The 57671-nt window shown below is 36.0% G+C and carries 59 protein-coding genes (2 of these 59 cut by a window edge); 52 read left to right on the forward strand and 7 right to left on the reverse strand.

Going from position 1 to position 57671, the window contains the following annotated elements; genetic code table 11:
- The 3 genes from AC6I5C_RS02525 to AC6I5C_RS02535 all read left to right on the forward strand — a co-directional run.
- A protein-coding gene (locus AC6I5C_RS02525; RefSeq protein WP_497903796.1) for a phosphoglycerate kinase crosses the window boundary here: on the forward strand, positions 1-146 show its 3' portion. The gene continues 1042 nt to the left of window position 1, outside the view; the window shows 146 of its 1188 coding nt (coding positions 1043-1188); the start codon falls outside the window, past its left edge; its stop codon occupies positions 144-146.
- Positions 147-271: 125 nt separating this feature from the next.
- Positions 272-1858, forward strand: a complete 1587-nt coding sequence (locus AC6I5C_RS02530; protein WP_497903797.1) for a lytic transglycosylase domain-containing protein — start codon at positions 272-274, stop codon at positions 1856-1858.
- A gap of 16 nt (positions 1859-1874) precedes the next feature.
- The gene (locus AC6I5C_RS02535; RefSeq protein ID WP_497903798.1) at positions 1875-2849 is read left to right on the forward strand and encodes a DUF4837 family protein; all 975 of its coding nucleotides are present in this window, start codon (positions 1875-1877) and stop codon (positions 2847-2849) included.
- A gap of 90 nt (positions 2850-2939) precedes the next feature.
- Here AC6I5C_RS02535 and AC6I5C_RS02540 read toward each other — a convergent pair whose 3' ends face one another.
- Positions 2940-3113 carry a twin-arginine translocase TatA/TatE family subunit gene (locus AC6I5C_RS02540; protein ID WP_053976528.1) on the reverse strand — a complete coding sequence of 58 codons (174 nt, stop codon included), beginning with the start codon at positions 3111-3113 and terminating at the stop codon, positions 2940-2942.
- A 115-nt stretch (positions 3114-3228) separates the two neighbouring features.
- Between AC6I5C_RS02540 and AC6I5C_RS02545 the strand changes: the two genes are divergently transcribed.
- The 22 genes from AC6I5C_RS02545 to AC6I5C_RS02650 all read left to right on the forward strand — a co-directional run bounded on the left by AC6I5C_RS02545 (position 3229) and on the right by AC6I5C_RS02650 (position 26633).
- A complete protein-coding gene (locus AC6I5C_RS02545; protein ID WP_053976527.1) occupies positions 3229-4095 on the forward strand; it encodes a M23 family metallopeptidase in 867 nt (288 codons plus the stop codon).
- Entirely contained in the window at positions 4095-5597 is a 1503-nt protein-coding gene (locus AC6I5C_RS02550; protein ID WP_497903799.1) for a GH3 auxin-responsive promoter family protein, read from the forward strand. Before AC6I5C_RS02545 ends, AC6I5C_RS02550 begins: the two co-directional genes overlap by 1 nt.
- A gap of 24 nt (positions 5598-5621) precedes the next feature.
- On the forward strand, positions 5622-7313 hold the full coding sequence (locus AC6I5C_RS02555) for a DUF6909 family protein (protein WP_497903800.1): 1692 nt from the start codon (positions 5622-5624) through the stop codon (positions 7311-7313).
- Positions 7314-7325: 12 nt separating this feature from the next.
- Positions 7326-8396, forward strand: a complete 1071-nt coding sequence (locus AC6I5C_RS02560; protein WP_497903801.1) for a hypothetical protein — start codon at positions 7326-7328, stop codon at positions 8394-8396.
- A 7-nt stretch (positions 8397-8403) separates the two neighbouring features.
- On the forward strand, positions 8404-9447 hold the full coding sequence (gene rfbB, locus AC6I5C_RS02565; RefSeq protein WP_497903802.1) for a dTDP-glucose 4,6-dehydratase: 1044 nt from the start codon (positions 8404-8406) through the stop codon (positions 9445-9447).
- Position 9448: 1 nt separating this feature from the next.
- The gene (gene rfbA / locus AC6I5C_RS02570; protein ID WP_497903803.1) at positions 9449-10315 is read left to right on the forward strand and encodes a glucose-1-phosphate thymidylyltransferase RfbA; all 867 of its coding nucleotides are present in this window, start codon (positions 9449-9451) and stop codon (positions 10313-10315) included.
- Entirely contained in the window at positions 10315-10860 is a 546-nt protein-coding gene (gene rfbC / locus AC6I5C_RS02575; RefSeq protein ID WP_497903804.1) for a dTDP-4-dehydrorhamnose 3,5-epimerase, read from the forward strand. The genes rfbA and rfbC overlap by 1 nt, the downstream gene beginning before the upstream one ends.
- A complete protein-coding gene (rfbD, locus tag AC6I5C_RS02580) occupies positions 10857-11711 on the forward strand; it encodes a dTDP-4-dehydrorhamnose reductase (RefSeq protein WP_497903805.1) in 855 nt (284 codons plus the stop codon). Before rfbC ends, rfbD begins: the two co-directional genes overlap by 4 nt.
- Entirely contained in the window at positions 11711-12505 is a 795-nt protein-coding gene (cysQ, locus tag AC6I5C_RS02585) for a 3'(2'),5'-bisphosphate nucleotidase CysQ (protein ID WP_497903806.1), read from the forward strand. The genes rfbD and cysQ overlap by 1 nt, the downstream gene beginning before the upstream one ends.
- The gene (locus AC6I5C_RS02590) at positions 12506-12934 is read left to right on the forward strand and encodes a DUF2061 domain-containing protein (RefSeq protein ID WP_497903807.1); all 429 of its coding nucleotides are present in this window, start codon (positions 12506-12508) and stop codon (positions 12932-12934) included.
- Positions 12935-12937: 3 nt separating this feature from the next.
- Positions 12938-13540 (forward strand): adenylyl-sulfate kinase, encoded by a 603-nt coding sequence (cysC, locus tag AC6I5C_RS02595; RefSeq protein WP_497903808.1) that lies wholly within the window; start codon positions 12938-12940, stop codon positions 13538-13540.
- Positions 13533-14438: a sulfate adenylyltransferase subunit CysD gene (cysD, locus tag AC6I5C_RS02600; RefSeq protein ID WP_497903809.1), complete on the forward strand. Its 906-nt coding sequence runs from the start codon at positions 13533-13535 to the stop codon at positions 14436-14438. The genes cysC and cysD overlap by 8 nt, the downstream gene beginning before the upstream one ends.
- Positions 14439-14494: 56 nt before the next feature.
- Positions 14495-15751 (forward strand): sulfate adenylyltransferase subunit CysN, encoded by a 1257-nt coding sequence (gene cysN / locus AC6I5C_RS02605; protein ID WP_497903810.1) that lies wholly within the window; start codon positions 14495-14497, stop codon positions 15749-15751.
- A gap of 391 nt (positions 15752-16142) precedes the next feature.
- Entirely contained in the window at positions 16143-16799 is a 657-nt protein-coding gene (locus tag AC6I5C_RS02610; protein WP_497903811.1) for a phage head spike fiber domain-containing protein, read from the forward strand.
- Between the two features lie 15 nt (positions 16800-16814).
- Positions 16815-17867, forward strand: coding sequence for an acyltransferase family protein (locus AC6I5C_RS02615; RefSeq protein ID WP_497903812.1), 1053 nt, complete (start codon positions 16815-16817; stop codon positions 17865-17867).
- A complete protein-coding gene (locus tag AC6I5C_RS02620) occupies positions 17854-19134 on the forward strand; it encodes an oligosaccharide flippase family protein (protein ID WP_497903813.1) in 1281 nt (426 codons plus the stop codon). Before AC6I5C_RS02615 ends, AC6I5C_RS02620 begins: the two co-directional genes overlap by 14 nt.
- A gap of 3 nt (positions 19135-19137) precedes the next feature.
- Entirely contained in the window at positions 19138-20445 is a 1308-nt protein-coding gene (locus AC6I5C_RS02625) for an O-antigen polymerase (RefSeq protein WP_497903814.1), read from the forward strand.
- Positions 20442-21656 (forward strand): O-antigen ligase family protein, encoded by a 1215-nt coding sequence (locus AC6I5C_RS02630; protein WP_497903815.1) that lies wholly within the window; start codon positions 20442-20444, stop codon positions 21654-21656. Before AC6I5C_RS02625 ends, AC6I5C_RS02630 begins: the two co-directional genes overlap by 4 nt.
- On the forward strand, positions 21656-22732 hold the full coding sequence (locus AC6I5C_RS02635; RefSeq protein WP_497903816.1) for a glycosyltransferase family 4 protein: 1077 nt from the start codon (positions 21656-21658) through the stop codon (positions 22730-22732). Before AC6I5C_RS02630 ends, AC6I5C_RS02635 begins: the two co-directional genes overlap by 1 nt.
- Before the next feature lie 10 nt (positions 22733-22742).
- Positions 22743-23837: a glycosyltransferase family 4 protein gene (locus tag AC6I5C_RS02640; protein WP_497903817.1), complete on the forward strand. Its 1095-nt coding sequence runs from the start codon at positions 22743-22745 to the stop codon at positions 23835-23837.
- Between the two features lie 17 nt (positions 23838-23854).
- Entirely contained in the window at positions 23855-25069 is a 1215-nt protein-coding gene (locus AC6I5C_RS02645) for a WcaI family glycosyltransferase (protein WP_497903818.1), read from the forward strand.
- Between the two features lie 205 nt (positions 25070-25274).
- The gene (locus AC6I5C_RS02650) at positions 25275-26633 is read left to right on the forward strand and encodes an undecaprenyl-phosphate glucose phosphotransferase (RefSeq protein WP_497903819.1); all 1359 of its coding nucleotides are present in this window, start codon (positions 25275-25277) and stop codon (positions 26631-26633) included.
- Here AC6I5C_RS02650 and AC6I5C_RS02655 read toward each other — a convergent pair.
- Genes AC6I5C_RS02655 through AC6I5C_RS02665 form a run of 3 tightly spaced genes read right to left on the reverse strand, consistent with a single transcriptional unit; the run spans position 26630 to position 30203 of the window.
- Positions 26630-27796, reverse strand: a complete 1167-nt coding sequence (locus tag AC6I5C_RS02655) for a glycosyltransferase family 4 protein (protein ID WP_497903820.1) — start codon at positions 27794-27796, stop codon at positions 26630-26632. The two genes, AC6I5C_RS02650 and AC6I5C_RS02655, sit on opposite strands and share 4 nt — an antisense overlap.
- The gene (gene wecB / locus AC6I5C_RS02660) at positions 27793-28887 is read right to left on the reverse strand and encodes a non-hydrolyzing UDP-N-acetylglucosamine 2-epimerase (RefSeq protein ID WP_497903821.1); all 1095 of its coding nucleotides are present in this window, start codon (positions 28885-28887) and stop codon (positions 27793-27795) included. The genes AC6I5C_RS02655 and wecB overlap by 4 nt, the downstream gene beginning before the upstream one ends.
- Positions 28884-30203, reverse strand: a complete 1320-nt coding sequence (locus tag AC6I5C_RS02665; RefSeq protein ID WP_497903822.1) for a phenylacetate--CoA ligase family protein — start codon at positions 30201-30203, stop codon at positions 28884-28886. Before AC6I5C_RS02665 ends, wecB begins: the two co-directional genes overlap by 4 nt.
- Before the next feature lie 83 nt (positions 30204-30286).
- On the opposite strand from AC6I5C_RS02665, the gene purD reads away from it, so the two are divergent.
- On the forward strand, positions 30287-31558 hold the full coding sequence (gene purD, locus AC6I5C_RS02670; RefSeq protein WP_497903823.1) for a phosphoribosylamine--glycine ligase: 1272 nt from the start codon (positions 30287-30289) through the stop codon (positions 31556-31558).
- Here purD and AC6I5C_RS02675 read toward each other — a convergent pair.
- A complete protein-coding gene (locus tag AC6I5C_RS02675; protein WP_053976499.1) occupies positions 31553-31780 on the reverse strand; it encodes a DUF6341 family protein in 228 nt (75 codons plus the stop codon). The two genes, purD and AC6I5C_RS02675, sit on opposite strands and share 6 nt — an antisense overlap.
- Before the next feature lie 157 nt (positions 31781-31937).
- Here AC6I5C_RS02675 and AC6I5C_RS02680 point away from each other — a divergent pair, with 157 nt between their 5' ends.
- A complete protein-coding gene (locus AC6I5C_RS02680; protein WP_497903824.1) occupies positions 31938-32864 on the forward strand; it encodes a DUF6427 family protein in 927 nt (308 codons plus the stop codon).
- Here the strand turns inward: AC6I5C_RS02680 and upp are convergent.
- Entirely contained in the window at positions 32853-33512 is a 660-nt protein-coding gene (gene upp, locus AC6I5C_RS02685) for a uracil phosphoribosyltransferase (protein ID WP_497903825.1), read from the reverse strand. The two genes, AC6I5C_RS02680 and upp, sit on opposite strands and share 12 nt — an antisense overlap.
- 204 nt (positions 33513-33716) lie before the next feature.
- Here upp and AC6I5C_RS02690 point away from each other — a divergent pair, with 204 nt between their 5' ends.
- The 5 genes from AC6I5C_RS02690 to AC6I5C_RS02710 all read left to right on the forward strand — a co-directional run bounded on the left by AC6I5C_RS02690 (position 33717) and on the right by AC6I5C_RS02710 (position 40443).
- On the forward strand, positions 33717-36101 hold the full coding sequence (locus AC6I5C_RS02690; RefSeq protein ID WP_497903826.1) for a TonB-dependent receptor: 2385 nt from the start codon (positions 33717-33719) through the stop codon (positions 36099-36101).
- A gap of 30 nt (positions 36102-36131) precedes the next feature.
- Positions 36132-37358 (forward strand): DUF4374 domain-containing protein, encoded by a 1227-nt coding sequence (locus AC6I5C_RS02695; protein ID WP_497903827.1) that lies wholly within the window; start codon positions 36132-36134, stop codon positions 37356-37358.
- 61 nt (positions 37359-37419) lie between these two features.
- Positions 37420-38598: a PepSY-associated TM helix domain-containing protein gene (locus AC6I5C_RS02700; RefSeq protein ID WP_497903828.1), complete on the forward strand. Its 1179-nt coding sequence runs from the start codon at positions 37420-37422 to the stop codon at positions 38596-38598.
- A 177-nt stretch (positions 38599-38775) separates the two neighbouring features.
- Positions 38776-39384 (forward strand): DUF4254 domain-containing protein, encoded by a 609-nt coding sequence (locus tag AC6I5C_RS02705; protein ID WP_497903829.1) that lies wholly within the window; start codon positions 38776-38778, stop codon positions 39382-39384.
- Positions 39385-39414: 30 nt separating this feature from the next.
- The gene (locus AC6I5C_RS02710; RefSeq protein WP_497903830.1) at positions 39415-40443 is read left to right on the forward strand and encodes a glycosyltransferase family 9 protein; all 1029 of its coding nucleotides are present in this window, start codon (positions 39415-39417) and stop codon (positions 40441-40443) included.
- A 17-nt stretch (positions 40444-40460) separates the two neighbouring features.
- Here AC6I5C_RS02710 and AC6I5C_RS02715 read toward each other — a convergent pair whose 3' ends face one another.
- Positions 40461-41516: a 2Fe-2S iron-sulfur cluster-binding protein gene (locus AC6I5C_RS02715; protein WP_497903831.1), complete on the reverse strand. Its 1056-nt coding sequence runs from the start codon at positions 41514-41516 to the stop codon at positions 40461-40463.
- A gap of 115 nt (positions 41517-41631) precedes the next feature.
- Here AC6I5C_RS02715 and AC6I5C_RS02720 point away from each other — a divergent pair, with 115 nt between their 5' ends.
- The 20 genes from AC6I5C_RS02720 to dut all read left to right on the forward strand — a co-directional run.
- Positions 41632-41970, forward strand: coding sequence for a PadR family transcriptional regulator (locus tag AC6I5C_RS02720; protein ID WP_497903832.1), 339 nt, complete (start codon positions 41632-41634; stop codon positions 41968-41970).
- Positions 41970-42593, forward strand: coding sequence for a hypothetical protein (locus tag AC6I5C_RS02725; RefSeq protein ID WP_497903833.1), 624 nt, complete (start codon positions 41970-41972; stop codon positions 42591-42593). Before AC6I5C_RS02720 ends, AC6I5C_RS02725 begins: the two co-directional genes overlap by 1 nt.
- Entirely contained in the window at positions 42590-43222 is a 633-nt protein-coding gene (locus tag AC6I5C_RS02730) for a hypothetical protein (RefSeq protein ID WP_497903834.1), read from the forward strand. Before AC6I5C_RS02725 ends, AC6I5C_RS02730 begins: the two co-directional genes overlap by 4 nt.
- The gene (locus tag AC6I5C_RS02735; protein WP_497903835.1) at positions 43219-43926 is read left to right on the forward strand and encodes a hypothetical protein; all 708 of its coding nucleotides are present in this window, start codon (positions 43219-43221) and stop codon (positions 43924-43926) included. The genes AC6I5C_RS02730 and AC6I5C_RS02735 overlap by 4 nt, the downstream gene beginning before the upstream one ends.
- Positions 43927-43973: 47 nt before the next feature.
- On the forward strand, positions 43974-45452 hold the full coding sequence (locus AC6I5C_RS02740; protein WP_497903836.1) for a DUF5687 family protein: 1479 nt from the start codon (positions 43974-43976) through the stop codon (positions 45450-45452).
- 11 nt (positions 45453-45463) lie between these two features.
- Complete coding sequence (locus tag AC6I5C_RS02745) at positions 45464-46171, forward strand: ABC transporter ATP-binding protein (RefSeq protein WP_497903837.1); 708 nt, start codon at positions 45464-45466, stop codon at positions 46169-46171.
- Positions 46172-46311: 140 nt separating this feature from the next.
- Positions 46312-48876 (forward strand): type IX secretion system periplasmic lipoprotein PorW/SprE, encoded by a 2565-nt coding sequence (gene porW, locus AC6I5C_RS02750; RefSeq protein WP_497903959.1) that lies wholly within the window; start codon positions 46312-46314, stop codon positions 48874-48876.
- 39 nt (positions 48877-48915) lie between these two features.
- Positions 48916-49296 carry a bactofilin family protein gene (locus AC6I5C_RS02755; RefSeq protein WP_497903838.1) on the forward strand — a complete coding sequence of 127 codons (381 nt, stop codon included), beginning with the start codon at positions 48916-48918 and terminating at the stop codon, positions 49294-49296.
- Positions 49253-49486, forward strand: a complete 234-nt coding sequence (locus tag AC6I5C_RS02760; protein WP_076662596.1) for an AtpZ/AtpI family protein — start codon at positions 49253-49255, stop codon at positions 49484-49486. The genes AC6I5C_RS02755 and AC6I5C_RS02760 overlap by 44 nt, the downstream gene beginning before the upstream one ends.
- Positions 49479-49868, forward strand: coding sequence for a DUF6168 family protein (locus AC6I5C_RS02765; protein WP_497903839.1), 390 nt, complete (start codon positions 49479-49481; stop codon positions 49866-49868). The genes AC6I5C_RS02760 and AC6I5C_RS02765 overlap by 8 nt, the downstream gene beginning before the upstream one ends.
- A gap of 114 nt (positions 49869-49982) precedes the next feature.
- Positions 49983-51059 (forward strand): F0F1 ATP synthase subunit A, encoded by a 1077-nt coding sequence (gene atpB / locus AC6I5C_RS02770; protein ID WP_497903840.1) that lies wholly within the window; start codon positions 49983-49985, stop codon positions 51057-51059.
- Positions 51060-51092: 33 nt separating this feature from the next.
- On the forward strand, positions 51093-51284 hold the full coding sequence (gene atpE / locus AC6I5C_RS02775) for an ATP synthase F0 subunit C (protein WP_053976481.1): 192 nt from the start codon (positions 51093-51095) through the stop codon (positions 51282-51284).
- 79 nt (positions 51285-51363) lie between these two features.
- The gene (locus AC6I5C_RS02780) at positions 51364-51864 is read left to right on the forward strand and encodes a F0F1 ATP synthase subunit B (RefSeq protein ID WP_053976480.1); all 501 of its coding nucleotides are present in this window, start codon (positions 51364-51366) and stop codon (positions 51862-51864) included.
- Between the two features lie 7 nt (positions 51865-51871).
- Complete coding sequence (gene atpH / locus AC6I5C_RS02785; protein WP_497903841.1) at positions 51872-52411, forward strand: ATP synthase F1 subunit delta; 540 nt, start codon at positions 51872-51874, stop codon at positions 52409-52411.
- 32 nt (positions 52412-52443) lie between these two features.
- Entirely contained in the window at positions 52444-54024 is a 1581-nt protein-coding gene (gene atpA, locus AC6I5C_RS02790; RefSeq protein WP_497903842.1) for a F0F1 ATP synthase subunit alpha, read from the forward strand.
- A 68-nt stretch (positions 54025-54092) separates the two neighbouring features.
- Positions 54093-54956 carry an ATP synthase F1 subunit gamma gene (gene atpG, locus AC6I5C_RS02795; protein ID WP_053976477.1) on the forward strand — a complete coding sequence of 288 codons (864 nt, stop codon included), beginning with the start codon at positions 54093-54095 and terminating at the stop codon, positions 54954-54956.
- Between the two features lie 76 nt (positions 54957-55032).
- Positions 55033-55491 (forward strand): hypothetical protein, encoded by a 459-nt coding sequence (locus AC6I5C_RS02800; protein ID WP_497903843.1) that lies wholly within the window; start codon positions 55033-55035, stop codon positions 55489-55491.
- Positions 55492-55507: 16 nt separating this feature from the next.
- Complete coding sequence (locus AC6I5C_RS02805) at positions 55508-56026, forward strand: hypothetical protein (protein ID WP_497903844.1); 519 nt, start codon at positions 55508-55510, stop codon at positions 56024-56026.
- 87 nt (positions 56027-56113) lie between these two features.
- Positions 56114-57574 carry an oligosaccharide flippase family protein gene (locus AC6I5C_RS02810; protein WP_497903845.1) on the forward strand — a complete coding sequence of 487 codons (1461 nt, stop codon included), beginning with the start codon at positions 56114-56116 and terminating at the stop codon, positions 57572-57574.
- A 47-nt stretch (positions 57575-57621) separates the two neighbouring features.
- Positions 57622-57671: the beginning of a dUTP diphosphatase gene (gene dut, locus AC6I5C_RS02815; RefSeq protein ID WP_497903846.1), read on the forward strand. It continues 385 nt past the right edge of the window; 50 of the gene's 435 nt are visible here — the first part of the coding sequence; the start codon lies at positions 57622-57624; its stop codon lies off the right edge, out of view.

Raw genomic sequence — 57671 nt, forward strand, 5'->3', positions numbered from 1 at the left:
CTCTTGTTGGGGGAGGTGATTCTGTAGCAGCTGTGAAACAATTTGGGTTTGAAGACAAAGTGAGCTACGTTAGCACAGGTGGTGGTGCTATGTTGGAAAGCTTGGAAGGAAAAACGCTACCTGGAATTGCTGCAATTTTAGAGTAATCCATACAAAACCAGTCGTTTAAAAGCCTATATTTCTGTTAAAAGAAGTGCTTGGTCTTTTATATGTTTCAAAAAAATACGATTTTAGCGCCATCTATCGTTGATAGTACAGATAATTTTTACAAATGAACAAACCTATTACCTTAGTTGTAGGCGCTTTGTTATGTTGTGGAGTTTCTTTCGCTCAAGAAAATAAAAAGCAGGAAACGCATATTAAAGAAGATTCTGTCAAGGTTGAGACCGTTGTCCCAAAACAGGTCGATTCCTTGATTGATGGAAAAAGCGCTGAAATTAAAGCAATCACCCCTGTGGCTGATTCTACCGCTCTTATGGTTTATGAAGACCATAAACAAGCTGCAGATATAGACCAGAAATGGCTGGACGAGTTGTACAGTAATTCATTATTCGATACTATTTATAAGTCGGTTACAGAGCTGACTTATGAGGATGTTGAATATCCTGAGTTGCCTACAGATACCTTAAAGGCGCGTTTAAAGGAGCTCAATGCTAGAACACCTTTCAATATTGAGTACAATCCTTCTCTGGAGAATGTCATCAAGTCGTATTTAAAAAACAGACGAGAGTCTCTAGATAGACTTATGTCTTTGAGTGAGTATTATTTCCCTCTTTTTGAGACGACTTTAGATAGTTACAATTTGCCATTGGAGATGAAGTACTTGGCCATTGTGGAATCTGCTTTAAAGCCGAAGGCTAAATCTAGAGTAGGCGCAACGGGATTATGGCAGTTTATGTTTGGTACCGGAAAAATGTACGGGCTTAATGTAAGCAGTTATGTAGACGAACGTAGCGATCCTATTAAATCTACTGAAGCTGCCAGTAAATATCTTGCTAAATTGTACGAGATTTTTGGTGACTGGGATTTAGCTTTAGCTGCCTATAATTCGGGTCCTGGAAACGTGAGCAAGGCGATTCGACGTTCGGGTGGCTATCAGAACTATTGGAATATCAGACCGTTTCTTCCACGTGAAACAGCGGGTTATGTCCCTGCCTTTTTTGCTACCATGTATATTTTTGAATATGCGGAAGAACATGGTTTCAATAGAATCAAACCAGAATTTCACTATATTGAAACCGATACGATTCACGTGAAACAAATGATTACCTTGGATCAGGTGTCTGAAGTTTTGGATTTGCCTATAGAGGAGTTGCAGTTTTTAAACCCTTCTTATAAATTGGATATCATTCCATATATCAAGGATGAAAATTATACCTTAAGATTGCCAATGCACGCAGTGGGCAGGTTTGTGGCCAATGAAAAAGACATTTATGCTTATGCTCAAACTGAGTTTGACAAGCGAGAAAAACCATTGCCTCAATTTTTTGAGTCGGATGTAAAGATTACCTATAGGGTTAGGAGTGGTGATTATCTTGGGAAAATTGCGAGAAAGTATGGCGTTAGAGTAAGCCAAATCAAACAGTGGAATGGTTTGCGAAGCAACGATCTTAGAATAGGTCAACGCTTGAGTATCTACCCAAGGAAACCTGTGTTTACAGATCCGCCGGCCAAAACAAAAAGTGCTGTGAAAACCGTTGAGGTTGAAGGAAAACAAACGTATTTAGTGCAGCAAGGAGATACACTTTGGGGCATTTCCCAAAAATTTCCTGGAATTTCTGTCCAAAATATTAAAGATTGGAACGGTATTAGTGGTACACAATTAAAAGTAGGCATGAAGCTTATTGTATCTAACTAAAACTAAAAACTAATAAATGAAACACTTAGCCATTGTAGCTGTTTTTGCCACCCTGTTTTTTGGGTGTAAGGACGCTTCAAAAAACCAACGTTTAGTACCAGCATCATCAGGAAATCTTAATCATCTTACCGTTGTTGTAGACAATCTTCTTTGGGAAGATAAAGTTGGTGAAGCCATGCGTGATGTTTTGGCAGCACCGGTTGCAGGGCTTGCCATTGACGAACCCTTGTTTACAATTAATCAGTTACCAACCCAAGTGTTTTCTGGGTTTACTACCAAAAGCAGGATTATTGTTAAGGTTGAAAAGGGGAAAGAAGCTGGTATAAAATTGGGGCATGATGTGTTTGCAAAGCCTCAAACGGTGGTTTACGTAACTGGCACAACCAATGATGAAATTATTGAGCAATTACAATCTAATTCCGAAGAAATTGTCAAAGCTTTAAAAGATGAGGAAATCAAGGAAAAGCAACGACGTATTAATTTGTCCTTATTTGATGATACACGGCTAAAAGAAGAATTGGGGGTGTCTTTAAAGTTGCCATCTGTGTATAGAATGGCTAAGGATGAAGATGGTTTCTTCTGGATTCGTAAGGACATCACTACTGGAACTATGGATTTAATGGTTTATGCAGTGCCACTAACTACATTAAGACCAGGCGATAGTTTGGCTATGGATGTAGTGAGAATGCGGGATTCGGTTGGGAAAACCCACATTGAAGGACGTTTGGAAGGTTCTTATATGAGTACTGAAAATAAATATGCACCTTTTGTTTTTGAATCTCAAATAGACAAGAAACCGACGATTGAAACCAAAGGGATCTGGGAGGTGAAAAATGATTTTATGGCAGGGCCATTTATCAACTACGCTATCGAGGATAAGGCTAAAAACAGATACGTAATTATTGAAGGATATGCTTTTGCACCGTCGGTAGATAAGAGAGATTATATGTTTGAATTGGAGGCGATCATCAGGTCAGCCAAAATTCAATAGATAAAGAAACCATAGCTTACAAAAAAAGCCAACTTTAAGAAGTTGGCTTTTTTTGTATTATAATAAAATTAAATTATCACTAAGAATAACTTAGGTTGTTTTATCCTCGTCCTCTTTGCTGGCATCTTTAAATTCCTTAATCCCACTTCCTAAACCTCTCATTAACTCAGGAATCTTTTTACCACCAAAAATTAATAAAACTACCACCGCAATTAAAACTATTTGTGGCCATCCAACAACTAATGGTAACATAAGTAAACTCATAACATAATATTTAGAACTGCAAATTTAATAATTAAACTTCAAATTGTACGTTTTAAACTAAACTTTAAGATTAAGCAAAAAGACTTGCACTTATTTTATTTAATTTTGTGTCATAATGACTACGAAAAAGAAAGAAAAGAAATTCACCAAAAAGCTACTGCACAAGTACCGTTTGGTCATATTAAACGAGGATACTTTTGAAGAGCGTTTTGCTATCAAGCTAACACGTTTGAATGTGTTTGTGATTGTAGCTATTTCCTCAATTTTGTTAATAGCGGCAACCACGTTATTGATTGCCTTTACGTCCTTAAGGGAATTTATTCCAGGATATTCTTCAGCAGCCCTAAAGAAGGAGGCTACCGAGCTTCATTACAAAACCGATTCTTTGCAACAGGTTATTACCATGAACGAGCGCTATTATAGCTCCATCAAAAAGGTCTTGACCGGAGATGTGAAAACGGAAGAGTTGAATAAGGATTCTATTATCAACGCGGTACAAAATGAAGTGAACACTGAAAGATTGGTGCCGAGTAAAGAAGATTCTCTTTTAAGGGAAAAAGTAGCAAAGGAAGACAAATACAATTTGTTTGAGTCGGCTATTTCTGCAACAAACTTTGTGCTGTTTCCTCCCGTGAGCGGAACGATTTCCGATGGTTATGATGTGGAGAAAAAGCATTATGCTGTGGATATCGTAGTAGCTAAAGATACTCCAGTAAAAGCCGCTGCGGATGGCACCGTAATTTTTGCTGAATGGACTGCCGAAACGGGTTATGTGGTAGTTCTGGAACACAGCCATGAATTGATTTCGGTTTATAAACATAATGGTGCGATTACCAAAGAACAGGGAGATTTGGTGAAAGGGGGAGAAGTGATTGCTATGGCCGGAAATATGGGAGAATACTCCACGGGACCCCATTTGCATTTTGAATTATGGAACAGAGGGTATCCTGTAAACCCAACTAACTTTATCGATTTTAACTAATGCTTTCAATAAAATCTGCCTTAGCCAAACCATTCGCAAAAAGAGTCAAAAAATCTGTGTTGAAATGGGCTAACAAACCTATAGAAACACAACAAAAGGTGTTCAATGAATTGATTTCGGAAGCTGCTGGAACCCAATTTGGGAAAGACCATGATTTTGTGAGCATTAATTCTTATGAAGACTTTAAGAAAAGAGTGCCTATTCGGGATTATGAAGCCTTAAAGCCCTATGTAGATAGAGTGGTTGCGGGTGAAGAAAATGTACTTTGGAAAGGGAAACCGCTTTATTTTGCTAAAACTTCAGGCACCACTTCGGGAGCAAAATATATCCCATTGACAAAGGAAAGTATGCCAAGTCATATCCATGCGGCTAGAAACGCTATCCTCATGTATATTGCTGAGACGGGCAATGCCAAATTTGTGGATGGCAAGATGATCTTTTTACAGGGTAGCCCAATTCTTAAGGAACAAAACGGTATTCAGCTGGGAAGATTGTCTGGAATTGTTGCCCACTATGTGCCAAAATATTTGCAAAAAAACCGCATGCCTTCATGGGAAACCAATTGTATAGACGATTGGGAAACTAAGGTGAATGCTATTGTGGAAGAAACGCTTCCTGAAAACATGACGGTCATTTCAGGGATTCCTTCTTGGGTACAGATGTATTTTGAGAAGATTCAGGAGAAAACAGGCAAAAAGGTTGGCGATGTATTCAATAACTTTGAACTCTTTATTTATGGAGGCGTCAACTATGAACCTTACAGAGCAAAGTTTGAAAATTTAATAGGCAGAAAGGTGGACAGCATTGAACTGTTCCCTGCAAGTGAAGGCTTTTTTGCTTTTCAGGATAGCCAGAAGGAAAGGGGGATGTTACTCCAATTGAATTCAGGAATATTTTATGAATTCATTAAAGCGGATGATTTTTTTAATGACAATCCAGAACGTATCAGCATTGCCGATGTGGAATTGGGAGTGAATTATGTGATGATTGTGTCTACCAATGCGGGACTTTGGGCCTATAATGTGGGAGATACGGTAATGTTTACCTCTTTAAAGCCTTATCGCATCATTGTTTCCGGAAGGATTAAACACTTTATTTCGGCCTTTGGAGAGCATGTTATTGGTAAGGAAGTGGAGCAGGCGTTGAAAGAAGGAATGGAAGGAACTTCCTTTGAAATTTCAGAATTTACGGTCGCACCTCAAATTAATCCAGAAAGTGGATTGCCTTATCATGAATGGTTTATTGAATTCGAAACTATTCCTGAGGATTTAGCCTTTTTGGAAGCTAAAATTGATCAATCCCTTCAGCAGCAAAACACCTATTATTTCGATTTAATTGAAGGTAAAGTATTGAGACCTCTTAAGATAACCGCTGTAAAAAAGAACGGATTTACTGAATATATGAAATCCATTGGGAAGTTGGGAGGCCAGAATAAAATTCCAAGATTGTCCAACGACAGGAAAATTGCGGATGCCTTGTATGGGCAGGGATTAACGAAATAGTCCTATATTTGTAGGTTAACAAGTATGGCAAACACAGCAAAAAGACACGAAAGAACTAGGGCTCAGGAGAGTTCCAGCGCTATTGAAAAAATGTACATCACGATGCGACATTTATTCAATAGGGGCTTCTATAAACCTATGGGAGTTTCTGGAGAAACTCTTAGGGAGTCTTTGTTGTTGTTGCGACCGGAAATTTATGGTTCTATTGCGGATGAAAAGGCTGAGCTGGAAGGTTTGCTTTATGTGATCGATAGATTGCCGTTGGGAATCGAAGAGTGTTCCTTTATCAATTTGACAAGTGATGAAGGCTATGGGAATTCGCATTTCAAAGCGATTATTCCAGCCAAAAGAAGACGGAATTGTTACCGTATCGATGAAGAGCAGATGAACATTGAGATAACTAGAGGGCGTTCCGAAATATATGATATTCTCACTCACTTAACTTTTTTATTCGTTGAATCCCATAAGATTAGTAATCGAGTGCTTGTCGACGAACAAGGAACAACGACTAGAGATTGGGTGAAATTGGAAAAGGCGGTTTTATCCGAAGAAAAATTATCCCAGAAGGAAAGGGAAATTGCAATTACGCATACCGCCAATATTTTGGGAAGAACCTTTAACGAGATTACCCAAATCTATAATCAATTTGCGACATCAAAGCAACCTGATAGAATGTTGCATATTGTATACTGGTTGGGTAAATTGGCCATCGAGGAAAACGTAAGTGACATCAAAAGAACGGTAACATTTTCTCCTGTTCTTAGAGAACGATTGGGGCATCATATTCATGGTGAAATTTGGGCAGATGACATTAAAGCAGTTTTAATAGAAAACGAATTGTTGGATCGCCCTATTCACATCATAAGTGCCAATATGCACAGTGTGATGAATTCCCTGTTTACCCCGAGTGTTTTAAAAGGAAGTTTGGCCAAAAAGGACATTTTCGAGATTTATCAGGATCTAAGTAAGAAAGACAATGAGTCCCTACGTAATAAAGTGAATAAGGAGGCGTTGCAACAAGGGATGTTGTACATACCTGATAGTTCAGGAACCAATATTGATGTTCAGATTTTTGATACTTCCAAGATGGATTTATCAAAGGTGGACATGCAATTAGATGAGCAGAAGCTCCAACGGGATAAACCTGTGATTGTGGTTATGGATTATGCTTTTGGAGAACAAGCTTATGAAACCATGGATGAACTCTTGAAACCAGTCGTTATAGAGGATTATAAGAAGCATCTAAATGTTGAATCTATCTCTTTAATGGGGAAAGCTGGGATTTTGGAAGGCGGAAAAGGTGATATCATGATACCATCTGCTCATATATTTGAAGGAACTGCTGATAATTATCCTTTCGAAAATGAATTAAGTAAAAAGGATTTGGAAGGACATGGTATTAGCATTTACGAAGGCTCTATGATTACGGTGTTGGGAACTTCCCTTCAGAATAAAGAGATTTTGAAATTCTTTTACAATTCCACATGGAATGTGATTGGTTTGGAAATGGAAGGGGCTCATTATCAAAAGGCGATTCAATCGGCATCTAAAGTAAGAGGGAATATTGGCAAGGATGTCAAAGTAAGGTATGCTTACTATGCAAGTGATAATCCTTTAGAAACAGGAAGCACTTTAGCCTCTGGTGGATTGGGTACCTCAGGAGTAAAACCAACTTATTTAATAACAAGAAAAATACTAGAACAAATTTTAAATTAACATATCTAACTAATGAATAAAAACCTACCGGAAACTAACACTTCGGAAGAAGTGGATTTAGGACAATTGTTTACTCTTATTGGCAGTCTATTTACAAAGTTATTTAACTTTATAGGCAGTCTATTTACAAAGCTCTTTTACCTGTTTGTGGCTTTGGTGTTTTTTGTGAAGAAAAATATTTTAATCTTGATCGGTGCAGCAGTGCTTGGTTTTGGTTTTGGAATTTTTAAACAGAAAATCTCTAAACCAGTATATTCATCAAATGCTGTTATCAAACAAAATTATGATACAGGAGAGAGCTTATACAATTTGTTGAATTATTATAATGATCTTATCATGGATCAAGATTTTCAATCTTTGTCAGCAGCTCTAAATATTACTTTAGAGGAGGCTAGAAATATGGTGGCTTTTGAAATGGAATCCGTTTTAAACAACAACCAAAAATTAAAAGTATACGATGAGTTTAAAAAGGAAATTGATTCCACTCTTGCCAATAATATTGATTTTGAAAAGTTTTTGGATAATTCCTATGATTACGACTATGAATATCAACGACTCACTGTAAGCGCAACTCAAAAGAGTCTATTAAAAAAGGTTCTTCCGGAAATTATTAAAAACATAGAATCCATAGAATTCTTTAAAAATGAACAACAAAAGGATTTAGATGAATTGAATTATCAAGAAGGTGTAATTCTGGAGTCTCTAAAGGAATCTGATTCGTTACAAAAAGTCTATCAAAGAGTCCTAGAAAAAATGAACGAAAATCCGAATTCCCAAACAAGCATTTTGATTGATAATACAGCAGATAAAAGCTCTACCAAAGAGTATGAATTGTTTTCAGAGGATATCAAATTGCGAAGAGAGTTGGTAAAAATTAAAAGAGAAAAGGATGAGATTAAAAAGATTGTGGAAGTAATTTCTAGTCAGCAAGATGAGGGAATTTTGTCTAATTCAATGACTTTAATGGGAAGAAAACTTGGGTACAAGGTCTATTATGGGATTTTATTAACAGGATTAACATTTTTTGTGTTAATTGGATTAAGATTTATTAAATACTTAGATCAATTTAAAGATAAAATATAAATTGAAAATGAATGTACTAATAACTGGAGGAGCTGGATTTATAGGGTCTCACGTGGTCAGACTATTTGTAGAGAAGTATCCAGAACATCGTATTTATAACTTGGATTGTTTGACCTATGCAGGGAATTTAGAGAATCTAAAGGATATTGAGAACCAATCAAATTATAAATTTCTTAAGGCAGATATCACGGACGAGTCTCATATTAACCAATTGTTTGAAAACTATAAGTTTGATAGAGTAATCCATTTAGCGGCAGAGTCGCATGTGGACCGTTCCATTACAGATCCGTTGGCTTTTGTGAAAACTAATGTTATTGGCACCATGATACTTTTGAATGCCTTTAAAAAATTATGGAATAATAATTATGAGGAAAAACTTTTTTATCATGTTAGTACAGACGAGGTTTATGGGACTTTAGGAGAAACAGGACTTTTTACAGAAACGACTGCTTATGATCCTAATTCACCTTATTCTGCATCAAAGGCGAGTTCAGATCATTTTGTAAGAGCCTATGGAGAAACCTATGGTATTCCTTTTGTGATAACCAATTGCTCAAACAATTATGGGCAAAATCAATTCCCTGAAAAATTGATTCCATTGTTTATCAACAATATATTGGAAGGAAAACCATTACCTGTATACGGAGATGGAAACTATACTAGGGATTGGTTATATGTACAAGATCATGCTAAAGCTATTGATTTGGTTTTTCATAAAGGTGTCTTGGGTGAAACTTATAACATTGGCGGCTTTAATGAATGGAAGAACATTGATTTGGTGAAATTGCTATGCCAACAAATGGATGAGAAATTGAACAAGCCTAAAGGAACTTCAGAGCAGCTTATTACTTTTGTTAAGGACCGTCCTGGGCATGATTTACGTTATGCCATTGATGCCTCTAAAATTAATAAAGAATTGGGTTGGAAACCATCTGTGACTTTTGAAGAAGGATTAAGTAAGACTATTGATTGGTACTTGGATAACGAGGAATGGTTAAACCATGTAACAAGTGGCGCATATCAAACCTATTACCAAACTCAATACAACTAGTATGAAAGGAATTATATTAGCAGGAGGTTCAGGTACTAGGCTTCATCCACTAACATTGTCAGTAAGTAAGCAGTTAATGCCTATTTATGATAAACCGATGATATATTATCCGTTGTCTACGTTAATATATGCAGGCATCAATGAAATATTAATTATTTCAACTCCTAAAGATTTGCCATTGTTTCAAGATTTACTTGGTAATGGTGAAAAGTACGGATGTCATTTCGAATATGCTGTTCAGGAGGAACCTAATGGCTTAGCTGAAGCATTTATTATAGGGGAAGATTTCATTGGAGAGGAAAAGGTGGCCTTGATTTTAGGGGATAACATATTTTATGGTACAGGCTTGTCACAATTATTACAAAACAATAATGATCCCGATGGCGGTATTATTTATGCCTATCGAGTTCATGATCCAGAGCGTTATGGTGTGGTTGAGTTTGATGAAGAGGGGCATGCCATTTCCATAGAAGAAAAACCTATGGAACCAAAATCCAATTACGCCGTTCCTGGGATTTATTTTTATGACAATAATGTTGTAGATATTGCCAAAAATATTAAACCAAGTGCTCGAGGAGAACTGGAAATAACTGATGTCAACAAAGTGTATTTGGAACAAGGACGTTTAAATGTAAGCATTTTGGATAGAGGAACTGCTTGGCTGGATACGGGAACATTTCAATCATTGATGCAGGCTTCCCAGTTTGTTGAGGTTATAGAGGAACGACAAGGCTTGAAAATAGGCTCTATAGAGGCTGCTGCCTTTGAAATGGGTTTTATTGACGAGACACAATTCAAGGCATTGGCGGAACCGCTTTTAAAGAGTGGCTATGGAAAGAATTTATTGGGATTGCTTAATAGAAAATAATGAGGGTAGAGGAAACCAATTTGAAGGGATGTTTTATAATTCATCCAACAGTATTTGAAGATAAAAGGGGATATTTCTTAGAGAGTTTTAATAAAGAAAGGTTTAATAAGGCTATTGGTAAAAATATAACCTTTGTTCAGGATAATGAATCTTTTTCTACAAAAGGTGTATTAAGAGGATTACACTATCAAACAGGAGATCATGCACAGGCCAAATTGGTACGTGTTATAAAAGGTAGAGTGTTGGATGTGGCAGTTGATATTAGGCCAGATTCTCCAACTTACGGAGAACATGTAGCTGTTGAATTGTCAGAAGAGAACAAAACACAACTTTTTGTGCCAAGAGGATTTGCTCATGGCTTTGTTGTGTTAAGCGAAACCGCTATTTTTTCATACAAGTGTGATAATTTTTATAATAAGGCTTCTGAGGGAGGAATTATTTACAATGACCCTAGCTTAAATATAGATTGGCAATTATCCGACGAAGAATTGATTGTGTCTGAAAAAGATGCTATTTTACCAATTTTAGAAAAGGCGCTGATATGAAAACCATTTTGGTTACGGGAGGAAATGGGCAATTGGCAACTTGCATCAAGGATTTGGAACGGTCAGTAAATGGTTTTAAATTCATTTATGTAGATAGTTCGGAGTTGGATATTTCGAAAGAAGATCAAGTAAATTGTTTCTTTTCAGAAAATACAATTGATTGGTGTATCAATTGTGCAGCCTATACAGCTGTTGATAAAGCGGAAAATGATAAAGACAAGGCATTTGAAGTTAACGTTTTGGGAACAAAATATTTGGCTAGGGCTTGTGAAGAGCACGGTGCAAAGATTATTCATATTTCAACCGATTTTGTGTTTGGTGGTGATGCCTGCTTTGGCTATTGTGAAACTGATGCAACAAACCCCATAGGTGTTTATGGAGCGACAAAGCTTCAAGGGGAACAAGAATTAGAAAAGCTTCTTGAAAGACATTTCATTTTTAGAACTTCTTGGCTGTATTCGGAACATGGACATAATTTCATGAAAACGATGTTGCGTCTTACAGAATCCAAAACGGAATTAAATATAGTTGCAGATCAAATTGGAACTCCAACATACGCTAAGGATTTGGCTACAGTACTTTTGGAAGTAGTTTCTTCTAATAGTGAAGCCTACGGTTTATATCATTTTAGCAATGAAGGTGTAGCTAGTTGGTATGATTTTGCACACGCTATTTTTGATATTGGTGAAAAAGCGACTGAGGTTTTTCCGATAAAATCTGAAGACTTTCCAACACCAGCAAAAAGGCCTCATTTTAGTGTTTTGGATAAGACCAAGGTGAAGAATACATTCAACATAAAAATACCTCATTGGAGGGACAGTTTAAAAGAAGCGATAAAACAAATAGATTAATGAAAGAACTTTTAGAAACAGCAATAAAAGCTTCCTTGAAAGCAGGTAAAGCAATTATGGAAATTTACGATTCCAAAATTGAAGTTGAATACAAGGAGGACGAATCTCCCCTAACGGAGGCTGATAAACGTTCCAATAGTGTTATCAATTCTTTTTTGATACCTACCAATATTCCTATTATTAGTGAAGAGAATAAACAAGTTGACTATCAAATAAGAAAGGATTGGTCTACTTGTTGGGTGGTTGATCCTGTAGATGGGACCAAAGAGTTTATAAAGCGTAATGGTGAGTTTACTGTGAATATTGCATTGGTAAAGGAAGGAAAGCCTGTGTTGGGAGTTATTTATGTTCCTGCAGAACAAACCATTTACTATGCCGATGTAGATTCCAAAAAGGCCTTTAAGGCAAAACTGGAATCCCATAATATTGATGTTAAAACAGTGTTTGAATTGGCCACTCCTTTAAAACCTAAAGCTAAAGATTCGGATGTTGTTGAGGTTGTAGGAAGTCGATCGCATATGAATCAAGATACTTTGGATTTTGTTGAAGGTTTAAAGGCTGAAGGTAAAAATGTGGAGATAGTTTCAAAGGGAAGTTCTTTAAAGTTTTGTTTGGTTGCAGAGGGAGCTGCGGATGTTTATCCGCGTTATGCTCCAACTATGGAGTGGGATACAGCTGCAGGACAGGCCATTTGCAATGCATTAGGTTTGCAAGTCATTTCAAAAGAAACCAATGAACCTTTGCAGTATAACAAAGAAAATTTATTAAACAGCTATTTCTTGGTTAGCAAATAAATGAAGGATGCCTCATACAAAAGACATATAGCTAAAACGGTTACTTGGAGACTTGTTGGAACCATTGATACGATACTACTATCATGGATTATTTCGGGAGACCCTTTAATTGGTCTGCAGATTGGTGTTTATGAAGTTATTACCAAAATGGTCTTGTACTTTTTACATGAACGGGTTTGGTTTAAAGTTAACCTTTCCAAAGATGGGAAGATTCTAGAGAGTAGGAAGCGTCATATCGCCAAAACTATTACTTGGCGTATGGTTGGAACTATGGATACAATGACATTGGCTTGGATAGTAACTGGAAATCCCCTAACAGGTTTTAAAATTGCGTCTGTTGAAGTAGTTACAAAAATGTTGTTATATTATTTGCATGAGCGTACTTGGTACAAAATTAATTTCGGGTTACCAAACAGAAACAATGACTAGATTATGAAAGAGAATATCATTCCTCATGATTATCAGATTTCTATAGAAGATAGAAGAAATGCCAATAACCATAATTCATTTTTACTATGGTTTACGGGATTGTCAGGTTCTGGGAAATCTACGATAGCTAATGTGGTTGAACAGCGATTGTTTAAAAATGGCATTAAAACCTATACACTTGATGGTGATAATATAAGAAAGGGATTGAATAATGACCTTACTTTTTCACCTGAAGATCGAACCGAAAATATCCGTCGTATAGCCGAGGCAGCCAATTTAATGGTAGATGCTGGTTTGGTGGTTTTGGCGGCCTTTGTATCACCCTACAAAAAAGATAGGGAAAACATCAAAAGAATCCTTAAAGATGTTAACTTTGTTGAGATTTTTATCAATACGAGCGTAGAAGAATGTGAACGCCGCGATGTTAAGGGACTCTATAAAAAGGCAAGGGCTGGCGAAATCAAAAATATGACCGGTATTTCTGCTCCCTATGAGACCCCCGAGAATCCCGACATTGAAATATTAACAGAAAACGAATCCGCTGAAGCAGCAGCCCAACGGATTGTCGATTTCATAACACCTAAATTACAACTCAACAATGGGTAAGTACTATTTAAATTATCTGGACGAATTAGAAAGTGAAGCCATTTTTGTGCTACGTGAAGTTTGGGCACAATTTCAGAACCCAGTAATTTTATTTTCTGGAGGAAAGGATTCCATAGTGGTAACCCATTTGGCACGAAAGGCATTTTACCCGTGTAAGGTGCCATTTTCTTTAATGCACGTTGATACAGGACACAACTTTCCTGAAACCATAAAATTCCGTGACGATTTAATAAAAGAATTGGGTGTAAACCTGATTGTAGGATCAGTGCAGGAATCTATTGACCAAGGACGCGTTGCAGAAGAACGTGGTAAAAATGCTACTAGAAATGCACTTCAAATAACCACTTTGTTGGATGCCATAGAAGAACACAAAGTAGACTGTGCTATTGGAGGTGGACGTCGTGATGAAGAAAAGGCAAGAGCTAAGGAGCGATTCTTTTCACATAGAGATGATTTTGGACAATGGGATCCTAAAAACCAACGCCCGGAGCTTTGGAACATTTTCAACGGAAAGTATTTTGAAGGAGAACATTTTAGAGCGTTCCCAATCAGTAACTGGACTGAAATGGATGTTTGGAATTACATCAAGCGAGAAAATATTGAGATTCCGTCATTGTACTATGCTCATGAAAGAGAGGTGATTTGGCGTAATAATTCTTGGATTCCTAATTCTGAATTTTTGATTGTTGAAGAACACGAAGAAATTGTAACCAAGAAAATCCGTTTTAGAACTTTAGGAGATATTACCATTACGGGAGGTATTGAAAGTGATGCGGATACGTTGGAAAAAATTGCTTTGGAAGTTTCGGCGATGCGCCAAACTGAACGAGGTAATCGCAGTGACGATAAGCGTTCCGAAACAGCAATGGAAGACCGTAAACGCCAGGGATATTTTTAAAAACTAAAGTAAATGTTGAAGGTAATTCGGCATTTCATATAAAGAAATAATAAAAGATGTTAGACAGCAATCAATTATTACGTTTTACAACCGCTGGAAGTGTAGATGATGGAAAAAGTACCTTGATAGGGCGTCTATTGTATGATTCAAAATCCATTTTTGAAGATCAGTTGGAAGCTATTGAGAACACTAGTAAGAAGAAGGGACACGAAGGTGTTGATTTGGCACTTTTTACAGATGGGTTACGAGACGAACGCGAACAAGGTATTACCATTGATGTAGCTTATAGATATTTTACAACTCCAAAGCGTAAGTTTATTATAGCAGACACCCCAGGACATATTCAATATACCCGAAATATGGTTACGGGAGCTTCTACTGCCAATGCGGCCATTATTTTGGTGGATGCCAGACATGGAGTTATCGAACAGACAAGACGTCATTCATTCATCGCATCGCTTTTACAGATTCCACACGTGATTGTTTGTATCAATAAAATGGATTTGGTTGGTTACTCAGAAGAAGCCTACAATAAAGTTATCGAGCAGTTTGAAGATTTCTCTTCTAAAATGTTGGTGAAGGATGTTCGTTTTATTCCAATTTCTGCGCTTTTAGGAGATAATGTTGTGAATAGATCTGAGAATATGGATTGGTACCAAGGAGCCCCTTTGTTACATACCTTGGAAACCTTGCACATCAGTAGTGATGTAAATAAAGTGGATGCCCGCTTCCCGGTACAGACTGTTTTACGACCTCAAAGTGACGATGACAATAGGGATTATCGTGGTTATGCGGGACGTGTTGCCAGTGGTGTTTTTAGAGCTGGTGATGAGGTTACGGTGATGCCTTCTGGATTTACTTCTAAAATCAAAACTTTGGATACATTTGACGGTTTGGTTGAGGAAGCATTTGCCCCAATGTCTATTTCTATGACTTTGGAAGATGATATTGATATTAGTAGAGGTGATATGATTGTGCGTTCCAATAACATGCCAGAGGCTTCTCAGGACATCGAGGTGATGCTTTGTTGGTTAAACAATAGTGCAGCCAAACCAAGGGCGAAATACACGATTAAACATACCTCAAATGACCAAAAGGCGATGATCAAGGAAATTGTCTATAAAATAGATATTAATAGCTTGGCAAGAAATGAAGAGGACAAGGAGCTAAATATGAACGACATTTCTAAAGTTAAAATACGTACTACAAAACCTTTAATGGTTGATTCTTACCGTGAAAATAGAGCTACAGGGAGTATCATTTTAGTGGATGATGCTACTAATGAAACTGTGGCTGCCGGGATGGTGGTGTAGTGCATTTTCTTGTTGCTGGATAGAAGTATTTATTTGAAATCCATTAATAGCATATGATTAAAGTATGTTTTTAATGGATTTGCTGTTAAAAATGGTAGTTTTGCAGACCTAAATAATTTTCAAATAGATTGTTTTATACTAGTAAATTCTATGTTTAGTTCTGGATTTTACATTAGAAAATAATTATGAATATTCAAGGTGTGAAAAATAGAGTGTTTTTCTATTAAGTAGAGTGCCCGTTAAGTGTTTGTTTTTGTAAGGTTTTAGGTTGTGATTAGGTTGGAGTAAAGTTTGGGTAAAGTGGTATATCAATAATGTAGTGAAGTAATATTACGTAGAGGTAGGAAAATAAATTTGGTTGATTATAATGAATAATTAAGTTGGTTTTAGTATGAAAATATATAGATTACTTTTTTTGTTATTTTTTATTTCGGTTATAGGTTGTAAGAAGGAAGTAAATAAAAATGAGGTATCAACAAAAGAGAACAATAGCACTCAGAAAGCGGAAAATTTTAATAAAATAAATCTTCAACATCACTCTATTTGGTCGTTAGATAGAGTAAAGTTGGAAGCGGTTAATGAAAATTTAGACTATAATGGAGATGACGTGTTTTTGATTTCTAGAATATCTTCAACTGAAACAGCATACGCTACTTTAAGCGATATAGCAGTTACTTATGGGAACGAATATCTAGTGAGTGTAATTGTTAAAAAGGCGACTATAGGAGATTTATTTGGGTTAAGAATCGTAGGGGAGTATCCGAATAGAATAGATGTTGTGTTTGATCTGAAAAATGGTGAGGTTAAAGGTAGTGTGGAGGAAGTAGGTGATTTTATTAAGGAATCAGCACATATAGAAGATTTGAGCAATGGATGGTATAAATGTAGTTTTAAGGGAATCGTTTATTCGGATACAATTAAAATTATTTTAGGACCCACTTCTGGTTTAGGTAAAACAATTACATGGGAAGCTCCTACAACAGATTTGTGTAATGCTTATATTATACCTTCAAGTTTAAAGTTAGAAGAGATTTCTTATACCAAATAAAATTTTTAAAAAAATATGAGTAGAAAGTTTGAGAATTTAAACGTCAATATTGTAAAAGGAATTGGTATCCTTCTTGTTATGATTGGACATAGTGGAATGTTTTTGCCTATCAAGGATTTAAAGCTGTTGAATGTGTTTATTTATTCCTTCCACATGCCTTTATTTTTTATTATAAGTGGATTCTTTTTAAATGATAGATTTGATGTTAAAAAAAATTTTAATCGATTACTAAAACCATTTTTGATTGCCAGTTTTTTTTACGTCTTTATAGGGGCGATTTTGGTACAGTTGCCAACTTTCTTTAGGAGCATGGAATTGTATCCAGTTAAATATGATATTGAAAATCAATTATTTAAGTTTGTAAAAGCAGTTGGTTTGGCAACTAGGGTAGATATAGTAGGTACAGGTTTATGGTTTTTAGTTGCTCTATTTGTTGCAAGAATTTTTTGGTATGTTTTACATGTTAAATTAAAAATTAAGATAACTGCACAGTATTTGTTTTTTGTATTTATAATTAATTTTTTATTGTACTTTTTTTTAAACTTACCTGAAAAATTTTATTACTGGATGTGGCCTCAGGCTATTTTAGCTTATTTATTTTTAATCTTCGGGAATTATTTTTACAAAAAAAAAGTAACAGATAAATTTAGTTTTTTTGATGCTTTAATTTTAATTATTATAACGATTCCTCTTATTTTATGGAATGGGAGAATAGATATGTCTACTTATAAATTTAATAATTTTTCTGTCTTTATTTCGATATCGGTACTTGCATTTATAATTTTGTATAAATTTTCTTTTCTGATAGAAAAGTATTCAGTCATTTTTAAAGATTTTTTAATATGGTGTGGGAAGAATAGTTTAAGTATTTTTTTAATTCATCCTTTCTTTTTAGCAATTGTGCCTTATATATTGACGGCTAATCTTAATGTGAAAGATGTGTATACGAAAATAGAATACTTGTTTCTAATATATTTTGTGATTTTTGGAGTTATATTTTTCTATAACAAAATGATTAAACATATAGCTAAAACAAAATCAATGAAAGTATTGAATGAGTATAATTAAACAAGTACGGGGATTTTTAGAACAAAAGGAAAAGAAAATAATTACCCAAAATTTTGTGTCTTTATTCCTTCTTCAAGGAGCCAATTATATATTACCTCTTTTAATCCTTCCTTTTTTAGTTAGAATTTTGGGGGCTGAAAAATTTGGACTTATTATGTTTGCCCAGTCTTTAGTGTCATTTTTAAATGTTTTTGTTGACTTTGGGTTTAATATCAGCGGAACAAGAGAAATATCTATAGCGAGGAATCAAAAGCAAAAAGTTGGAGAAATTTTTATTGCTATAATGCTTATTAAGTTTTGTTTGGTAGTCATTTCTTTTGGGGGGCTTTTACTTTTAATAAGTAGTTTTACTAGGTTTAGTATAGATTCTAATATTTATATTTTAAGTTTTGGTGTGGTTATAGGTCAAGCATGTTTTCCTGTATGGTTTTTTCAAGGAATAGAAAAAATGAAAGTAGTTACGTATGTAAATGTTTTTGCTAAAATAATATTTACAGGATTAGTATTTTTCTTTATAGATAATGAACAAGATTATTTTAAGGTACCTATTTATAATTCTTTGGGATTTATAGTTTCGGGTTTTTTTGGTCTTATTTTTAGCTTTAAATTTTTCACCTTTAAGTTACCTACATTTGGACTAATCAAGCAGTTATTTTTTGATAGCTTTAGTTTGTTTGTCTCAAATTTGGCTATAAGTTTATATACTGCGAGTAACGTTTTTATTTTAGGCTTGTTTTCTGGAAATGCTTTAGCTGGAGTATATTCTAGTATTGAGAAACTAATATTAGCGATTAAGAATATTTATGTGCCACTTTATCAGGCATTGTATCCTTGGGTTTCTAGGCAAAACAATGAGAAAGTTAAAATGATAATATGCAAAATCAAACCTTTTGTTTTTTTATTAGGTATGGTTATAACAATATTTATTTTATGTTTTGCTGAAAATATATTGGCATTAGTTTATAAAGATCCAATTATTACTAGTTATTCAATTGTGTTTAGAGTGTTATGCTTCATTTCATTGTTTTCAGGGTTAAATATGCTTTATAATGTTCTATATTTTCCAGCTGTAAAGCGGTATAAGGTTAGGATGAATATTTTGATTTTTGGTGGTTTATTTAGTATTATTATGAATTTAGTTTTCGTACAATTTTTTAGTATTTATGGCGTAGCTATAATTGTAACCATTACCGAGTTATTATTAGTTTTAATTGGAAGTTTTTATTTTAAAAAGATTAGTAGTGAAATGGAAATAATTAAGCCTTAAAGTATGGTACATCTAATTTCAACTCTCTTTATTGTTGAGTTTTTGTCAATTTTATTGATAATGTTCTATATTTTGTTTAAAAAGGGAGTCACATTTAAAGTAGGCATATCATTCGGGGTTTTGTTTTTTATTTTTATACCCGTTTGGGTAATGATTATTACTGGTACTTTGGAACTTTCAAAAACAGATTTTCATTACACTAGTTTAAGAGATGTTGTCTTGAAGGATAATATTAGCAGTTCATTATTATTAATTGCATATATATTTTCAATTATTATTTACTTATGTTTTCCATCAAGGTATTCCAATCTAGAAGTGAATAATGAATTTAAGCCAAGTATTAAAAGTTATTTAATAGTTTATTTTATTGGGATGCTAATTGTTTTTATTGGCTCAGGTTTATTGGAAGGAGGAAATTGGTATAGAAACAGACATAATTATTTTGAATCTACTGGTGCTTTCGCCGTTTTGATTTCTTTTATAACAAGTTCCGTGAGGATTTTAATAATTTCCTCCTTGTTTTACAAGTGGCTTAAGAATGATTGGAAGTTTCGTAAGTTTTTATTTTTGACTGTTATGTTTACAGTTTTAGATATGATGTTTTCTGGAAATAGAATATACTTATTTTGTACAGCCATACTTATTGGGTTTATGTTTTTAAAAAAATATCCAAAGAAATCTTTTATAGCACTGCCTTTTGTCTTTCCATTAGCTTTTGTGTTAGGATATTTTGCTTCAATTTTTAGACATATTAGAGGGCCTCTTTTTGAAAGTGGTTTTCCAACCTTTGAGATTTTCTTAAAATCTTTAGATCGAGCCATGCTTTTGGAACCACCAAATCCTAAATTGTTTTTTATTGGTATTTCTGAATCCATAAATGTAAATGTTATATATGATTTATTTAATAGATACGATACTATTCTGTATGGAGCAACCTATTTAAAGCCATTGTTTTTTTATGTGCCTAGATCCGTTTGGCCAAATAAACCTGAAAGTATTACTACAATTGCAGCTAATACATTTGGAGGGAATTCATTGGTCACTACACTAATTGGTGAAATGAATATGAATTTTTCATTACTAGGCATAATTTTACTTCCAATAGTAATATGGTTTACCGAAGGATTTTTAACTAAGAGCTTGCGAAATTTTAATTCAATAGTAAATATTGTTGGATTTATTTTCGGTATTTTATTTTTTAGAATGCCATTTTCGGATGATATTTTAGTTTTTGTCTTCTTGGTTTTAGTTTTGCTTTTTTTTAATGTTTTCAAAAAATATAAATTTAAGTTCTATTATCCCAACAAATGATAAATATTAAAAAACATCTTTCGAATGAGTTATTTTTATTGTTTGCGTTATTCCCACTTATTCCTAATTCATTAAAAGGTTTACCTGTAATATTACTAGTTCTGGGTTCATTTTTTTTAATTGAGAAAACGAAAGTCAATTGGAAATGGTTTTTAATTAACTCTTCAACTTTTTTACTATATGTATTTTCGCTTTTATATACAACGAACTTCTCATATGGTTTTAAAAAATTAGAAACAGGGCTTACTTTTTTTATTGTGCCTCTTGTTTTTTTTGTATTAAGACCTCAAATAGCAATCACATCTCAGTTACGTAAGAAGTTTTTATTTTTATTTGTCCTTTCTTCAACGATTTTTGCTTGCTATGTTTTGTTTTTTATTATTAGTGATAATAATTTAATTTATAATAAAGATTTTTATTCCGATAAATTTAGAATGGTTGTTGAGAATGTACCTTTGATTGGGCAACACCCAATTTATGCTTCAATTTATCTTGGGAATTCATTAATATTTACTTTTTATTTATTTCAACTCTATTCTGTTTCTTATAAAACTAAAAAAGGATTCTTCTTACTAATAGGAATATTTATTAATACAATTTTGTTATTAATGTTATCTAGTAAGGCAGTGATTTTTAGCTTAATTATTTTATTGATTCTGTATTTTGTACATACATTTTTTTTGAGGGGAAGGTTTAAGAAGGGGCTAATGTATTTATGTATGCTGTTTATTGGTGCTTTAGTATTATTTGTATTTAACAGAAGAGTAAATGAAATGATTAAATTGGATACATATGCCTCGGTAAATTCAAGTTATTCAAATTCTTTTCGTGTTAATATCTATGAATGTGCTATAAATGTTTTTAAACATAATCCAATTCTTGGTGTTGGTATTGGGGATGCTCAAGATGCGTTGAATGAATGTTACAGTTATAAAAGTCAACTTTTATTAAATAACCAATATAATAGCCATAATCAATATTTGGATTTTTGTGTTAAACTTGGTTTTTTAGGTTTAGTTGTTTTTATAGGGTTCCTGGCTGCAAATTTTCGATACGCACATAATTCTAATGATGAATTGTTTAAGGTGATAATTCTGTTTTATTGTCTTAATTTTTTGACAGAGAATATTTTAGTCAGACAATCAGGGTTAATACTGTTTGTTTTTTTTATTCATTTTTTTAGGAACAATAAAGCATATAAAATTTCCTGATGAAAGATCTAATTATTTTACAAACATGTATCCCAGATTATAGGAAAAAATTATTCGCATTTTTAAACGAGAAATACGGTGAAGATTTTGCGTTGTACGGAGGTGCCGATTATTTTGAATCTACTGTTAAAACAGATAATTCAATTAATTTTTTAAATAAAGTAAAGAATATTTATTTGTTTAAGAGAAAGGGGCTTTTCCAAACAGGGATGTGGAGGGATATTCTAAAAGCACGAGTAGTAGTGTTAGAGTTAAATCCTAGAATAATTTCTAATTGGATTATTTTAATTCTACGAAACCTTTTAGGAAAGAAAACGGTATTGTGGGGGCATGCTTGGCCTAAAAATGGAGAAAAGAGTTTGACCGATGTAATAAGAGGAGGCATGCGGCAATTGGGATCTCAAATTTTGGTTTATACCGTTAGTCAAAAAAGGGAACTTCAGATAAAAATGCCTCATAAAAATATAACTTGCGCTCCGAATGCTGTGTTTTATAAAAAAGAGATGGTTAATAATAGTGATAACGATTTAATACAAAATATCATTTATGTTGGGCGCTTAACCGAATCTAAAAAGCCGCTTTTTTTGGTTAAGGCATTTAATAAAGTATTAGGTTTTTTACCAACAGAAGCAAAGCTTATAATTGTAGGCGAAGGAGAAGAGAAGCAAAACTTGTTAAATTTTATTAATGATAATAATTTGGAAGGAAGAGTTTTAGTTAAAGGACATATAGGATCGTACGAAAAATTAAAATCTCTATATGATACTAGTTTACTCAGTGTTTCGCCCGGATATATTGGTTTGTCTGTTACTCAAAGCTTTGGTTTTGGGGTTCCAATGATTGTTTCTAAGTTTGAAAAACATTCGCCTGAAATAGAGGCTGTTAAAGAGGGTAGTAATTCTGTATATTTTGAAACTGATAATGTCGATTCATTAGCAGATAAGATATTGGATTTTTATAATAATAGAGGTTATTGGTTGAAGCAAAGAGAACAAATCTTAGATTTTTGTAAAGAAAATTATTCCATCGAAGTCATGGCTGAAGCTTTTGTAAGTTTGAATCCAAAGAAAATATAATATTCATTTAATGATAATCAGAAATAAAACTAAAGTAAATGTTTTAATAGTAGGTCCATTAGACAAGCCTATAACCGGAGTCTCAATTTGTAATGATTTAATTTTAGAAGGACTAGATAAAAATCAATTCAATGTAAAGTATATAAATACCTCATTTGATAAGTTTGATGAGAACGTTGGTACTCTTTCAATTAAAAAGATTTTTTACTTTTTGAAGTTTTATTTTTTATCCTATAAGGTTTGGAATGTTGACGTTATTTATATTACTCCAGGACATACTTTTTTAGGAATAATTAAATATGCATCATTTATCTTAGCGGGTTGGTGTTTAAGAAAAAAGGTAGTTTTACATATACATAGTGATACCTTAGTTAACACTTATTTAAAAAGTAACAAAGTTAAGAAGTCAATATTGACTTTTGTTATTTCCAAAGCAGATCGAGGGGTGGTTTTATCCAAGTCTTTGGTTAGAAATTTATCTTATTTTTTACCAAAAGATAAAATAGAAGTTTTATTCAATTTTGTCGAAGATAAGTTTATATTGACCGAAAATGAAGTTAAAATTAAAAAATACGATAAAATTAAGATTGTTTATTTAAGCAATTTAATGACACAAAAGGGTATATTTTATTTGTTAGAAACATTTAATTTGATGCTAAAGAATAAGATTCCTTTTGAGGCTAAATTGGCTGGTAATATTGATGATACTATTAAAGAACAAATTGAAAAAGAAATAAAGTTATTAAATGTAGAATATTTGGGAGTGGTTAAAGGAGACCGGAAAAGAGAACTCTTAAAATGGGGTAATGTTTTTGTTTTTCCTTCATATTTAACAGAAGGATTGCCAATATCTATTCTAGAAAATATGGCTAGCGGAAATATTATTTTCACAACGAAACATAGTTCCCTTGATGATATTTATACAGAAACGAGTTTGGTTTATATTGATAAAAAATCTTCTGATGATATTTATAATAAGGTGTTAAGCTGTTTTTCTGATGAGGAAGCAATAAGAGAGATGGCAATTAAAAATTACAATTTTATTAAATCAGTTGGAAGAGAAGAAGTTTTCCTTAGGAAACTTATGGATATCTTCAATAAATAAATTTCGACAAATAATAGGTGAGAAAAAAAAAAGTATTAATAATAGGTATAAATTATTATCCAGAAGATAGTGCAATAGGTTTATATACCACTCAAAAGGCAGAGTACCTTGGAGCGAACGGGTTTGAAGTGTCGGTCATCACAGGTTTTCCTTATTATCCACAATGGGAGATAAGAGACGATTATAAATTAAAAAATTATTTAGTAAGAGAAACCATAAACGGGGTAAAAGTTTATAGGAGTAAACAATATGTGCCTAAAGATCCAACTTTTGTAAAAAGAATAATTCATTTGTTAAGTTTCACTTATGGAAATTTTATTAATTTATTTAGAATTAGTAAACCAGATATAGTCATTTCAATTATTCCATTTACAACCTCTGGTTTGTTAGGTTGGTTTTTAAAGAAGCGATATAATTGTAAACATCTCGTTCATGTACAGGATTTTGAGTTTGATGCAGCAATAGATTCAGGTTTGTTAGATGACAATAAAAGAAAAGTAATTAAGATTTTACAAAGAATTGAAAGATTCGTGTTAGATAAAGCTGATGTTGTTTCAACAATTAGTTATGGTATGATTAATAGGTTGAAAGAAAAAACCGATACTAGCGTATATTATTTGACTAATTGGATTGATGTAGAGGTGTTTAGTCACAATAATATAGGAACACATAAATATTTAAAATCAGATTGTTTTAAAATTTTATATTCAGGAAATATTGGAGCAAAGCAAGATTGGGATTTATTTTTAAGAATTTTAGCAGAATTAAAGAAGGTTGAAAATATTGAAGTAATAGTGGTTGGTGAAGGTGCCGAGAAGGCTAAATTGCTGGAGGAAGTGAAACATTATAATTTTGTGAAACATTTTAATTTAGTTCCGTATAAAGAATTGCCTCAATTGCTTAAAAGTGCAGATTTACATGTTTTATTTCAAAAAGCAAATGTTATTGATACGGTAATGCCTTCAAAAATATTAGGTATGATGGCAAGCGAGAAACCGTCTATTGTAACAGGGAATATGGCAAGTGAAGTAGCTAAAGTTTTTAAGGACTCAGAAGGAGGTTTTTATTTTAGTGGGAATTCTGTTAACGAAATAATAGATCAAATAAAGATACTTAAAGAAGATAAAGTACTTTGTTCAAATTTAGGGATGGGGGCGAAGAAATATGTTTTGGAGAAATATTCTAAGAATAAAGTGTTAGATATGTTTATCAAGAAGCTTAATGAATTTTAACTGTTGCTTTAGTCTTCCCTAAATTAAACCCGTTTTAATTATAATTAAAAAAAGGAGGCAGCTTTAATAGGCCAACCCCTTGGTTTTTTATGAGGCACACATTTTTCGGGATAGTGTCTAACTATCCCTTATTTTTTCGTAAAATTGCATAATATTTTTGCAATACTGCTAGCTATATGCAAAACGTATAACCTAAATTTACTGTGTGAACACCATTAAACAAGGGAGGTATTCAGCTTATCTCAGGCCGATATCATATGTAATTGACTTAATTATTATTAATGGATTGGCCATATTTTTCTTTTTTAAGCATATAGACCCTTATTTTTTTGTGATTGTTATTTCATCCTCTTGGGTTGTCCTTTCTGTTGCATCCAATTTTTATGAAGTATATCGCTATACGAGGGAAGTGACCATTTTGTCAATGATCATTAAGCAATTGGTGTTGTTTACCTTGATCATGTTTGCTTTTTCAGGGTATAATTACGAGTTTAATTTGCACCCAAAAGCAATTATATCTTATGTGCTTATTGTGTTTTTGTTAATATCGGTATTTAAATTTACTGTTTATTATCTGCTTCAAAAGTATCGGGCCTCCTTTGGTGGGAATTTTCGAAATACGGTTATCTTCGGAGCCAATAAGAAAACACATGCTTTAGAGAATTTCTTTAACCAGAACCCAGAATATGGTTATAAGCACAAAAAAACTTTTTCATTTAAAGAGAAAAGTGCCAATACATTGGACGATAGTTTCCAATATATTTTGGATGAAGGCATCGATGAAATTTATTGTTCCATTTCAGAATTGAGCAATAGTCAAATTAATGAAGTGGTTGATTTCGCTGACAACAACCTTAAAATCCTTAAGTTTTTACCGGACAACAAAGAGATTTACTCTAAAAAATTAAAATACGAATATTACGATTACATCCCTATTTTATCCTTGAGGAGCATCCCTTTGGAAGAGTCTATAAACATGTTTGTAAAGCGTGGCTTTGATATTCTCTTCTCAAGTTTGGTGATTGTCTTTATCCTTTCTTGGCTAACCCCATTGATAGCCATTTTAATAAAGTTGGAGTCTAAAGGCCCCGTGTTTTTTAAGCAATCAAGGAATGGTTTCAATTATCGTGAGTTTGATTGTTATAAGTTCAGATCGATGATGCCAAATCCCGACGCCCATTTGCATCAAGCGACTAAAGGTGATCAACGTGTAACTAAGGTGGGTAAGTTCATCCGTAAAACGAGTATTGATGAATTGCCGCAATTCTTTAATGTGTTGTTTGGGGACATGTCGGTAGTTGGACCAAGGCCACACATGGTAAGCCATACCAATATGTACGCGAAAAGAATTGACAAATTCATGGTGCGTCATTTTGTTAAGCCTGGGATTACAGGACTAGCCCAAATCAGTGGTTATAGGGGAGAGGTGGAAACTGACAAGGACATTATTGGACGTGTTAAATACGATATCTTCTATATTGAAAACTGGTCAATTTTCCTGGACTTAAAAATCATTTTCAGAACGTTTTTAAACGCTATACAGGGAGAGGAAAAGGCTTATTAAAGTAACTTGCTTAATTGGTTTAATTGTGTGCTAAAATCAAAGGCATTGATTGCTTGTTGTTGGATGCTGATTTTATAGTCAAGTGTAAGGTTGTTCTTTTTTAGAGTTGAAAGGACATTGTTCAATGTTTCGTAGTTGCCTGAGGGCGCAATCCATCCCAAATTATTTTTGCTAATTACAGCTTCTCCTTCACCTCCACCAAAATATAACATGGGGAGTCCTAATCGTGCATATTCGAAGATTTTTGAAGGAACTGAACCATAAATTCTATTGAGAAGCGGAATAATGGTGATATCGTATTTCAATAGTTCTCGATGCAAAAGGCTACGCTCAATTTCCCCATGGAATGTAATGGGTAATTCCGGATGGTTCTTGATAAAATCTACAATAGCTTCCTGTTCGGCACCAGCCCCGTAGATATGTAACTCAATATTGGTGTAATCCAAATTTGCACAAAGTTTATGAATGCCTTGGGCAATGCCCAATAAACCCGCATAGACCATCTTGATTTTTGAATTTTCTTGTAAATTGATAGGTATTTCAGGAGGGATAAAATCAGGGAAGTTTCTATATAGAAAAGTTTTTTTATTCGGATATATAGAGGTAACGTGTGTTAAAATTTCATTGCTCTGTCCCAATACTAAATTGGCATTTCTATAATTAGATCGCTCTATCCATTCCAGTAATCTGTAGCTCCAATTCTTTTTAAATGCTCCAAGTTCCAAGCCAGCAATAGGCCACAAATCACTAACATTTAAAATCAATTGACGTTTTTTGTTCCGAAGAAAAAGCATGCAAGTGAAGGCTACTAATAACGGCGGGGATTGTACAATGACCTTCTTGGGGATCTTGTTCCAAATGAAAAAGCATATCAAACTAAAGCTATAGGAAAGCATGGCAAACAAGCGCAACAGTTTATTCTTGGAATTGCTGGCGTAAATCCACAGTCTGTGGACTGTTATTCCGTTTTCTTTTGAAGTGTGCTTAAAATGCCCTTTATAGCCTTCAAATATTTTGCCTTTGGGGTAGTTTGGGAGTGGCGTGAGTACCGATATACTAAATCCCTTTTTTTGAAGTCCTTCTGCCAAATGAAAAATTCTGTTGGAAGCAGCTCCAGTTTCTGGAGGAAAGTAGTTAGTGATAATTAAAATGTCTTTGCTCAAAGCTGGTAAATATTGATGAGGTGCTCGATGATGCGTTCAGCGGTTTTGCCATCCCATAATTCTGGAATGTTTGTGTCTTTCCACTCACCAGAAAGAAGAGTTTGGAAGGCGGTTTCAATTTTTTCAGGATCTTTTCCGGCTAAAACATTGGTGCCAAGTTCACAGGTTTCGGGGCGTTCGGTATTTTCTCGCAAGGTTATACAAGGCACATTCATTACGGTTGTTTCTTCAGTAATGCCCCCTGAATCGGTTAAAATAGACAAGGCGTGTTTCACCAAAAAATTAAATTCCAAATATCCCAAGGGTTCCACAAAGTGAAGGTTGGGAGCGTTTATGTGCATGGCTTCCAAAACCTGTTTTGTTCGTGGGTGTACTGGAAAAATGATAGGGTAATCTTTTCCCAAATTTGTAATAAGAGATAGCATTTCTCTTAGTTGTGCCTGTTCGTCGACATTGCTCGGTCTGTGAAGGGTTAAAACCAAATACTTTTTAGCTTCAAGATGTAATTGGTCCCATAACTCTGGTTTTTTAAATCGAGCTTCATTTTTTAGAAGCGTATCAATCATCACATTCCCCACAAAAAAAATCTTGTCCTCTGGAACTCCTAATTGCTTTAGGTTGTTATTGGCGTGGTTTGAAGTAGTAAAAAAGTAATCGGTCAAACTATCCGTGACAATACGATTGATTTCTTCTGGCATGGTCATGTCTCCAGAACGAATGCCTGCCTCTACATGGGCCACTTTAATATGTGCTTTTTTGGCCACAATGGTACAGGCCATGGTTGAGGTAACGTCTCCTACAACCAAGACTAAGTCACATGGATGTTTTTTAAGTTCCTTTTCAAAACCAATCATGATGGCGGCGGTTTGCTCTGCTTGGGTGCCACTTTTTACTTCCAAATTACTGTCGGGGAAAGGTATGTTGAGCGATTCAAAAAAAGTGTCGCTCAAATTTTTGTCGTAGTGTTGTCCAGTATGTACCAAACGGTAATGGATGTTTTTTCCTGATTGGTTACTCTTTTGAATAGCCTCAATAATAGGGGCTATTTTCATAAAATTAGGGCGGGCTCCCGCCACTATGGTAATAGTCATGAATGTTGCTTTACTTGTGATGTAAATTGTTTGAGTTTGCCGCTTTTGGAACGTACCAAGCGTTCCTTTCTTTCAAATTCTATATGAAGTCCCTTTTCTAGGTAATTTTCCATTTGCGTTGTGATAGTTTCTGTTTTTTCTGTAGACAATGGGTTGCTACTCACATAAAATATTTTGAACGTATTATGAGTTATCTGCTCTATGACAAATTCCTTAACGTTGCCATCGTCCTCGATAATACTTTTGGTGATATAATAAAAAGTCAAACCAGCAGCGACTTTACCACTAGGCAAAATGGCAAAATCATTGGTTCTTCCTGTCAACTGTTTTAAAATTGGTTTTTGAATGGTGGATTTGGGAGAAAGCGTGCCAATGTCGCCAATATCGTATCTGATAAAGGGATGTGCCTTGTTGTAAAGAGAGGTGATGACGACACGTCCTTCTTCTCCTAAAGGAACATTTTGGTTGTTCTCGTCAAGAATTTCTACAAAAAGGGTTTCGCTATTCACCTGCCATTCTCCTTTTGGATTTTGAAAGGCAATTAAATCCAATTCCGAAGCGCCATATTCGTTTACCCCTGGAACACCAAATTGCGTTTCCAACAAGGTCTTGTCTGAATCAAATAGCATCTCTGAAGTGACTACACAAGCTTTTAATGTTGGACAAACTGATTTTAAAATAATATTTTTCCTTTGAAGGAACTTGGCAAATTGAACAATGGGGCTGGTGTAGCCATTAATGTATTCAAATTTACTTTGCTCAAATTTACTTAGACATTCTTCCAAAGCTTGGTCGCTCATATCGAAAACCGAAAAACGGTAGCGATTTCCAAGATAATCCTTAAATCGTTCTTTGTAGTAATTTTTTTTGTCCAATGGAATACCATAAAACCTAGCCTGTTTCGATGAGTTGAGATCCAATCCATGCCATCCAAACCTATTTTGGATTACCGCCCAAGTTAGGGCATGACAGAATTTGTCCTTGGCAAAAATGAAGGGATCCCCCGAAGATCCAGAGGTCTTGTTCACATAAACGTCTTTTGTGGAAAATCCTTTTGTCAAACGTTTTTCCAAAGGTTGTTGCAGATCTCTTTTAGTCATGATTGGCACTGTGTTCCAATAATTGCCAGAAGCTCTTTTGGCAAATGAGCGATAAAATGGATTGTGCTTTACATGATATTCAAAAACGGCCTGTTTTCTATGGTCCAAATAGGCTTGAAATTCAGGTTCGCTGTACTGTTGAATTTCCCTTAGGACCATGCGAGCCCTTTGAATGGGAAATCCGTTAAGTTGCAGGGAAAGATCAAATAAATTCAAACGAAAGGCGCCTTAGATGTTTTTGTAAAATAATTATTTTTTAAGCGCAAAAGCAATTATTTTTGCGGCAAACAACAAAGATCATGACTATTTTAATTCTCGGTTCAGGCGGGAGAGAACATACCTTTGCCTGGAAAACAGCCCAAAGCCCTTTATGTACAAAACTTTATGTAGCGCCAGGTAACTCTGGAACTGCCGATATTGCAGAAAACGTAAACATTGGTGTAACCGATTTTTCGGCCATTAAGGAATTGGTGGTTTCTAAAGGAATCGAAATGGTAGTTGTTGGTCCGGAAGACCCTTTGGTACAAGGTGTCCATGATTTCTTTTTGAACGATGAACAGCTTAAAAATGTGCCTGTAATTGGTCCTGAAAAAGCGGCAGCAGAATTGGAAGGAAGTAAGGAATTCGCCAAAGAATTTATGATGCGTCACAATATTCCAACGGCGGCTTACCAAAGTTTTGATGCTAGTACTGTTGAGGAAGGTTTCAAGTTTTTGGAATCTTTACAAGCTCCTTATGTGTTGAAAGCTGATGGATTGGCAGCCGGAAAAGGTGTGTTAATTTTAAATGACCTTGAAGAAGCCAAAGCCGAATTGAAAAGTATGTTGGTAGATGCCAAATTTGGAAATGCCAGTGCTAAGGTGGTGATTGAAGAATTTTTGGATGGTATAGAATTGAGCTGTTTTGTTTTGACCGATGGAAAGAATTACAAAATTCTTCCAACTGCAAAAGATTATAAGCGTATTGGAGAAGGGGATACCGGACTTAATACCGGAGGTATGGGAGCCGTGTCGCCAGTGCCGTTTGCTACCGAAGAATTCCTAACCAAGATAGAAGAACGAATTGTTAAGCCTACAGTAGAAGGTCTTCAAAAAGATAACTTGCCTTATAAAGGATTTATCTTTATCGGTTTGATAAAGGTTGGGGATGATCCTAAGGTGATTGAGTACAATGTACGAATGGGAGATCCTGAAACCGAAGTGGTGTTGCCAAGGCTAAAAAATGATGTGGTTGAAATTTTCAATGCCATTGCTAACCAAACCTTGAATGAAATTACCATCGAGATTGATGAACGTGCAGCTACTACTGTAATGTTGGTGTCTGGTGGTTATCCGGAAGGATATGAAAAAGGAAAGGAAATTACTGGTTTAGACCAAGTAGTAGATTCTATTCCATTTCATGCAGGTGCTGACTATAAAGAAGGAAAAGTAGTGACTACAGGAGGGCGTGTGATGGCTATTACCAGCTATGGAAATACGTACAGTGAGGCACTAAAAAAATCTTATCAAAATATAGATAAACTACATTTTGATAAGATGAACTATCGTAAAGATATTGGTTTTGACCTATAGGAAGGAGTGAGAGCTGATGCTCTTATCTTCTTCGTTGTTGTCGTTAAAGGATTTCAATTGTTTCATCCAGTAACCAAAAGCAACAAAACCAATAAGGATAAAAATCCAGGACATTGTGTTGGCTGCGAACCAGTTATCCAATTCTAGAGCTCTTAAGGCATCTAATGGCTTGAAAAGCACATTAACGAATAAATCCTGAATTGCGTAAAAAAAGTCTTTCATGTGGTATAGTTTAAAACTCGAGAGAGCTTAAAAGATTATCAATATATTTACGGGACAAAATTACATTTTTTTCATTTTAATTTTAAAAAATCCGAAAAGAATGTTGGAAAGGTCAATCTAATACTCATTAACCGAAAAGGAAACACGAACATTATTGATGGTATCCAGTTTTTTTAGCAAAGCAAAACCCATACATTTTGTGGTGGTAAGTACGGCCCTGTGTATTGCCTTTGTGATGACAAAACTGTTCATGGTTCATGAGCCTTTTGGGGTATGGGATGTGCTTAAACAAGTCCTTATTTTCGGGGTGTGCCTGTTCTCTATTTTTATATTCGATTTTTTGTCGGGTAAAAACGATCTGACCAAAAAGAACAGTTTTAAAATCCTTTTTTTTACGCTGTTCTTCATGATGTTGCCCGAAACTTTTTTGAATTCAAAAATCCTTTTGGCGAATTTGTTTATCCTCTTGGCTATGAGACGGATTATAAGTTTGCGTTCCAAAAAGGATGTGAAAAAGAAACTATTTGATGGGGCTTTTTGGATTAGTCTGGCCACACTGCTGTATTTCTGGTCCTCTCTTTTTTACATTTTGATTTTTGCTGCCTTGTTTTTGTACTCCATAGCAGACCTAAGGGATTGGATCATACCCTTGGTTGCTGTTATTACGGTAGCTATGATTACGGCAAGTGTATTGGTGCTTTTTAACACCGATTTGCTCTCTTACATCGCAGATATGGACATGTCCATAAGCTTTGATTTTTCAAGTTTGAATTCAAAGCACATTATTGTGGCAGCTACCATGATGTTGTCCTGCTTTGTGTGGGGCTCGGTGTATTACCTTAAAAATATTGCCACAAAGGCTAAAAGTTACAAGTCGGCTTATGTGTTGGTTTTTATTGCCACCATTATTGCGTTGACAATTTTGGTAATCGCACCAAAGAAAACAGGAGCTGAGTTTATTTTCTTATTTGCACCACTGTCCATTATCCTTTCCAACTATATGGATGTAGTAACCGAAAAATGGTTTAAGGAAGTGTTTATCTGGGTCTTAATATTGACCCCAGTAGTAGGTTTAATTCTGTAATTTCTGTCCAAAAGCCAAATCCCCGGCATCGCCTAATCCTGGGACTATATACCCGTGACTGTTTAATTGATCATCAATGGCAGCGATCCATAAATGTGTGTTTTCAGAAAAATGTCTTGAGACATAGTGGACTCCTTCTTTGGCGCCAATAACACTTACCAGGTGCACTTCTTTTGGAGTGCCGAAAGGTTTTAGGGCTTCATAAGTGGCTACCATGGATTGTCCTGTGGCCAACATTGGGTCGGCCAAAATTAAGGTTTTGTTGTTCAGATCTGGACAGGCTAAATATTCCACAATAATTTCAAAGCTTTCAGGATTTGCTTTATGATGTCTATAGGCTGAAATAAAGGCGTTTTCGGCCTTATCAAAATAGTTTAGAAGCCCATTGTGTAAAGGAACTCCTGCGCGAAGGACGGAACATAAAACAATGTCGTTACTCAAAAGGTTGTTTTTGGAATTACCTAATGGGGTTGTAATAGTTTTTGGTTCATAGTTTAGGATTTTGCTCAATTCATAACCCAAAATTTCTCCAGTACGTTCAATATTGCGTCTAAAGCGCATAGGATCTTTTTGGATGTCTACATTTCTCATTTCGGCAATAAAGCTGTTCAAAATGGAATTCTCTTTTGAAAAATCGTGGATTTGCATAGGGTGTTTTCTAAGGTGTTTCTTGATTCGATACTGTCGTATAAAAATAAGGGTTTTGTGCCAAAATTGCTACTTCCAGTTTTTTGGAGGGGACGCGGTTTTCTTTGAGGTTTTTTTAACAGATTTTGGTTAATTAAGTGTGTAAAATTGCGTTAATTTGCACCTCATTTAAAATTAATCTAAATAAGAATAAGAATTTTTGATATGAAACATCTGCTGTATCTCATGTCGATTGTTTTTGTGTTGTTGTCAACAAATACTTGGGCTCAAATTTCCGAGACAGCAAACTTATCTGGTCAGGTGACTGCTGATGATGGAGAGCCTCTTGTAGGTGTGAGTGTGGTTGTGTTGCAGACCGGGATTGGTACTTATACGGATGTGGACGGATTCTATAAGTTAACCAATATCCCTGCGGGGACATACAGTGTTCAGTTTAGTTATGTTGGTTTTACAACACAGAGCATAATTGTCGAGTTGCAACCTGGTGAGGAGTTGAAAAAAGCGATTGTATTAACGGAAGATGTGACACAAATCGATGAGGTTACAGTTAAGGGCTTATCTAAAGTTCAAAAAGTAAAACAAGAGCCTTATAGCGTTAAAGCAATTTCAGCGGAAACCTATTATAACCTTTCAACTGATGTTCAGAGTATTTTGGGCCGTGTAGAAGGGGTGAATATCCGCGAGGAAGGTGGTTTAGGATCGGATTCCCAATTTTCGTTGTTCGGTTTTTCTGGAAATCAAATAAAATTTTTTATCGATGGGATTCCTATGGATAATTATGGTTCGTCCTTAGGTTTAAATACTATTCCTGTGACTTCCATTGAAAGAATAGAAGTGTATAATGGCGTTGTTCCGGTGTATTTGGGGACAGATGCTTTGGGTGGTGCAGTAAACATAATCACCAAACAGAACAGTAATTTCTTAGATGCATCCTATACTTTTGGTTCGTTTAACACCCATCGTGCCGCCGTAAACGGAGCCTATACCAATAGTGAAACCGGATTTACAGTACGTGGAAATTTCAACTTTAATTATTCCGATAATGATTATGAGGTTTTAGCAGATATAACCGACGTCAATGGTAATATAGAAGATACACGCTGGGTGAAGCGTTTTCATGATACTTATAAATCGGGAACGGCTAAAGTAGAAGTTGGAGTGGTAGATAAAAGCTATGCCGACCAGTTGTTAATTGGGATTACAGCAGCCAAAGATGAGAACGATGTGCAAACTGGCGCAACCATGGAAACCGTATACGGAGGTATAGAGCAAAATAGTGAGTCGGTAATTTCTACTTTAAAATATAGAAAGTCCGGTTTATTTACGGAGCATTTGGATGCTAGCTTTTATGCAGCCTATAATGCTACTCGAATACATAATTTAGACACCTTAACGGGCGTGCGTTACAATTGGTTGGGCACTCCTATTAATACTGGGAGCACAGAAGGTGAGCAGGGAGATAGAAACGATGAGACTTTAACCGATAACGAATTCAATACCCAGTTAAATCTTGGGTATCAAATAAGCGAATCTCATACGGTAGCTTTTAACCATGCGCTTCAGTATTTCCATCGTGAAATAGATGATGTTTTAAATCCCGATAAACCAGAAAATCAGTTTCCAAAGTCTTATTATAAAAATAACCTGGGGGTTTCTTATACTTTTAGTCCAAACAAAAAATGGAATGCTACCCTGTTTGGAAAAGGCTATTTTTTAAATGTTGAAACCAGTAAACAATATGATTTTGGTACTCCTAACGTAAGAATAGATTCTTATAAAAATTCGAAAAATGCTTTTGGATATGGTTTGGCAACCACTTATTTCCTATTGGAAAACCTTCAGTTAAAAGCATCTTATGAGCACACTTACAGAATGCCTGCTCCAGAAGAAATATTTGGGGACAACCTGTTTGTAACGGCCAATCCAGAGTTGGGGCCTGAGCAAAGTGACAATTTTAATTTTAATGCGAAATGGGATTTTGAGCCTGCAGAAAACCACAATGTACAGTTGGAAGGTAGTTTTATTTATAGAAATGCTTCCGATTTAATTTATCAGAGAGTTACAGTAGCGAATCCGCAAACCAGTTATGCAAATTTAGCGGAGGTGAGAACCCTTGGTTATGCCGGAACGCTTAATTATAAATTTAAAGATTGGTTGCGATTGGGAGGAAATATTACCTATCAGGATATCACGGATCAGGCGGATTTTGTCTATAACGATTATGCTGGCCAGCAAACTAATTTCCAGAAAGGCTTCCGAATTCCTAACACGCCTTATTTGTTTGGTAATGTAAATTCTGGTGTTGATTTTAAGGATGTTGTAGTAAAGCAATCGCATTTAAGTGTCAATTATTTTTTCAACTACATCAACGAATACTTTTTAAGTTGGGCGGAATATGGATCGGAGGATTCCAAGAAAATTATTCCTGAGCAGTCTTCACATGACTTGGCCGTTAGCTATAGCCTCAAAGATGGCAAATACAATTTCACTTTAGAATGTAAAAACCTAACAGATCAGATGCTGTTTGACCAATATAAATTACAAAAACCGGGGCGGGCTTTCTATTTAAAATTCAGATACGCTTTATAAACACAGAACAATAATTAAATACTTTATACTATGAAAATATCAAGAAAAATTTCAGCATGGAGTTTAGGACTTATGGCAGCGGTGTCTATGATGTCTTGTAGCTCGGACGATGATAGTAACGATTCTGGTAGTTCGGTAACCGAAAAACCATTCGCCTTATCATTAGCCATACAGGGAAGTGAAGGTGGTTTTACCTATTATACTGTGCCTTTTGAAGATGTTATGGAAGGAACGCTTTCGGCTTCAGGTCAAGGTATAGAGCAGCCAGGATATTACGATTTTACTAAAGTAGACAATACCATTTATAGTATTGGAGGATTGGATAATACCGATGTGTCTGCCATCACTCAAAATGCCGATCAAACCCTTTCAACAGAAGGGAATGTATCTTTAAATGAAAGTATTTTGGATTTGGTGAAGGCTGACGATGAGACGTTAATTTCTGTGTCTCTACCTTCTACAGTTGGAGGTGTGGTTACCTTCCGTTTGTTTGATGCAAATACCGTAAGTATTACCGGGACTGTAGAATTGCCATCCAGCGATTTACATTCTGCAACAGATGCTGTTCCTGCATATTCAGGGTTACGCGTCGTGGGCAACCATGTATTTTTAAGCTACTATATGAGCAATCCAACAACTTGGGCAACAGAATATACTGATCAAGCACAAGTTGCGATATATTCTTACCCAGAATTGGAATTCATTAAAGTAATTACAGATGACCGTGTTGGACCAATTGGTGGATTTAACATTAAGTCTGGTCTAGAAGTGGACGAAGCTGGAAATATTTATGCTATTTCTCACTCCAATCCTGCAAACGGATATAGTCAATCAACCAAACCTGCTGGAATTTTAAAAATTAATGCAGGAGAAACTGAATTCGATCAGGAGTATTTCTTCGATGTTGAAGCAGCTGCCGATGGTCATAATATTTCCCATTTAAAATATATTGGAAACGGAAAGGCTTTTGTAGAAGTAAATACAGCAGCTAGAAGCGAGCAGGGGACTTGGTCTGATAGTCCGTTACGTTCGGCTGTTGTGGATTTAAATAACTTCACAGTAAATTATATAGACGGTGTACCAGTACATAATGGTGACGGTCGTCGTTTGGCAGCACTGTATAACAATGGTTATGTGTATTTATGCATTCCTGAAGATGGTAGCATCCATGTGTACAGAATGGATACAACCAACTTTACATCTACCAAAGGTGCTCAGATTCAGGCTAATTTCGTAGCAGGATTCTTCAAATTTTAATTTATAAAATATACCGGCTTTCGTACCTATTGTGCAAAGCCGGTTCCTTTTTTAGAGGCTAATGAGTAAAAAGCGTAAAAACCCGAGTAAATTAAGGCAGTTAAATAACTGGCTTCATTTGTGGCTGGGATTAATTTCCGGTATTGTGGTGTTTATTGTGAGTGTTACTGGATGTTTTTATGCCTTTCAGCAGGAAATTAAAGACAGCATGGAGCCTTGGCGTTTTGTGGAAATTCAGAATAAGCCTTATGTGCCCCCAAGTCAGTTGTTGGATACCGCTAAGGTGTATATGCCAAATGGTAAACCAACAGGTTTAACTTATGCCGATGCAAATGGTGCAGCGGCCGTGGGTTATGAATCAGAGGTAGATGGCAAGCATGCATTCTCGGTTGTTTTTATGAACCCTTATACCGGTGAGTTTTTAAAGAAACAGCAACCGCTGGGCAGTGACGAATTTGACTTCTTTCACTTTATTATAGATGGTCATAGAGCACTTTGGTTACCATACGAAATTGGGCGTCCTATCGTTGGGGTGTCTACTTTGGTATTTTTGTTGTTGCTTATAACCGGATTGGTGATGTGGTGGCCCAAAAACTGGAAGAAAAGCAATCGGGATAAAAGTTTTAAGATAAAATGGAAAGCCAAATTTAAACGACTTAATTACGATTTACATAATGTTTTAGGTTTTTATACATTGTTGTTTGCATTGGTTTTAGGGATTACGGGATTGGTTTGGAGCTTTCAATGGTTTGACCAAGTTGTGTATTTTGTTGCTTCAGGAGGTGAAATAAAAGAGATGGGGCATCACCATCCACATTCCAATTTAGAAAATAAATCCTTGGTTTGGAATGATAGCTTGTCACCTTTGGATAAGGCCTGGTATAAAACCCTTGAAATTGACAAGCAGGTAAAGGGGATGTACATGACGCCAATTTTGGAAGATGAAGACGATCCTATAGAAATTACGGTATATCATAAGGCGGGATCTTGGTACGACCATAACGAATATTTTTACGACAGGTACAGTTTAGAGCCTCTAGGGCGGGAGGGAAGTAAATTTTCTGAAGCGTCTTTTGCAGATCAGTTATCCATGATGAATTACGACATCCATATTGGTTCTGTTTTTGGTTTGGCGGGAAAAGTATTTGCATTCCTCATCAGTTTAATTTGTGCCAGTTTACCAGTAACCGGATTTTTGGTTTGGTGGCATAAAAAGAAGAAGGCACCCAAAAAAATATAGTACAAACAAAAGGCTCTTGATTATTTGCAAGAGCCTTTTGTTTTTGTTTAAGCGTGTTTACTAATTGAACAAAGGTTGGTTGAAAACAATGCAATGCTCTTATGTAGGAATTTCTGCAGCATGTTTGGAATCGAGTTCTCTTAAAATTGCGTAACTTTGTGCCCTAAATTTAAGATCATGTTTACAAGCAAAGCCAATAAAATTTTTCAAGAAGTAATTGAAAAATATCACGTTATAAATACAGTTGATCAACCTTTTAGCAATCCTTACGCTCAGGAAACGAACTTGATTGAACATTTGCTATACAGAAAATGTTGGATTGATACGGTTCAGTGGCACTATGAGGATATTATCCGTGATCCACAAATTGATCCGGTGGCAGCTTTGACCTTGAAGCGTCAAATTGATGCTTCCAATCAGGACAGAACGGATATGGTAGAATACATCGATAGCTATTTTTTAGAGCAATACAAGGATGTAACACCTAAAGCAGATGCGACTATCAATACCGAAAGCCCAGCTTGGGGAGTTGACCGTCTGTCTATTTTGGCTCTTAAGATTTACCATATGAACGAGGAGGCCACCAGAACAGATGCTACAGAAGCGCATAGAGAGGCTTGCCAAAAGAAATTGGACATTTTGTTGGAGCAACGTGTAGACCTTTCTACGGCCATTGATACTTTATTGGAAGATATATCCAATGGCGATAAGTACATGAAAGTATACAAGCAAATGAAGATGTACAATGATGATGAACTGAATCCTGTGTTGCGTTCGCAAAAATAGCAGTTCATTACATTTCGTTTGTATCCGTTGATGAAGTCTAGAAAAGCACCCAAACATATTTTAGTTATCCGTCTTTCGGCAATGGGAGATGTGGCAATGACCGTTCCTGTGTTAAGAGCCTTTGTGCAGCAATATCCCGATGTAAAACTTACCGTGCTTACACGCGGTTTTTTTGCGCCCTTTTTTAGGGATATTGAAAATGTTCAGGTCTTTCCTGTGGATGTTAAAGGCAGACACAAGGGAGTTTTTGGGCTGTTTAGATTGTCTAGGGAATTAAAGCAATTGGGCATCGACGCCGTTGCTGATTTGCACAATGTCCTTCGTTCCAAAATCCTGAGATTTTTTCTCTTGGGAATATCAACAGAGCAATTGGATAAAGGACGTTCTGAAAAGAAGGCATTGGTAAACGGCGATATATTTCAGCAATTAAAAACCACCCATGAACGCTATGCCGATGTGTTTCGAAATATGGGATTCCCATTAGAGCTTTCCAATCCTAACTTTCCGGAAAGAACACCTTTAAATCCTAAGGTTTTGGAACTCTTGGGTACAGACACCCAAAAATGGATTGGGATTGCACCTTTTGCTGCCCACAAAGGAAAAATGTATCCTTTGAATTTGATGGAAGCGGTGATTCAATCCTTGTCTAAAGATTACAAGATTGTGTTGTTTGGTGGCGGTGCTTCGGAGATAGAGCAATTACAGCGTATTCAGAATGCTCATAAAAATGTGCTAAGTATTGCTGGAAAACTTACGTTGGAAGAGGAGTTGGATGTGGTTTCCAATTTGGATGCAATGGTTTCTATGGACTCTGGGAATGGGCATATGGCAGCTATGTTGGGAGTGAAAACAATTACTATTTGGGGAGTCACGCATCCTTATGCTGGGTTTGCGCCTTTCAACCAACCTGAAGATTATCTGTTGTTGGCAGATCGAACTAAATTTCCTTTAATCCCAACTTCCATCTACGGGAACAAATATCCAGAAGGTTATGAAGAGGCGGCCGGAAGTATTTCGCCTCAAGAAGTGATATATAAAATAAAAGCGGTTACTCAGTAACCGCTTTTATTTTTGTTTTAAACATCGTCGTAATCGACTGTTATGGTAGGTGTGGTTGGTTGTGCCTGACAGGTCAATATCAAGCCTTCAGCAACCTCGCTATCGGTTAAAATATTGTTTTGACGCATAGTGGCTTCACCTTCCGTGATACGGGCCAAACAGCTACTGCAAATTCCTCCTTGACAGGAATAAGGGGCGTCGACATCTTCATCTAAAGCGGCTTCCAAAATGGTTTGTTTTTGAGACATTTCAAAAGTGGATTCTTCCTCATCCACAATAATGGTGATTTGTGTTTTTCCACTGGCAACTGTTGTATCCACAATTTCTGTAGGTTTTGCCGCTTTGAAAAGTTCAAAGTGGATTCTATCAGCATCAATGTCATGGTCGGTAAGTACATCTTTTACGGTGTGGATCATGCCTTCTGGTCCACATAAATAATAAGCATCTACTTCTACGTGTTTGTATTTGTTTTTCATCACGTAGTTTACGGTGCTCTTTTCAATACGTCCAAAAATGGCATCGTCCTCATCGGCTTGACTGAATACAAACTGAAGTGACAAGCGCTTGCTGTATTGGTGTTGCAGTTCTAATAGTTCTTCAAGGAACATAGTGTCCTTTGTGGTCTTGTTACCATAAACCAAAATGATTTCACTATGGATTTCCTCTTCCAAAGCACATTTTACAATGCTCAAGATTGGAGTAATCCCACTTCCTGCAGCAAATAAGGCAATGTTTTTGGTCTTTTTGTCATTCGGTTCGAATACAAAACGTCCCTTTGGAGGCGCAACGTCCAAGAGATCTCCTGCTTTTAGTTCCTTGTTAGCGTAAGAAGAAAACGTACCGTCTTCCACCTCTTTAACAGCTACTTTAAGCTCGCCACTTTTTGGAGACGAACAGATGGAATAGTCACGTCGTATTTCATTTCCGTCAATGGTGGTTTTTAAGGTGATGTATTGTCCTGCTTTAAAGGTGTATTCGGCTTTTAGTTCTTCTGGAACAATAAAACTGATGGCTACAGAAGCATCCGTGATGCGTTGAACCTCTTTTATGGTGAGTTTATGAAATTGAGACATGAAATTTGTTTTTTACAAAAATAGTGAAGCCGCTACACTTTAAAATGTAATTCAATAAAAAATATATACCTATAAAACTTATGCATAAGAAATTTATGTATATATTTGAAATATTATGAGCAATTCAAAATTATATAAAGGGAGTTTGACCACCATCATTTTAAAATTGTTGAGTGAAAATGATAAGATGTATGGTTACGAAATTACCCAAAAGGTAAAGGAGCTAACTAACGGAGAGCTTAAAATTACCGAAGGAGCTTTGTATCCATCGCTTCATAAGTTGGAAGCGGATGGTTTGTTGGATGTTGAAGTAGCAAAAGTGGACAACCGTATGCGAAAGTACTATAAGCTTACGGAGTCTGGCACCAAGGAAACAGCCAATAAATTATCGGAATTGGAAAGCTACATTAAAACCATGCAGGCTTTGGTGAATCCTAAATTTAGTTTGGAGTAATGGAAGTGCTATCTAAAGAAGAGATTCAGTTTATAGGTGCCTATCTTAAAAACTCCGGTGTGCGCTTTGCAGATATCCGTATGGAAATGGTAGACCATGTGGCTTCTGAGATAGAGGTAAGAATGACCGAAGCCAGAAGTGATTTTTACGATACTTTTAAATGGTATATGGCTGAAAACAAATTGAGTCTGTTAAAACAGAACAGAAATTATTTGATCGAATCGGAGAAAAAACTGTTCAAGCAAATGTTGAGGAATCTGTATTCCTTGCAAGGCTCATTGCTTGTAATTTTGGTTTTGGGGCTGGTAGGGATTCTTTTTGAATTTATGAGTTCTAAGTATGTTCTAATGTTTCCTGTAGCAATTTGCATATTGGCGATGACAGTTTATTTCGGTTTAACTAGAAAGACGCGTCTTCGATTCTCATCGTTGGAACGCATAGGTTTTTACTTAATATTTTTACCTCAGTATATTGGTATCGCGCTCAATCATTTTGTTGACGGGCCTTTGGGGGGGTATTCTTATATATTCGTTGTACTAAGTGTTTTGATTCCAGTTTTATTACTTCAATTAGGGTTTCAGAACTTCCAGTTTTACAAAAACAAATACCAGGCAATTTCATGAAACCGACCTTATCAATAGAAGAAATACAATTTATAGACACCTATTTAAAGAATTCTGATGTGCGTTTTGCTGACATCCGGATGGAAATGGTGGACCATGTGGCTTCAGAGATAGAGGTAAGAATGTCTGAAGAAGGGATTGATTTTTACAACGCTTTTAAATGGTATATGGCCGAAAACAAAAAGAGCTTGATAAAGGAGAGTAGGCGATATTACCGAAGCGCTGATAAAAAATTATTGAAGCAACTTGCGAAAAATATTTGTTCTTGGCAAGGGGTGTTGGTTGTTTTGGGGAGTTACTTTTTAGTTAAAATAATGTGGGTGTTCAGTGGTTCAAATTATCTAAGACATTTTCCCATTTTCTTGACAGTGTCTTTGCCATTATTGTATTTGATAGATTATAAGGTTTATAAACGTCGCTATTCTTATTTGGAAAGAATTGGTTTATATATCGTAATTTACTATCAAATTGCAAATCCATTTTTTCTTTCTTTTTCTAGGTGTTTAGCTTGTGAAGGTGATATGGCAATATTTAAGATTTCCCTGGGAGTTGCGGTTCCTTTCTTGTTGCTTCAATTGGGCTTCCAGAATTATCAGTTTTATAAAAAGAAATACGAAACAATTTCATGAAACCAATCATTACAGAAGATAGAATCCAAGAGCTTTACGCTTTCACGCGGAAGCACTTTGTTGAACACTACGACATACAGACGGAGTTGGTAGATCATTTGGCCAATGGCATTGAGGCGCAGTGGGAGGAACATCCCCAAAGAACATTTGAAGATGCTTTGCATATAGAGTTTAAGAAGTTTGGAGTCTTTGGTTTTCAGGATGTGGTGGAACAACGAACCAATGCCTTGACAAAATATTATTGGAAGGAAGTGTGGCAGCTGTTCAAACAGTATTTTAGGTTGCCAAAAATCATCATTACGGTTGCTTTGGTTTTAATGGTTCAAATGTTGTTGAAGTTTTCTCCCTATAGTGGAACTATTTTTTATGGCTTCGTTTGTTTATTGTTTTTGTTGCCTGTGTTTAAAATATGGCGATTTGGATCACGTGTTAAAAAACGTAGAAAATCCAAGGAAAAACACTACTTGTTTGAGGATATTATCTTGAGCCTTGGAACAGGAGGTTTTGTATTGCAAATACCATTACAGTTTTTGCTTCATTTTCATAATCGTACTGAACTAAATTTTGATAATCCATGGGTACTTTGGATTGGCTCTTCCTTTGTTGTGTTTTATGGTTTTGTAATGTATTTGGTAGTGTTTTATATTCCAAAGCATATGGAAGAAAATATGAAAAAAATGTACCCGGAATATACTCTGGTGTAACATTTTAGGTATATTGGTTACTAATGAGTCGCTAACCCAAACAAAAGATGCTAAAACACTTTGTCTCCCTAGAAATTAAATCCTTTTTCAGATCGGCGAGTTTTGGAAAAGGAATGGTCCTTAAAATATTCATGGTGTTTTTGGCATTGTGGATGATAGTTGGGCTTTTAGTTACAGGCTTGGCACTGTATCCAGGTCTAAAACAGGTGTTTCCAGATCAGGATCCATTTGTAATCGTGAACAATTTTGTATTTTATTGGTTTTTGATGGATCTGTTCATTCGGTTCTTTTTTCAAAAGTTGCCTGTAATGTCTGTTAAGCCTTTATTGTTGTTGCCTGTTAAGCGACGTCAAGTAGTCAACTATGTGTTGGGGAAATCGGCGTTGTCGTTTTTCAATTTTCTGCATTTGTTTATTGTGGTGCCTTTTGGGTTTATGTTGGTGAGAAGTGGGCATGACTTGGGTTCGGTAATTGTTTGGGGCTTTGCTCTATTGCTTTTGACCCTTATTGTCAATTTTTTAAACTTTATCATTGAAAGCCTTTCCTCTGAAACGGAATTGTCCTATCTCCCAATATTGGTGCTGGTAGGAGGCTTGTTTGCTCTTAATTATTTCGACATTGTTTCTATAAGCGGACTCATTGCTTCATTTTTAACGGTGGTGGGTTCTAACCCTCTTTGGTCGGTAGTGCCGTTGTTGATTTTAGCTTTGCTTTATGCTTATAATTTCAAGTTGCTCAAAGCACAGTTGTATTTAGATAATTCTTTAAAAACCAAAGTGCAGCAGGTGGAGGCTTCAACAATGGCTTGGACCCGGCATTTTGGAGATACCGCGCCCTTCATTCAAATGGATTTAAAATTGATATGGAGGAATAAACGTCCTCGGTCCTCGGTATTCATTTTGGTAATTGGTTTAGTATATGGCTTGTTTTTTTACCCGAATCCTGACTATGCCAATATGCCTTGGTTTTATGCTTTTATCGGGATTTTCGTTACGGGAATCTTTCTTATCAATTTTGGACAGTTCATCCCTGCTTGGGACAGTGGTTATTACAAAATGTTGATGGCTCAAAATATTAAATACGAACAATATTTACGGTCTAAATATGTCTTGATGACAGCCAGTGTAATTGTGCTGTTTGTATTGAGTATTCCTTATGTGTATTTTGGCTGGAAGATTCTGTTGGCGCATTTTGCGGCAGCTGTTTATAATATTGGAATTAATACCCATGTCATGTTGTTTGGGGGCTCCTTCAACCGAAAGAAAATAGATTTAAACCAACGGGCGGCATTCAATTATCAGGGAACAGGTGCAGTTCAGTGGATTATTGGTATCCCTCTAATGCTATTGCCCTTGGCAATTTTTGGCTTGGTGTATGCTGTGGCAAATTTTGAAATAGCCTGTGCGGTATTAATTGTGTTGGGCTTAACTGGGATTGTGTTCCACCAGAAATTAATGAGCCTGATTACAGAAAAATATTTAGAGTCGAAGTATAAAATGATTGACGCCTTTAGTCAAGACAGTTAATATAAAGGATTATGATTCAAACATCGCAACTTACAAAACGTTACGGCGACAAAACCGTATTGAATATTGATAGTCTGAATATTTCCAAAGGCCAGAGTTTTGGTTTGGTAGGAAATAATGGGGCAGGTAAAACCACCTATTTTAGTCTGTTGTTGGATTTAATTCAGCCAACGACTGGTTATATCAAGAATAATAATATTCGCGTAAGTCAAAGTGAGGAGTGGAAGCCTTTTACGTCTGCCTTTATTGATGAAAGTTTCTTGATTGGGTATTTAACGCCGGAAGAGTATTTCTATTTCATTGGTGAATTGAGAGGTCAAAACAAAGCAGATGTGGATACTTTTGTGAAGCAGTTTGTTGATTTTTTCCATGACGAAATTTTAAATCAGAAGAAGTATTTAAGAGACTTAAGTAAAGGAAACCAAAAGAAAGTGGGGATTGTGGCTGCTTTAATTGGCGATCCTAAAGTGGTGATTTTGGATGAGCCCTTTGCCAATTTAGATCCTACCACGCAGATCAGGTTAAAGGCTATTGTAAAAGACCTTGCCGAAACCAAAGATGTCACAGTGCTAATTTCCAGTCATGACCTAATACACGTCACCGATGTGTGCGAACGTATTGTGGTGCTGGAAAAGGGAGAAGTGATCAAGGACATGGCTACCAACACAGCAACCCTTAAGGAATTGGAAGGATATTTTGCAGGTTCGGCGACCTTGTAGGGAAAGTTTGGACTTTCCGTAGTTGAGGTCAGATTTCATCTAAAGAGACTTCAATAATTCAAAAAGATGCTTATTTTTACAGCCAACACATAATATGCAGGCTAGATTCCTGTTATGTTATGAAGCAAATGTCGGCAAGGTTGAAAACAACTTCTAAAATCATAATAGCGTTACTAGGTGTTTCGGTAATTGCAACCTCATGTTCCCGTAAGAAGGATAAGTTCATGAACCGAAACTTTCATGCAATGGGTACCAAATACAATATTCTCTATAATGGGGAGATTGCTTTGGAACAGGGGCGTGATGCTATCAATGATGCCTATACCGATGATTATTGGAATTTACTTCCCGTAGAACGCATGGAAGTGTTTGAAGAGGTGATCATGCCTGGGGATTCCAAAAATCCAAGTTTTGAAAGAGCTGAAGAAAAAGCTATCAAGGCCATTCAAAAACACGGGATGAACATTCGGGGAAAAGAATACAACCCTCAAATTGATGAAGCGTATTTGTTGCTTGGTCAGTCACGTTATTACGACCAACGTTTTATTCCAGCGTTGGAAGCCTTCAACTATATTCTTTACAAACATGCCGCTAGTGACAAAATCAATACAGCCAAAGTTTGGAGAGAAAAGACCAATATTAGGTTGGAAAATAATGAGTTGGCCATTAAAAATCTGAAGCGCCTTTTAGAGCAAACCGAATTGGAAGATCAGGATCTGGCAGATGCTACGTCCAGTTTGGCTCAGGCTTACATCAATACAAAATCGCCAGACAGCGCCATAACCCAACTGCAAATCGCGGCTGCGGTTACCAAAAAGAATACGGAAAAGGCGCGTTATAACTATATCATTGGGCAGCTATACAATTCGCTAGGTGAAGTGGATAGTGCCAATATGGCTTTCGATAAGATTATCGATATGCACCGCAAAATTCCACGACCTTATTATATCAATGCACATCTTGAGAAGATCAAGAATTCAAATGTAACGGATTCTTTGAAAGTGGTTGAGTTTGAAGAGTATTTGGCCGACTTGGAAAAGAATCGTGAAAACCGTCCGTTTTTGGATAAAATCTATTACCGAATTGGAGAATATCACAGAGGGAAAGGTGAAGATAGTATGGCGATTGCCAATTACAACAAATCCTTACGAACCAATACGCCGGATAAACAATTAAGAGCTTTCGATTATTCCATTTTGGGGGATATGAACTTTGATATGGCGTTGTATAAAAATGCAGGGGCCTATTATGATAGTACCTTGATCAATTTGGAGCCAAGAACAAAACCGTATCGTACCATCAAACGGAAGCGTGATAACTTGGATGATGTGATTCTTTATGAAGATATTGCCCAAACAAATGATAGTATTCTTAGCTTGGTAAATATGAGCGAAGCCGAACGCTTGGCAGTGTTCAGTGCTTATATAGAAGATTTGAAAAAGGCTGAAGAGGAGCGTGCCAAGCAAGAGGAAATTGCCAATCGCGTAAATGCAGGTTTGGTAACCACCAATAACCCTAATAATCCAGCGTCAAGGAATTCTTTGATGCCTCCAGGGGGTAATGCCAACGGACAAAAGCAAACTTTCTATTTTTACAACCCTACAACGGTGTCCTACGGGAAAAATGAGTTTTCAAAAATATGGGGAGACCGAATGTTGCAGGACAATTGGAGGTTGTCTTCCAATAAAGTGGCTAAGGTAGGTGCTGCTGCCGATGTAGCTCTAGCTGAAGGCGCAAGCGAATCAGAGCTTTACGATCCAGAATTCTATCTATCTAAAATACCAACAGACCAAAAGGTGATTGATAGTTTGATCAAGGAGCGAAACTTTGCGTATTACCAGTTGGGAATTATTTACAAGGAGAAATTTGATGAAAACGAATTGGCTAAAAATAAGTTGGAAAGTTTGTTGCAAAGCAATCCGGAGGAGCGTTTGATATTACCGTCCAAATACAATTTGTATAAAATTTATTTAGCCTTGGAAATGAACCTGGAAGCTGAGGCTATGAAAAACGACATTGTGGCCAATCATCCAGATTCTCGTTATGCCGAGATATTGCTGAATCCAAAATCTGAATTGGCGGGTGATGAAAATAGTCCGGAGAATCTTTATAAGAAGACTTACAAGGAATTTGAAGAAGAGAATTATTTGGAGACCATAGCCCTTTGTGACGAATACATTCGGGAGCTGGAAGGTGATGCTATGGTGCCAAAGTTTGAGATTTTAAAGGCTTCGGCCAAGGGAAGGCTCTATGGTTTTGAAGCTTATAAAGAAGGAGTGAATTATACAGCGCTTACCTATCCAAATTCTGATGAAGGAAAACGCGCCCAGGAATTGATGGAAAAGGTGATTCCTGTTTTGGCCAATAAGCAGTTTGTGCCAAATGAGTCTGCAACTAATTTCAATTTAATCTATTCTTTTGAAACTAGTGAGCAAGCGGATATGGAGGAATTCGCCAAAAAATTGGAAGAAGCCATTGAAAAAGTGAATTATCTAAATTTATCTGTTTCAACAGATATTTATACTTTGGATATGAAATTTGTGGTGGTGCATGGTTTGAAGAGTATAGACGGTGCGCTAGGATTGGCGGAGATTTTGGAAGGAAAGAAATACAAATTAAAACGTGAGCATTTCGCAATTTCATCGCCTAATTATGGAATTGTGCAGATGCATAAAAATGTGAACGAATATTTACAATCCCAATAAAAACTTAACCCTATGTTTTCGGAACAAAAAAAAGGAAGAATGGCAGTAGAAGGAATATCACAGCAAAACACCATTGCTAAAGGCACTACCATCACAGGTGATGTTGTTGGTGAAGGAGACTTCAGAATTGAAGGTACAGTAGAAGGTAATATCAAAACCCCAGGAAAAATTGTTATCGGTAGAACCGGTGTTGTTAATGGTACTTTAAAGAGTGCCAACGCCGATATTGAAGGTAGCTTTTCTGGTAAATTGGTGTTGACTGATACCTTATCGCTAAAATCGTCTGCAGTTGTAGAAGGTGAAGCGGAAGTTGGTAAGTTGGCTGTGGAACCTGGTGCTACGTTTAATGCGACCTGCGCAATGAAAGGTTCTAATAATGGAGAACGAAAAAACACCCAAGAAACCCAAAAATCAGCTTAAGAACCTTGCGGCTTTAAGCGGGGTTGCTTTTCAGATGGGAATTACTATCTATCTGTTTGTCATGTTGGGCAAATGGCTGGATACAAAATACACCGACGGAGGAAAACTGTTTTTAATAGTTGGAACACTGTTGGGGGTGGGGATTTCTTTATATGTCGTGCTAAAGCAAATCAATAAATTAAATGAATAAGGACATTCTGGTAAAATCTACAATACAAATAACAATTGCTTCGGCAATTGTTTTTTTTATACATACCATGTTATTGCGGCAACTGGATTATGAGGTCTTTGCCAATCATATTGTTTTGGCTTATGTGGTGAATGTCCTTTTGGCTCTGGCCATTTTATATGGGCTCTATTTTTTTAGGAAAAAACTTAAAGACCAAATGGGGTTTTTGTTCATGGCGGGAAGTTTATTGAAGTTTGCCGTGTTTTTTATTGTCTTTTATCCAAAATATTCCGTGGACGGACAAATTACCAGAGTGGAATTTGTCACTTTTTTCGTGCCTTATGTAACTTGTTTGGTTACAGAAGCTTTTGGTGTGTTAAAGCTTCTTAAAAATTTGGATTAACCCCTTTTTTTACTTCTTCAAATTAATTCAAAAATATTGTGAAATTTTGTTTTTTGCTTTTGAATGAAAAGCATACCTTTGCACCAATTTTTAGGCCACTATTAATTAAGTGATATGCAAAACGTAATTTCGTTAAAAACAATTTGTTTACTGTTCTTTTTTGTAACCGCATTTTCTTTTGCTAAAGAAGAAGGACATCATGAGGAAGGAAAAGATTTAAAAACGGAGATCAAGGAGTATATTGATCACCACTTGTTGGACTCTCATGATTTTAGTTTGTTCTCCTATACCAATGATGCTGGAGAGCACAAATATGTTGGGTTTCCTCTTCCTGTAATTTTATTTGACAACGGTTTGAAGGTGTTTTCGTCTTCAAAGTTGCATCATGGTGAATCTGTTGCCGAAGTAGGAGGTGAGTATTACAAATTATACCACGGTAAAATTTACAAGACAGATGCTGCAGGAACGATTTCTTATGACGAGCATCACCACGCAACCAATGTAAAACCATTGGATTTCTCTATCACTAAAAACGTATTTACTGTATTTCTTGTTGGGTTGTTGATGTTTTTCGTCTTCGGGAGAATGGCAAAGACTTACAGAAATGGTCAAATGACAAAAGGAATAGGTCGTTTCTTAGAGCCTATCATTATATATGTAAGAGATGAGATTGCAATTCCTAACATTGGGAAAAAGCATTACAAGCGTTACATGAGTTACTTGTTGACCATCTTCTTCTTTATCTGGATCATCAACTTGTTAGGGTTAACACCGCTTGGGGTGAATGTAACTAACAACATTGCGGTAACTTTTGCTTTGGCTTTGATTACCTATTTAATTACAACTTTTTCAGGAAACAAAAATTACTGGAAACACATTTTCTGGATGCCAGGAGTGCCTGTGCCAATGAAAATCATTTTAGCGCCAATTGAATTGTTGGGAACTTTTATCAAGCCGTTTTCATTATTGATTCGTTTGTATGCCAACATCACTGCTGGTCACATTGTATTGATGAGTATCATCGGGTTGATGTTCATCTTCAAAAATTGGGTTGGTAGCACCTTGTCATTTGGTTTGGCATTTGTGTTGTCGTTGTTGGAGTTGTTGGTAGCAGCATTACAAGCGTACATCTTTACAATGTTATCTGCATTGTATTTTGGTTCGGCTGTAGAAGAGCACCATGACCACTAAAATTTGAATGTTTAATTATTTAATATATATACTATGACTATTCCAAACATTGTAGGAGCTGGATTGATCGTTATCGGTGCTGCTTTAGGTATCGGTAGAATCGGTGGACAAGCTATGGACGCTATCGCTCGTCAACCAGAAGCTTCTGGAAAAATCCAAACAGCTATGCTTATTGCTGCTGCCCTTATTGAAGGTATTGGATTTGCTGCTCTTTTCGCGGCATAACAACAAAACTAACAGCTGTAACGGTTGGTTGCAGCTGTTGTTTAATTATTAAAAGAATTAGATTATAACATAAATATAAATGGAGAAGTTAATTAGTGAATTTTCAGTAGGTCTGTTTTTCTGGCAATTGTTATTGTTTGTTGGATTAGTGTTTTTATTAAAGAAGTTTGCTTGGAAACCAATTTTGGATGCGGTTGAGAAGCGTGAAACAGGAATTAAAGACGCCTTATTTGCAGCAGACAATGCCCGTAAGGAAATGGAAAACCTTAAGGCAGACAATGAGCGTATCCTTAACGAAGCTCGTGCTGAGCGTGAAGCTATGTTGAAAGATGCTCGCGACATGAAAACGAAGATGATTAATGATGCCAAAGACGAGGCTCAGGCGCAAGCAACAAAAATTATCGAGCAAGCTCAGGCTGCTATTGAAAGCGAAAAGAAAGCCGCTATGGAAGAGTTGAAAAACCAAGTAGCTGGTTTGTCTATTGAAATCGCAGAAAAAGTGGTGCGTAAGGAATTGTCTAGCAACGACAACCAATTGCAATTGGTAGAGTCTATGTTGGGTGAAGCAACATTAAACTAAGATTACAATGGCAGGAGAAAGAGCAGCAGTACGTTACGCCAAGGCAGCTTTAAGTTTAGCATCAGATAACAACAATGCCGATGCCGTAAACAACGACATGAAATTGATTGCTACTACTATTGCGGGAAGCAAGGACTTAAGCGAAATGCTTCTTAGCCCTGTGGTAAGATCATCGGTGAAAAGAGCTGTATTGTCTGAAGTGTTCAAAAACACCAATGCAATTACAACAAACTTAATAGAGACGTTGATAACCAATAAAAGGATTGCCCTTTTAGAGGTTGTTGCAAATAAGTACACACATTTGTTTGATGTGTTAAAAGGAATTCAAGTTGCCAAGGTAACTACCGCAGTTCCTTTAACCGATACCTTAAAGGTCCAAGTGTTGGCTAAAGTAAAAGAGCTTACCGGTGGTACAGAGGTTGAGGTTCAAAACATCATCGATGAAGATATCATTGGTGGTTTCATTTTACGAGTTGGAGACATGCAGTACAACGCTAGCATTGCCAACAACTTGAACAAACTAAAAAGAGAATTTACATTAAATTAAGATATACTATATCTATTTACAAATAAATAAAGATGGCAGAAGTAAATCCAGCTGAAGTATCAGCAATCTTAAAACAACAACTATCAGGTTTCGAAGCGGGAGCTTCGTTAGACGAAGTAGGAACAGTATTAACTGTGGGTGATGGTATTGTACGTGCTTACGGTCTTTCAAACGCTCAATACGGAGAGTTGGTAGAATTTGAAGGCGGATTGGAAGGTATCGTACTGAACCTTGAAGAAGATAACGTAGGTATTGTATTGTTAGGCCCTTCTAAAGAAATTAAAGAAGGTTCTACTGTAAAGCGTACAGGACGTATCGCATCTATCAATGTAGGTGAAGGTATTGTTGGTCGTGTTGTAGATACATTGGGTAACCCAATCGATGGTAAAGGTGCTATCTCTGGTGAGACATACCAAATGCCATTAGAGCGTAAAGCTCCTGGAGTTATTTACCGTGAGCCTGTAACCGAGCCGTTGCAAACTGGTATCAAGTCTATCGATGCCATGATTCCTGTAGGAAGAGGACAACGTGAGTTGGTAATTGGTGACCGTCAAACTGGTAAAACTACCGTTTGTATTGATGCCATCTTGAATCAAAAAGAATTTTACGATGCAGGAAACCCGGTTTACTGTATTTATGTAGCGGTAGGACAAAAAGCGTCTACTGTTGCCAATATTGCTAAAACATTGGAAGAAAAGGGAGCTTTGGCTTATACTACTATCGTAGCTGCTAACGCATCAGATCCTGCTCCAATGCAAGTGTACGCTCCTATGGCAGGTGCTGCTATTGGTGAGTACTTTAGAGACACTGGTCGTCCTGCATTAATTGTATTTGATGACTTGTCTAAGCAAGCGGTAGCTTACCGTGAGGTGTCATTGTTGTTACGTCGTCCACCAGGACGTGAGGCGTATCCAGGGGACGTATTCTACTTACACTCCCGTTTATTGGAGCGTTCTGCAAAAATCATCAACAACGATGCAATTGCTAAAGAAATGAACGATCTTCCAGAAAGCTTGAAATCTGTAGTAAAAGGAGGAGGATCTTTAACTGCTCTTCCAATTATTGAAACTCAAGCGGGAGACGTTTCTGCATATATCCCTACTAACGTAATCTCTATTACAGACGGACAGATCTTCTTGGATGGTGATTTATTCAACTCTGGGGTACGTCCAGCAATTAACGTAGGTATCTCTGTATCTCGTGTTGGTGGTAACGCTCAGATCAAGTCTATGAAGAAAGTATCTGGTACTCTAAAATTGGATCAAGCTCAGTTCCGTGAATTGGAAGCTTTCGCCAAGTTTGGATCAGACCTTGATGCTGTTACTTTAAATGTAATTGAAAAAGGTAAGCGTAACGTAGAAATCTTGAAGCAAGCACAAAACGATCCATTTACTGTAGAAGATCAAATTGCGATCATCTATGCTGGATCTAAAAACTTGTTGAAAGACGTGCCTGTAGACCAAGTTAAGGTATTTGAAAGAGATTACCTTGAGTTCTTAAGAGCTAAGCACAGTGATGTATTGGCTACTTTGAAAGCAGGTAAATTGACAGACGAAGTTACAGATGTATTGACGGCTGTAGCTAAAGATCTTTCATCAAAATTTAGAGCATAATTAGATTTTAGTATTGAGTAGTGATGTGTACTTCACTACTCAATACTCATACTTTATTCTAGCATAGAATGGCAAACTTAAAAGAAATACGTAACAGAATATCATCGGTGTCTTCAACGATGCAGATTACCAGTGCCATGAAAATGGTATCTGCTGCCAAGTTGAAAAAGGCTCAAGATGCAATTACGGCTATGCGCCCTTATGCAGACAAGTTAACCGAGCTTTTACAAAGCTTGAGTGCTACTTTGGATGCTGATTCAGGAAGTAAGTTTTCTGAACAACGTGAGGTGAACAAAGTCCTTGTGGTGGTGTTGACTTCAAACAGAGGGTTGTGTGGTGCATTCAATTCAAACATCATTAAAACCGTTAATGGTTTGGTAGCTCAAAAATATGCCGGTAAAGATGTGTCTTATTTGGCCATTGGTAAAAAAGCTAATGATGCTTTTAAAAAGACCAATAAAGTAATTGCCAATGAAAGCGATGTTTTTGATGATTTAACCTTTGAAAACGTAGCTCAAATTGCCCAAAACTTAATGGATAAGTTTGTGGCTGGTGAATTTGATAAGATAGAAATTGTCTACAACAGCTTTAAAAATGCTGCAACGCAAATTGTAATTACTGAACAATTTTTGCCAATTGTACCAATGGAATCTGCAGATGCCAATGTAAACTTAGATTACATTTTTGAGCCTTCAAAACTTGAAATCGTGGAGCAATTGATTCCTAAATCTTTGAAAACACAGCTTTACAAAGCTATTAGAGATTCATTTGCAAGTGAGCACGGTGCACGTATGACTGCAATGCACAAGGCTACCGATAACGCGACTGAGTTAAGAGACCAATTGAAATTAACTTATAACAAAGCGCGTCAAGCTGCTATTACCAATGAGATTTTGGAAATTGTTGGTGGAGCAGAAGCTTTGAACAACTAAGCAAATTAGTTTTACATATAAATAGTATTAAAAGCCTCATGTTCGTGGGGCTTTTTTTTTGCGCTATATTTACTTTATGAAACTACCAACCTATCTTCTCACTTTGTCTTTGTTTGCTATCGCCTGTTCTGGCTCTAGAAAAGCTTCTAAACTAGATAAACCTGTCCAAAGTGAATCTCTAAAGCTCTTTTCTGCTAGGTATAATATTGTGGGAAATGAGTATCATATGAAGCTGCGATTTCGTAAGCAATACGATTATCTGGATAGCATCTATTTTAAGGGGCAAATGGTTAGACTCGATACTATCAATTCGGTAAAGCAGCATTATTATTTCAGTACAACAAAACCATATGCGGGGATGTCCATGAAGGATTCTGAAATTGCCGATACCAATTATTATCTATATTTCCCTGTTGAATATCAAGATTCGATTTACGATAATTCCCTAAAATTCTATAGTACATATGAAGAAAAGTTTCATGAGGGTGCTGTAAAGGTGAAATTTGATTCCATTTTTGAGTTGATTATAAACTAGGTTAAAAGCATAGCATATGTTAATCCGTAATATTTTAGTTTTTTTGGTAATTGTTTTCTTTGGATGCTCTGGAAATAAAATGGCTTCTTATGAGATAAGCAAAAAGTCACCTGTTGAAATCATTAGGGCAACATACACTCAAAATGATGATTCTTATAATGTAGAGATTGTACTTAACGATAAAGACAAATTCAAAGTCGATTCTTTGTACTTAAGCACGGGAGCCTTTAAACCAAAAGTTATGCATTTCAATGTGTTTAGTGATGAAGTTAAGAGGTCGTTGGATTCTGTGGCGCAGGCTAGGGGACCTGTGAGCGCTCAACTTGGTTTTGTTAAAACGACATATCCTGACAAACTTTTAAGAACCGTTATTTCTTTGGATATTCAAAAAGGTAGGTTGCATGTGGATGCCAATTATTCCAATCCATTTCAACTTAAGGATCACGAGGTGGTTATTGCTTTAACAAAGCGGAAGTCAATGTACCATGTTAAAACGGAACTTGTGGAATTTACGGAGCACTTAAAGAGCTTTTAAGTTTAATTAGTCGGTCTTTTTAAGGAATTTTAGTCCGTTGTATATCCACTATGAAAACTGTATATTTAGCCGAACAAAATGTAACCCTTGAGCGGACTTAAATCACTTTTTAAACAAACATTTGTCTATGGCATTGCGACGGTTTTGCCTAGAATGTTAAGCTTCATCCTAGTTCCTTTATATACAAGTGAGGGGGTATTATCTTCGGTGGCAGAGTACGGCAAAGTAAACATCATCTTTTCCTATTTCGTACTCTTCAACGTTATTTTGGCCTATGGTATGGAAACGGCTTTTTTCAGGTTTTTCAACAAAGATGAAGACAGGGAAACGGTAACCGGAACCTCTAGCATTACTTTGGTGATATCTTCATTTATGTTTTTTGCTTTGGCTATGCTGTTTCAAAACCAGATAGCCACTTTCATAGATATCGATGTTACCTACATCAATTTGGTGATTTGGATTTTGCTTTTGGATGCATTGGTTATTATTCCATTTGCATGGCTAAGGGCCAACCAAAAACCTATGCGCTATGCGATTATTAAAATTTTGAATGTAGCCATTAATCTTGGGTTGAATGTGTTTTTCCTCTTAGGTTTAAAAGAGCTGGCTGTACGAGGTTCCATATTTGAGGGCATTTACAAGCCTAACTTTGAAATCAATTACATTTTTACAGCCAATTTAATCGCTAGTGGTGTGACCTTGTTGTTTATGCTGCCGTTTTACTTTCGTGTAAAGTTCAACTTCAACAAAGGCTTGTTAAAGCAAATGCTGAAATATGCCTTCCCTGTACTTGTTGCCGGAATTGCATTTTCCATCAACGAAACTTTCGACCGTATTTTATTGGACAAACTGTTGCCAAGTAACATTGCCGAAACGGACATTGGGATGTACTCGGCTTGCTATAAATTGGCCTTGTTCATGACCCTTTTTGCAACCGCATATAGATTGGGAATTGAACCCTTCTTTTTCAGTCATGCCAAAACCGAAAATCCACAGAAAAACTACGCTTTAATTTTGGAGTTTTTCGTTGCCTTGGGATCAATAATTCTGTTGGGAGTTGTGGTCTTTGCCGATGTATTGAAAGTTATTGTTATCAGAAGTGAAGATTATTGGGAAGCCATGTGGATTGTACCCATTATTTTGTTGGCCAATTTCTGTTTGGGGATTTACCATAACCTCTCTGTTTGGTACAAAATAACAGATAGGACCAAATTCGGAGCTTATGTGTCCATTATAGGAGCCGTAATCACCTTAGTGCTTAACTTTGCTCTAATCCCAAGTATGAGTTATAAAGGTTCTGCAATTGCAACCTTATCTGCTTATGCCATAATGATGCTTTTGTCCTATGCCTTCGGAAGAAAGTACTATCCAATTCCGTACAATCTCAAAAAAATTGGCCTGTATATGTCGGTGTCTATTCTGTTTGCATTTGTGTCCTTCTACCGATTTAGAGAAAATTATTTTGTTGGAATTGCGCTGTTAATTGTATTTTTGGGCATTGTGGTTATATCCGAAAAAAATCAAATCAAACAATTTCTTAAAAAATAAATGAGATGCTGAGCTAGTGGCGGCATCCCAACGTATATATTGTAATTATGACTATTAAAATCATCAACAAATCCAGCCATGACTTGCCAAACTACGA

It is taken from the genome of Mangrovimonas sp. sgz306409 (genome assembly GCF_059735265.1).

Bases quoted from the DNA above. Each gene is read 5' to 3' on its own strand.
- AC6I5C_RS02530 (WP_497903797.1), top strand. From the start codon at position 272: ATGAACAAACCTATTACCTTAGTTGTAGGCGCTTTGTTATGTTGTGGA.
- AC6I5C_RS02535 (WP_497903798.1), top strand. From the start codon at position 1,875: ATGAAACACTTAGCCATTGTAGCTGTTTTTGCCACCCTGTTTTTTGGG.
- AC6I5C_RS02540 (WP_053976528.1), bottom strand. From the start codon at position 3,113: ATGAGTTTACTTATGTTACCATTAGTTGTTGGATGGCCACAAATAGTT.
- AC6I5C_RS02545 (WP_053976527.1), top strand. From the start codon at position 3,229: ATGACTACGAAAAAGAAAGAAAAGAAATTCACCAAAAAGCTACTGCAC.
- AC6I5C_RS02550 (WP_497903799.1), top strand. From the start codon at position 4,095: ATGCTTTCAATAAAATCTGCCTTAGCCAAACCATTCGCAAAAAGAGTC.
- AC6I5C_RS02555 (WP_497903800.1), top strand. From the start codon at position 5,622: ATGGCAAACACAGCAAAAAGACACGAAAGAACTAGGGCTCAGGAGAGT.
- AC6I5C_RS02560 (WP_497903801.1), top strand. From the start codon at position 7,326: ATGAATAAAAACCTACCGGAAACTAACACTTCGGAAGAAGTGGATTTA.
- rfbB (WP_497903802.1), top strand. From the start codon at position 8,404: ATGAATGTACTAATAACTGGAGGAGCTGGATTTATAGGGTCTCACGTG.
- rfbA (WP_497903803.1), top strand. From the start codon at position 9,449: ATGAAAGGAATTATATTAGCAGGAGGTTCAGGTACTAGGCTTCATCCA.
- rfbC (WP_497903804.1), top strand. From the start codon at position 10,315: ATGAGGGTAGAGGAAACCAATTTGAAGGGATGTTTTATAATTCATCCA.
- rfbD (WP_497903805.1), top strand. From the start codon at position 10,857: ATGAAAACCATTTTGGTTACGGGAGGAAATGGGCAATTGGCAACTTGC.
- cysQ (WP_497903806.1), top strand. From the start codon at position 11,711: ATGAAAGAACTTTTAGAAACAGCAATAAAAGCTTCCTTGAAAGCAGGT.
- AC6I5C_RS02590 (WP_497903807.1), top strand. From the start codon at position 12,506: ATGAAGGATGCCTCATACAAAAGACATATAGCTAAAACGGTTACTTGG.
- cysC (WP_497903808.1), top strand. From the start codon at position 12,938: ATGAAAGAGAATATCATTCCTCATGATTATCAGATTTCTATAGAAGAT.
- cysD (WP_497903809.1), top strand. From the start codon at position 13,533: ATGGGTAAGTACTATTTAAATTATCTGGACGAATTAGAAAGTGAAGCC.
- cysN (WP_497903810.1), top strand. From the start codon at position 14,495: ATGTTAGACAGCAATCAATTATTACGTTTTACAACCGCTGGAAGTGTA.
- AC6I5C_RS02610 (WP_497903811.1), top strand. From the start codon at position 16,143: ATGAAAATATATAGATTACTTTTTTTGTTATTTTTTATTTCGGTTATA.
- AC6I5C_RS02615 (WP_497903812.1), top strand. From the start codon at position 16,815: ATGAGTAGAAAGTTTGAGAATTTAAACGTCAATATTGTAAAAGGAATT.
- AC6I5C_RS02620 (WP_497903813.1), top strand. From the start codon at position 17,854: ATGAGTATAATTAAACAAGTACGGGGATTTTTAGAACAAAAGGAAAAG.
- AC6I5C_RS02625 (WP_497903814.1), top strand. From the start codon at position 19,138: ATGGTACATCTAATTTCAACTCTCTTTATTGTTGAGTTTTTGTCAATT.
- AC6I5C_RS02630 (WP_497903815.1), top strand. From the start codon at position 20,442: ATGATAAATATTAAAAAACATCTTTCGAATGAGTTATTTTTATTGTTT.
- AC6I5C_RS02635 (WP_497903816.1), top strand. From the start codon at position 21,656: ATGAAAGATCTAATTATTTTACAAACATGTATCCCAGATTATAGGAAA.
- AC6I5C_RS02640 (WP_497903817.1), top strand. From the start codon at position 22,743: ATGATAATCAGAAATAAAACTAAAGTAAATGTTTTAATAGTAGGTCCA.
- wecB (WP_497903821.1), bottom strand. From the start codon at position 28,887: ATGACTATTACCATAGTGGCGGGAGCCCGCCCTAATTTTATGAAAATA.
- purD (WP_497903823.1), top strand. From the start codon at position 30,287: ATGACTATTTTAATTCTCGGTTCAGGCGGGAGAGAACATACCTTTGCC.
- AC6I5C_RS02675 (WP_053976499.1), bottom strand. From the start codon at position 31,780: ATGAAAGACTTTTTTTACGCAATTCAGGATTTATTCGTTAATGTGCTT.
- AC6I5C_RS02680 (WP_497903824.1), top strand. From the start codon at position 31,938: ATGGTATCCAGTTTTTTTAGCAAAGCAAAACCCATACATTTTGTGGTG.
- upp (WP_497903825.1), bottom strand. From the start codon at position 33,512: ATGCAAATCCACGATTTTTCAAAAGAGAATTCCATTTTGAACAGCTTT.
- AC6I5C_RS02690 (WP_497903826.1), top strand. From the start codon at position 33,717: ATGAAACATCTGCTGTATCTCATGTCGATTGTTTTTGTGTTGTTGTCA.
- AC6I5C_RS02695 (WP_497903827.1), top strand. From the start codon at position 36,132: ATGAAAATATCAAGAAAAATTTCAGCATGGAGTTTAGGACTTATGGCA.
- AC6I5C_RS02700 (WP_497903828.1), top strand. From the start codon at position 37,420: ATGAGTAAAAAGCGTAAAAACCCGAGTAAATTAAGGCAGTTAAATAAC.
- AC6I5C_RS02705 (WP_497903829.1), top strand. From the start codon at position 38,776: ATGTTTACAAGCAAAGCCAATAAAATTTTTCAAGAAGTAATTGAAAAA.
- AC6I5C_RS02710 (WP_497903830.1), top strand. From the start codon at position 39,415: ATGAAGTCTAGAAAAGCACCCAAACATATTTTAGTTATCCGTCTTTCG.
- AC6I5C_RS02715 (WP_497903831.1), bottom strand. From the start codon at position 41,516: ATGTCTCAATTTCATAAACTCACCATAAAAGAGGTTCAACGCATCACG.
- AC6I5C_RS02720 (WP_497903832.1), top strand. From the start codon at position 41,632: ATGAGCAATTCAAAATTATATAAAGGGAGTTTGACCACCATCATTTTA.
- AC6I5C_RS02725 (WP_497903833.1), top strand. From the start codon at position 41,970: ATGGAAGTGCTATCTAAAGAAGAGATTCAGTTTATAGGTGCCTATCTT.
- AC6I5C_RS02730 (WP_497903834.1), top strand. From the start codon at position 42,590: ATGAAACCGACCTTATCAATAGAAGAAATACAATTTATAGACACCTAT.
- AC6I5C_RS02735 (WP_497903835.1), top strand. From the start codon at position 43,219: ATGAAACCAATCATTACAGAAGATAGAATCCAAGAGCTTTACGCTTTC.
- AC6I5C_RS02740 (WP_497903836.1), top strand. From the start codon at position 43,974: ATGCTAAAACACTTTGTCTCCCTAGAAATTAAATCCTTTTTCAGATCG.
- AC6I5C_RS02745 (WP_497903837.1), top strand. From the start codon at position 45,464: ATGATTCAAACATCGCAACTTACAAAACGTTACGGCGACAAAACCGTA.
- AC6I5C_RS02755 (WP_497903838.1), top strand. From the start codon at position 48,916: ATGGCAGTAGAAGGAATATCACAGCAAAACACCATTGCTAAAGGCACT.
- AC6I5C_RS02760 (WP_076662596.1), top strand. From the start codon at position 49,253: ATGGAGAACGAAAAAACACCCAAGAAACCCAAAAATCAGCTTAAGAAC.
- AC6I5C_RS02765 (WP_497903839.1), top strand. From the start codon at position 49,479: ATGAATAAGGACATTCTGGTAAAATCTACAATACAAATAACAATTGCT.
- atpB (WP_497903840.1), top strand. From the start codon at position 49,983: ATGCAAAACGTAATTTCGTTAAAAACAATTTGTTTACTGTTCTTTTTT.
- atpE (WP_053976481.1), top strand. From the start codon at position 51,093: ATGACTATTCCAAACATTGTAGGAGCTGGATTGATCGTTATCGGTGCT.
- AC6I5C_RS02780 (WP_053976480.1), top strand. From the start codon at position 51,364: ATGGAGAAGTTAATTAGTGAATTTTCAGTAGGTCTGTTTTTCTGGCAA.
- atpH (WP_497903841.1), top strand. From the start codon at position 51,872: ATGGCAGGAGAAAGAGCAGCAGTACGTTACGCCAAGGCAGCTTTAAGT.
- atpA (WP_497903842.1), top strand. From the start codon at position 52,444: ATGGCAGAAGTAAATCCAGCTGAAGTATCAGCAATCTTAAAACAACAA.
- atpG (WP_053976477.1), top strand. From the start codon at position 54,093: ATGGCAAACTTAAAAGAAATACGTAACAGAATATCATCGGTGTCTTCA.
- AC6I5C_RS02800 (WP_497903843.1), top strand. From the start codon at position 55,033: ATGAAACTACCAACCTATCTTCTCACTTTGTCTTTGTTTGCTATCGCC.
- AC6I5C_RS02805 (WP_497903844.1), top strand. From the start codon at position 55,508: ATGTTAATCCGTAATATTTTAGTTTTTTTGGTAATTGTTTTCTTTGGA.